Source organism: Mycobacterium lehmannii (assembly GCF_002245535.1).
In the GTDB taxonomy this organism is placed as follows: Bacteria; Actinomycetota; Actinomycetes; order Mycobacteriales; family Mycobacteriaceae; genus Mycobacterium; species Mycobacterium lehmannii.
This window is the reverse complement of sequence record NZ_NKCN01000022.1, coordinates 1-55,859: the sequence shown is the minus strand read 5'-3', so window position 1 is coordinate 55,859 and position 55,859 is coordinate 1. Positions and strand designations below refer to the sequence as shown.

56 protein-coding genes and 1 pseudogene (1 of these 57 running past the window's edge) are annotated in these 55,859 nt (G+C 67.8%); 29 read left to right on the top strand and 28 right to left on the bottom strand.

Annotation, left to right across the window (positions count from 1 at the left end; translation table 11 throughout):
* Positions 1–225, top strand: partial view of an SDR family oxidoreductase gene (locus CEX87_RS21200; protein WP_064419999.1) — the final stretch only. It extends 627 nt beyond the left edge of the window; 225 of the gene's 852 nt are visible here — the last part of the coding sequence; its start codon lies off the left edge, out of view; the stop codon is at positions 223–225.
* Positions 226–231: 6 nt separating this feature from the next.
* Here the strand turns inward: CEX87_RS21200 and CEX87_RS21195 are convergent, their stop codons facing one another.
* Genes CEX87_RS21195 through CEX87_RS21170 form a run of 6 tightly spaced genes read right to left on the bottom strand, consistent with a single transcriptional unit; the run spans position 232 to position 4,505 of the window.
* Positions 232–648: a hypothetical protein gene (locus tag CEX87_RS21195; protein ID WP_094289000.1), complete on the bottom strand. Its 417-nt coding sequence runs from the start codon at positions 646–648 to the stop codon at positions 232–234.
* Positions 649–1,875, bottom strand: coding sequence for an O-succinylhomoserine sulfhydrylase (locus tag CEX87_RS21190; protein WP_094288998.1), 1,227 nt, complete (start codon positions 1,873–1,875; stop codon positions 649–651).
* Positions 1,872–2,291, bottom strand: coding sequence for a rhodanese-like domain-containing protein (locus CEX87_RS21185; RefSeq protein ID WP_094288996.1), 420 nt, complete (start codon positions 2,289–2,291; stop codon positions 1,872–1,874). The genes CEX87_RS21190 and CEX87_RS21185 overlap by 4 nt, the downstream gene beginning before the upstream one ends.
* Positions 2,292–2,311: 20 nt before the next feature.
* On the bottom strand, positions 2,312–2,758 hold the full coding sequence (locus CEX87_RS21180) for an Rv0361 family membrane protein (protein WP_094288994.1): 447 nt from the start codon (positions 2,756–2,758) through the stop codon (positions 2,312–2,314).
* A 2-nt stretch (positions 2,759–2,760) separates the two neighbouring features.
* Entirely contained in the window at positions 2,761–4,014 is a 1,254-nt protein-coding gene (purT, locus tag CEX87_RS21175) for a formate-dependent phosphoribosylglycinamide formyltransferase (protein ID WP_094288992.1), read from the bottom strand.
* A gap of 59 nt (positions 4,015–4,073) precedes the next feature.
* Positions 4,074–4,505, bottom strand: coding sequence for a MarR family winged helix-turn-helix transcriptional regulator (locus CEX87_RS21170; protein ID WP_064427536.1), 432 nt, complete (start codon positions 4,503–4,505; stop codon positions 4,074–4,076).
* A 123-nt stretch (positions 4,506–4,628) separates the two neighbouring features.
* On the opposite strand from CEX87_RS21170, the gene CEX87_RS21165 reads away from it, so the two are divergent.
* From CEX87_RS21165 to CEX87_RS21155, 3 genes are read left to right on the top strand one after another with little or no spacing between them, the layout of a single operon-like run.
* Positions 4,629–6,647: an MMPL family transporter gene (locus CEX87_RS21165; protein WP_094288990.1), complete on the top strand. Its 2,019-nt coding sequence runs from the start codon at positions 4,629–4,631 to the stop codon at positions 6,645–6,647.
* A gap of 56 nt (positions 6,648–6,703) precedes the next feature.
* On the top strand, positions 6,704–7,912 hold the full coding sequence (locus CEX87_RS21160) for a cytochrome P450 (RefSeq protein ID WP_064399807.1): 1,209 nt from the start codon (positions 6,704–6,706) through the stop codon (positions 7,910–7,912).
* A gap of 5 nt (positions 7,913–7,917) precedes the next feature.
* A complete protein-coding gene (locus CEX87_RS21155) occupies positions 7,918–8,109 on the top strand; it encodes a ferredoxin (RefSeq protein WP_064399873.1) in 192 nt (63 codons plus the stop codon).
* On the opposite strand, the gene CEX87_RS21150 is transcribed toward CEX87_RS21155, so the two are convergent.
* The 3 genes from CEX87_RS21150 to CEX87_RS21140 are packed head-to-tail and all read right to left on the bottom strand — an operon-like array spanning position 8,106 to position 10,738.
* Entirely contained in the window at positions 8,106–8,711 is a 606-nt protein-coding gene (locus CEX87_RS21150; protein WP_094289034.1) for a hypothetical protein, read from the bottom strand. The two genes, CEX87_RS21155 and CEX87_RS21150, sit on opposite strands and share 4 nt — an antisense overlap.
* A 46-nt stretch (positions 8,712–8,757) precedes the next feature.
* Positions 8,758–9,390 (bottom strand): PaaI family thioesterase, encoded by a 633-nt coding sequence (locus CEX87_RS21145; protein WP_094288988.1) that lies wholly within the window; start codon positions 9,388–9,390, stop codon positions 8,758–8,760.
* 52 nt (positions 9,391–9,442) lie between these two features.
* A complete protein-coding gene (locus tag CEX87_RS21140) occupies positions 9,443–10,738 on the bottom strand; it encodes an adenylosuccinate synthase (RefSeq protein ID WP_094288986.1) in 1,296 nt (431 codons plus the stop codon).
* A gap of 93 nt (positions 10,739–10,831) precedes the next feature.
* Here CEX87_RS21140 and CEX87_RS21135 point away from each other — a divergent pair, with 93 nt between their 5' ends.
* The 3 genes from CEX87_RS21135 (at position 10,832) to CEX87_RS21125 (ending at position 13,196) form a co-directional block, all read left to right on the top strand.
* Entirely contained in the window at positions 10,832–11,434 is a 603-nt protein-coding gene (locus CEX87_RS21135; protein WP_064427521.1) for a hypothetical protein, read from the top strand.
* Between the two features lie 19 nt (positions 11,435–11,453).
* The gene (locus CEX87_RS21130; protein ID WP_094288984.1) at positions 11,454–12,236 is read left to right on the top strand and encodes a site-2 protease family protein; all 783 of its coding nucleotides are present in this window, start codon (positions 11,454–11,456) and stop codon (positions 12,234–12,236) included.
* 69 nt (positions 12,237–12,305) lie between these two features.
* Positions 12,306–13,196 (top strand): cation diffusion facilitator family transporter, encoded by an 891-nt coding sequence (locus CEX87_RS21125; RefSeq protein WP_064420011.1) that lies wholly within the window; start codon positions 12,306–12,308, stop codon positions 13,194–13,196.
* Here CEX87_RS21125 and CEX87_RS21120 read toward each other — a convergent pair whose 3' ends face one another.
* Complete coding sequence (locus tag CEX87_RS21120; protein ID WP_094288982.1) at positions 13,197–13,613, bottom strand: DUF3151 domain-containing protein; 417 nt, start codon at positions 13,611–13,613, stop codon at positions 13,197–13,199.
* A 117-nt stretch (positions 13,614–13,730) separates the two neighbouring features.
* Here CEX87_RS21120 and CEX87_RS21115 point away from each other — a divergent pair, with 117 nt between their 5' ends.
* On the top strand, positions 13,731–14,624 hold the full coding sequence (locus CEX87_RS21115; RefSeq protein ID WP_094288980.1) for an Rv0361 family membrane protein: 894 nt from the start codon (positions 13,731–13,733) through the stop codon (positions 14,622–14,624).
* A 49-nt stretch (positions 14,625–14,673) separates the two neighbouring features.
* Here CEX87_RS21115 and fbaA read toward each other — a convergent pair whose 3' ends face one another.
* Together fbaA and CEX87_RS21105 are read right to left on the bottom strand one after the other, a co-directional pair.
* Positions 14,674–15,714 carry a class II fructose-bisphosphate aldolase gene (gene fbaA, locus CEX87_RS21110; protein ID WP_064427524.1) on the bottom strand — a complete coding sequence of 347 codons (1,041 nt, stop codon included), beginning with the start codon at positions 15,712–15,714 and terminating at the stop codon, positions 14,674–14,676.
* Positions 15,715–15,762: 48 nt separating this feature from the next.
* Positions 15,763–16,776: an alcohol dehydrogenase catalytic domain-containing protein gene (locus tag CEX87_RS21105; RefSeq protein WP_064427525.1), complete on the bottom strand. Its 1,014-nt coding sequence runs from the start codon at positions 16,774–16,776 to the stop codon at positions 15,763–15,765.
* An 88-nt stretch (positions 16,777–16,864) separates the two neighbouring features.
* Between CEX87_RS21105 and CEX87_RS21100 the strand changes: the two genes are divergently transcribed.
* On the top strand, positions 16,865–17,608 hold the full coding sequence (locus tag CEX87_RS21100) for a VTT domain-containing protein (RefSeq protein WP_064427526.1): 744 nt from the start codon (positions 16,865–16,867) through the stop codon (positions 17,606–17,608).
* Here the strand turns inward: CEX87_RS21100 and nhaA are convergent.
* From nhaA to clpB, 7 genes are all read right to left on the bottom strand, one after another.
* Complete coding sequence (gene nhaA / locus CEX87_RS21095) at positions 17,605–19,455, bottom strand: Na+/H+ antiporter NhaA (RefSeq protein WP_094288978.1); 1,851 nt, start codon at positions 19,453–19,455, stop codon at positions 17,605–17,607. The genes CEX87_RS21100 and nhaA overlap by 4 nt on opposite strands.
* Positions 19,452–20,552, bottom strand: a complete 1,101-nt coding sequence (locus CEX87_RS21090) for a glycoside hydrolase family 76 protein (protein ID WP_064399818.1) — start codon at positions 20,550–20,552, stop codon at positions 19,452–19,454. Before CEX87_RS21090 ends, nhaA begins: the two co-directional genes overlap by 4 nt.
* A gap of 15 nt (positions 20,553–20,567) precedes the next feature.
* Positions 20,568–21,227 carry a TrmH family RNA methyltransferase gene (locus CEX87_RS21085; protein ID WP_064399819.1) on the bottom strand — a complete coding sequence of 220 codons (660 nt, stop codon included), beginning with the start codon at positions 21,225–21,227 and terminating at the stop codon, positions 20,568–20,570.
* The gene (locus CEX87_RS21080) at positions 21,220–22,119 is read right to left on the bottom strand and encodes a hypothetical protein (RefSeq protein WP_064399820.1); all 900 of its coding nucleotides are present in this window, start codon (positions 22,117–22,119) and stop codon (positions 21,220–21,222) included. Before CEX87_RS21080 ends, CEX87_RS21085 begins: the two co-directional genes overlap by 8 nt.
* Positions 22,120–22,131: 12 nt before the next feature.
* Positions 22,132–22,905 carry an SDR family NAD(P)-dependent oxidoreductase gene (locus CEX87_RS21075; protein WP_064399821.1) on the bottom strand — a complete coding sequence of 258 codons (774 nt, stop codon included), beginning with the start codon at positions 22,903–22,905 and terminating at the stop codon, positions 22,132–22,134.
* A 42-nt stretch (positions 22,906–22,947) separates the two neighbouring features.
* On the bottom strand, positions 22,948–23,763 hold the full coding sequence (gene ttfA / locus CEX87_RS21070; protein WP_064399822.1) for a trehalose monomycolate transport factor TtfA: 816 nt from the start codon (positions 23,761–23,763) through the stop codon (positions 22,948–22,950).
* Between the two features lie 155 nt (positions 23,764–23,918).
* On the bottom strand, positions 23,919–26,489 hold the full coding sequence (gene clpB, locus CEX87_RS21065; protein ID WP_064399823.1) for an ATP-dependent chaperone ClpB: 2,571 nt from the start codon (positions 26,487–26,489) through the stop codon (positions 23,919–23,921).
* A 193-nt stretch (positions 26,490–26,682) separates the two neighbouring features.
* On the opposite strand from clpB, the gene CEX87_RS27720 reads away from it, so the two are divergent.
* The 3 genes from CEX87_RS27720 (at position 26,683) to CEX87_RS21055 (ending at position 28,801) form a co-directional block, all read left to right on the top strand.
* On the top strand, positions 26,683–27,096 hold the full coding sequence (locus tag CEX87_RS27720; protein ID WP_233151463.1) for an Rv0361 family membrane protein: 414 nt from the start codon (positions 26,683–26,685) through the stop codon (positions 27,094–27,096).
* Positions 27,093–28,055, top strand: a complete 963-nt coding sequence (locus CEX87_RS27715) for an antibiotic biosynthesis monooxygenase (protein WP_416171925.1) — start codon at positions 27,093–27,095, stop codon at positions 28,053–28,055. The genes CEX87_RS27720 and CEX87_RS27715 overlap by 4 nt, the downstream gene beginning before the upstream one ends.
* A gap of 68 nt (positions 28,056–28,123) precedes the next feature.
* Positions 28,124–28,801 (top strand): GAP family protein, encoded by a 678-nt coding sequence (locus CEX87_RS21055; RefSeq protein WP_064399877.1) that lies wholly within the window; start codon positions 28,124–28,126, stop codon positions 28,799–28,801.
* Here the strand turns inward: CEX87_RS21055 and CEX87_RS21050 are convergent.
* A complete protein-coding gene (locus CEX87_RS21050; protein WP_094288974.1) occupies positions 28,796–29,443 on the bottom strand; it encodes a TetR/AcrR family transcriptional regulator in 648 nt (215 codons plus the stop codon). The two genes, CEX87_RS21055 and CEX87_RS21050, sit on opposite strands and share 6 nt — an antisense overlap.
* A gap of 98 nt (positions 29,444–29,541) precedes the next feature.
* On the opposite strand from CEX87_RS21050, the gene CEX87_RS21045 reads away from it, so the two are divergent.
* From CEX87_RS21045 to CEX87_RS21030, 4 genes are all read left to right on the top strand, one after another.
* Complete coding sequence (locus CEX87_RS21045) at positions 29,542–30,552, top strand: hypothetical protein (protein ID WP_094288972.1); 1,011 nt, start codon at positions 29,542–29,544, stop codon at positions 30,550–30,552.
* 16 nt (positions 30,553–30,568) lie between these two features.
* On the top strand, positions 30,569–31,729 hold the full coding sequence (locus CEX87_RS21040) for an FAD-binding oxidoreductase (protein WP_094288970.1): 1,161 nt from the start codon (positions 30,569–30,571) through the stop codon (positions 31,727–31,729).
* Between the two features lie 62 nt (positions 31,730–31,791).
* Positions 31,792–32,853 carry an NAD(P)-dependent alcohol dehydrogenase gene (locus CEX87_RS21035; RefSeq protein ID WP_233151461.1) on the top strand — a complete coding sequence of 354 codons (1,062 nt, stop codon included), beginning with the start codon at positions 31,792–31,794 and terminating at the stop codon, positions 32,851–32,853.
* A gap of 97 nt (positions 32,854–32,950) precedes the next feature.
* A complete protein-coding gene (locus tag CEX87_RS21030) occupies positions 32,951–33,853 on the top strand; it encodes an aldose 1-epimerase (RefSeq protein WP_233151460.1) in 903 nt (300 codons plus the stop codon).
* Between the two features lie 8 nt (positions 33,854–33,861).
* Here CEX87_RS21030 and CEX87_RS21025 read toward each other — a convergent pair whose 3' ends face one another.
* The 4 genes from CEX87_RS21025 to dnaK all read right to left on the bottom strand — a co-directional run bounded on the left by CEX87_RS21025 (position 33,862) and on the right by dnaK (position 38,075).
* Positions 33,862–34,266 carry a heat shock protein transcriptional repressor HspR gene (locus tag CEX87_RS21025; protein ID WP_064415131.1) on the bottom strand — a complete coding sequence of 135 codons (405 nt, stop codon included), beginning with the start codon at positions 34,264–34,266 and terminating at the stop codon, positions 33,862–33,864.
* Entirely contained in the window at positions 34,266–35,444 is a 1,179-nt protein-coding gene (gene dnaJ, locus CEX87_RS21020) for a molecular chaperone DnaJ (protein ID WP_094288968.1), read from the bottom strand. The genes CEX87_RS21025 and dnaJ overlap by 1 nt, the downstream gene beginning before the upstream one ends.
* A gap of 151 nt (positions 35,445–35,595) precedes the next feature.
* Positions 35,596–36,219 (bottom strand): nucleotide exchange factor GrpE, encoded by a 624-nt coding sequence (gene grpE, locus CEX87_RS21015; protein WP_094288966.1) that lies wholly within the window; start codon positions 36,217–36,219, stop codon positions 35,596–35,598.
* Positions 36,216–38,075, bottom strand: a complete 1,860-nt coding sequence (gene dnaK, locus CEX87_RS21010) for a molecular chaperone DnaK (RefSeq protein WP_064399832.1) — start codon at positions 38,073–38,075, stop codon at positions 36,216–36,218. Before dnaK ends, grpE begins: the two co-directional genes overlap by 4 nt.
* Positions 38,076–38,312: 237 nt before the next feature.
* Here dnaK and CEX87_RS21005 point away from each other — a divergent pair, with 237 nt between their 5' ends.
* From CEX87_RS21005 to CEX87_RS20990, 4 genes are all read left to right on the top strand, one after another.
* A complete protein-coding gene (locus tag CEX87_RS21005) occupies positions 38,313–38,501 on the top strand; it encodes a hypothetical protein (protein WP_064399833.1) in 189 nt (62 codons plus the stop codon).
* 3 nt (positions 38,502–38,504) lie between these two features.
* Positions 38,505–39,419, top strand: a complete 915-nt coding sequence (locus CEX87_RS21000; RefSeq protein WP_064399834.1) for an alpha/beta hydrolase fold domain-containing protein — start codon at positions 38,505–38,507, stop codon at positions 39,417–39,419.
* A 104-nt stretch (positions 39,420–39,523) separates the two neighbouring features.
* Positions 39,524–40,372, top strand: a complete 849-nt coding sequence (locus tag CEX87_RS20995) for an SDR family NAD(P)-dependent oxidoreductase (RefSeq protein WP_064399879.1) — start codon at positions 39,524–39,526, stop codon at positions 40,370–40,372.
* Positions 40,369–41,157, top strand: a complete 789-nt coding sequence (locus CEX87_RS20990) for an SDR family NAD(P)-dependent oxidoreductase (protein WP_064399835.1) — start codon at positions 40,369–40,371, stop codon at positions 41,155–41,157. Before CEX87_RS20995 ends, CEX87_RS20990 begins: the two co-directional genes overlap by 4 nt.
* Here the strand turns inward: CEX87_RS20990 and CEX87_RS20985 are convergent.
* The gene (locus tag CEX87_RS20985; RefSeq protein WP_064399836.1) at positions 41,150–42,415 is read right to left on the bottom strand and encodes a PucR family transcriptional regulator; all 1,266 of its coding nucleotides are present in this window, start codon (positions 42,413–42,415) and stop codon (positions 41,150–41,152) included. The genes CEX87_RS20990 and CEX87_RS20985 overlap by 8 nt on opposite strands.
* A gap of 115 nt (positions 42,416–42,530) precedes the next feature.
* On the opposite strand from CEX87_RS20985, the gene CEX87_RS20980 reads away from it, so the two are divergent.
* The 9 genes from CEX87_RS20980 (at position 42,531) to CEX87_RS20940 (ending at position 52,035) form a co-directional block, all read left to right on the top strand.
* Positions 42,531–44,042, top strand: a complete 1,512-nt coding sequence (locus CEX87_RS20980) for a WS/DGAT/MGAT family O-acyltransferase (protein WP_094288964.1) — start codon at positions 42,531–42,533, stop codon at positions 44,040–44,042.
* The gene (locus CEX87_RS20975) at positions 44,039–45,655 is read left to right on the top strand and encodes a long-chain fatty acid--CoA ligase (protein WP_094288962.1); all 1,617 of its coding nucleotides are present in this window, start codon (positions 44,039–44,041) and stop codon (positions 45,653–45,655) included. The genes CEX87_RS20980 and CEX87_RS20975 overlap by 4 nt, the downstream gene beginning before the upstream one ends.
* Positions 45,656–45,666: 11 nt before the next feature.
* Entirely contained in the window at positions 45,667–46,263 is a 597-nt protein-coding gene (locus CEX87_RS20970; protein WP_064399838.1) for a hypothetical protein, read from the top strand.
* A gap of 51 nt (positions 46,264–46,314) precedes the next feature.
* Entirely contained in the window at positions 46,315–48,654 is a 2,340-nt protein-coding gene (locus CEX87_RS20965; RefSeq protein WP_094288960.1) for an arylsulfatase, read from the top strand.
* A gap of 329 nt (positions 48,655–48,983) precedes the next feature.
* Positions 48,984–49,433, top strand: a complete 450-nt coding sequence (locus tag CEX87_RS20960; RefSeq protein ID WP_094289028.1) for a hemerythrin domain-containing protein — start codon at positions 48,984–48,986, stop codon at positions 49,431–49,433.
* A gap of 26 nt (positions 49,434–49,459) precedes the next feature.
* The gene (locus CEX87_RS20955) at positions 49,460–50,080 is read left to right on the top strand and encodes a TIGR03085 family metal-binding protein (RefSeq protein WP_094288958.1); all 621 of its coding nucleotides are present in this window, start codon (positions 49,460–49,462) and stop codon (positions 50,078–50,080) included.
* Positions 50,081–50,120: 40 nt separating this feature from the next.
* Positions 50,121–51,053: an LLM class F420-dependent oxidoreductase gene (locus tag CEX87_RS20950; RefSeq protein WP_094288956.1), complete on the top strand. Its 933-nt coding sequence runs from the start codon at positions 50,121–50,123 to the stop codon at positions 51,051–51,053.
* A 39-nt stretch (positions 51,054–51,092) separates the two neighbouring features.
* The gene (locus CEX87_RS20945) at positions 51,093–51,557 is read left to right on the top strand and encodes a hypothetical protein (protein WP_094289026.1); all 465 of its coding nucleotides are present in this window, start codon (positions 51,093–51,095) and stop codon (positions 51,555–51,557) included.
* A 19-nt stretch (positions 51,558–51,576) separates the two neighbouring features.
* Positions 51,577–52,035 (top strand): hypothetical protein, encoded by a 459-nt coding sequence (locus CEX87_RS20940; RefSeq protein ID WP_094288954.1) that lies wholly within the window; start codon positions 51,577–51,579, stop codon positions 52,033–52,035.
* Here the strand turns inward: CEX87_RS20940 and CEX87_RS20935 are convergent.
* The 3 genes and pseudogenes from CEX87_RS20935 to CEX87_RS27255 all read right to left on the bottom strand — a co-directional run.
* Positions 52,032–53,528: a dynamin-like GTPase family protein gene (locus tag CEX87_RS20935; protein WP_094288952.1), complete on the bottom strand. Its 1,497-nt coding sequence runs from the start codon at positions 53,526–53,528 to the stop codon at positions 52,032–52,034. The two genes, CEX87_RS20940 and CEX87_RS20935, sit on opposite strands and share 4 nt — an antisense overlap.
* Before the next feature lie 79 nt (positions 53,529–53,607).
* The gene (locus CEX87_RS20930; RefSeq protein ID WP_094288950.1) at positions 53,608–55,524 is read right to left on the bottom strand and encodes a dynamin family protein; all 1,917 of its coding nucleotides are present in this window, start codon (positions 55,522–55,524) and stop codon (positions 53,608–53,610) included.
* 100 nt (positions 55,525–55,624) lie between these two features.
* Positions 55,625–55,859: pseudogene (locus CEX87_RS27255) on the bottom strand (IniB N-terminal domain-containing protein); the annotation flags it as partial.

The following is a 55,859-nucleotide window of genomic DNA, read 5'->3' as shown; positions in this document are numbered from 1 at the left end:
ATCGCCGCGGCGATCGTCAAGACCCTCGACAAGCCGAAAACCCATGTCTCCGTGCCGACTCCGCTGCGCTTCACCGCCCAGGCCGCGCAGATGCTCGGCCCGCGCGGGCGTCGTTGGCTCAACAACAAGCTCGGACTGGACCGGGTCTTCCTCGACTTCGACACGACCGCCCGCAAGAAGTACGAGGACCGGGCGCGCACCGCGCAGGGTGTCGTCGAGGACTGACCGGCGCTAGACCGGGAACGTCGGTGCGGGATCGCCCAACCGGTAGGCCTCCACGACGTCAAGGGACTCGAACAGCTCGTCGAAGTTGAACTGGTAGTCGTCGGCCGTGCCCACGAACACCACATGCGCGACGTCGGCGTCGTCGTCAGCAGTGAGCACGACCGTGGTGACCGACACCAGATCCTCGTCCGGCACCTCGGCCTGCGAGGGTGGGTAGAACCACAGCGCGGACTCCTCGTCGGAGAGCTCGTCGTCGAACACCCAGCCGCGCTCGGTGATTCGCTCGTCGAAGGCCTCGAGCACCGCCGCCGTCGCGGTCTCTTCGGTCAGTGCGTCCATCACCGTGTCGGGTATCCAGCGCTCGTTGCGGGCGGCCTGCCGCTTGCGCCGGCGGGCCTTCTTCGCGTCGCTGCGTTTGGACACTCAGCTCAACGCCTGATCGAGATCGTTGAGCAGGTCGTCGGTTCCCTCCAGGCCCACCGAGATCCGCACGACACCGTCGCCCAGCCCGATCGCGGCACGGCCCTCCGGCCCCATCGCGCGGTGGGTGGTGGTCGCCGGGTGGGTGACCAACGACTTGGCGTCGCCGAGGTTGTTCGAGATGTCGACGATGCGCAGCTTGTCGAGCACCTCGAACGCGCGCTCCTTGCTGCCGCCGACGACCTCGAACGTGACAACCGTTCCGCCCCCGGTCATCTGGCGCTTGGCCAGGTCGTACTGCGGGTGTGATTCGAGGAACGGATAGCGCACCCAGCTCACCGCGGGGTGCTCCTCCAGGAATTCGGCGACCCGCTGCGCCGACGTGTTCTGGTAGTCCACCCGCACCGCGAGCGTCTCCAGTCCTTTGAGCAGTGTCCACGCGTTGAAGGGGCTCAGCGCGGGCCCGGTGTGGCGCATCAACTTCTGCACCGGCTCGTCGATGTACTGCTTGTCGCCGAGGATCGCACCGCCGAGCACACGGCCCTGCCCGTCGAGGTGCTTGGTCCCCGAGTAGACGACGACGTCGGCCCCCAGCGGGAAACCCTGCTGCAGGATCGGCGTGGCGAACACGTTGTCCAGCACCACTTTTGCACCCGCGGCGTGCGCGAGCTCAGAAACCGCGGCGATGTCCACCAGCGACTGCATCGGATTGGACGGGGTCTCGAAGAACACTGCCTGCGTGGGCACCGAGAGGGCCTCTTCCCACTGCGACAGGTCGTCCCCGTCGACGAACACGGTCTCCACACCCCACCGCGGCAGGATCTCGTTGCACACCACGAAGCACGAGCCGAACAGGCTGCGCGCGGCGACCAGCCGATCACCGGCACCCAGCAACGCCCCGAGCGACGTGAACACCGCCGCCATGCCCGTCGCGGTCGCGAAGCAGGCGGGAGCCCCCTCGATCAGGCGCAGCCGCTCCTCGAACATCGAGATGGTCGGATTACCGTAGCGCGAGTACACATATCGGTCGATCTCTCCGGTGAACGCCTTCTCGGCGTCGGCGGCCGAGGCATACACATAGCCCGAGGTGAGGAACAGCCCCTCGGCGGTCTCTTCGAACTCCGAGCGCAGCAACCCGCCGCGCACGCCGATGGTCGCCTGGCTGACTCCCTCCGGCAGCTCCGCGGGTATGCGGACGGACGGGACCGTCTTCTCGGAATCGGCACTCATGACTGTTTCCAGGGAAGTCCGACTGCCTTCCACCCGGTTCCGCCGCGGTGCCCGTTCTCGTCGAGGTGGCCCTCGAAGCCGTCGAGCACGTTGTACGACGGCCCGATCCCGGCCTCGGTGGCGGCCTCGGCCGCGCCGATCGACCGGTTGCCGGAGCGACACAGAAAGACCACCGGCCCCGCGTCGGAACCGGCGTCGGCGATCTCGCGCCGCAGATCGGAGACGAACGCGTCGTTGTGCGTGCCGTCGGCCCGGTTCCACTCGATGAACACGACCTCGCGCTGCAGCGACGACAGATCGGGTACGCCCACGAAGCGCCACTCGGCGTCGGTGCGGCAATCCACCAGCACCGCGTTGGGGGTGCCGGTCAGCAGCTTCCAAGCCTCTTCGGGCGTGATGTCTCCGGCGTAACTCACGGTCGTTGAGTGTCCCACAGCTACCTGGGACCGGGGGAACAGACCTTCCAGGCGTCGCCGTCGCGGATGAACACCATCTCGACGACCTTCTTGTCGTCGGGCGCGTTGTCGAAATGGTAGGTCACCTTGGCGGTGGCGCGGTCACCGGCGACGGCGACCTCGGTGACGTCATCGACGAACCGCTCACCGCGCTGAGCGACGGAATCCCGTTGCGCGGCAAGAACTTGCGCTTCGGTGCCAGCCTGCTCCGGGCAGGTGTAGCCGCGGTAGTCGGAGTAGTTCTGCCGTTGCAGTGCGTCGTTCTGCCCGACGGCGGCACGCGCCACCTGCTGGTCAGCGGGCTCCTGCTCGCCGCCGAACAGGTTCAGCAGCCCGATTACGATCACGACGAGCACAAAGATTGTGAGCCCGATCAGAAACGGCGCCGTGGTGGGCCGGTCGCCGGGTGTGGATTTGGATTCGGCCACCGCTACCAGAGCCTGCGCAGCGCGGCGGTGACGCGTCGAGCGCGGTCGCGGGCGACGATCGGGTCGGGCGCGGTCGCCATCGCCACCGCGAGCCGGCGCCTGTCTTCGGTCTCGTCGGGGCGGTTGAACAAGGCGACGTCGCTTTCGGCCACGGCGAGCGCCTCGGCGAGCACCGCCTGCGGATCCTGTCCGCTCGCGGGTCGCGCCTCCGCGCCGGCGTAAACGATCTCCGAGGCGGCGGGCGAGATCATGATCGTGTCGACGGGCAGACCCAGGATCGCGCGGGCGTGCAGGTCGAACTGCGAAAGCCGCTGCGAGCGCAGCGTGACCAGGCCGCTGTCGTGCGGTCGGGGGCGCACGTTGTCGAAGTACACCTCGTCACCGCGCACCAACAGTTCGACACCGAACACGCCGCGTCCGCCCAGCGAGTTCACGATGCGCGCGGCGATCGATTTCGCGGCATCCAGTGCGGCCGGCGCCAACCGCTGCGGCTGCCACGACTCGAGCGCGTCGCCGTCGGCCTGGCGGTGCCCGATGGGCTCACAGAAGTGCACGGCGGGTCCCGTCGGCCCGACCGTGCGGATCGTCAGCAGGGTGACCTCGAAATCGATCTCGACCACCGACTCGACCATTACGCGGTTGTGCGGGATCCGGCCGGCGGCGACCGCGCGCTGCCACGCGGGTTCGACGTCCTCGGCGCGCACCAGTACCGACTCGCCCTCACCCGCAGCCGAAGCGATCGGCTTGACCACCAACGGGAAACCGGCGTGCTGGACGACCGCACTGAGTTCCTCGGGCGATCCGGCGAACCAGAACGGTGCGGTGGGAAGGCCCAGCTCGTCGGCTGCCAACCGGCGCAGGCCCTCCCGATCCAGGGCCAGCCGGGTGCTGCGCGGGGTCGGGAGCACCTCGGCGACGCCGCGCTCGGCGACGGCGATCAGCGCGTCGGCGGCGATGACAGCACCCTCGGCCACCACGTAGCGCGGATTCTCCTTCTCGATGAGCGCGGTCAGCTCCTCCGCGTCGTTCATCTTCGCGACGACCGGGCGATCGGCGACGGCGTGCGCCGGGGCGTCGGCGTAGCGGTCGACCGCGATCACCTCGGCGCCCAACCGCTGGAACGCCAGCGCCAGCTCCCGGCTCAGTTCGCCCGAGCCGAGCAGCATCACCGATGAGGCGCCAGGCGTGCCGGCGACCGGTTCGGGGTCGGTCACCGGATCGGCGGGCCCGACCGCTGTCTGGGGGGTATCAGTCATCGGGGCTCAAGCCTGCCAGACACCGTCGCGCACCGGCCACCGCCGTCGAGCAGGCGTGCTCAATTCGGGATGACGGACTGCTCCAGCCGACCGCGAAACTGCCGCATGGCGTCGATGAGTGCGGTGAACGTGCGATGGGCGGCGGCCAGCTCGTCATCGGACAAACCCGCAAGCGCGGTGCGCGTTTGTTCACCGAGCGGGGTGAAAAACCCTCGGGCGACGTCCACTCCGTGATCCGCCACACGCAGGATCACCTTCCGGCGATCCCGCGGATCGGACTCTCGGCGGAAGTGCCCGGAGCCGATCATCCGCTCGACCAGGTAGGTGATCGCGGCGGCCGACATGCCCATCCGCTTGCGCAGCTCCCCCGCCGTCAGCGGCACCCCGTCGGTCTCGGCGACCATCACATGCAGCAATGCCCGAAAATCGTTGGCCGCGACATCATGTCGGCTTGCGAACAGCCTGCCGATCTCATCGGATTCGGCGTTCATCGCGCGCACGTCGGCGGCGATCGTCGCCTCCAGCGCGCCGCGGTCCTCTGACACGCCGAAAGCATAGGCCGAGCCGGCCGGAGTGGTTTGATTGTTAGTTAAGTTTTTGAAATATTCGTAGGCATGTCCCGCCGCATCTCCTGGATACTCGCGGTACTCGTGGTGCTCGTTTCGGGCGCCCTGATGGGCCTCGTCGGCAGCGACGATTCCAGCTCGCAGTCACCGGTGCCCGTACCCGACTCCGCCGAGTCCGCGCGCGTCGACGCGCTGCGCGCCCAGTTCCCCGGCGGTGACCGCGTGCCCGCGATCGTCGTGATCACCCGCACCGACGGCGCCCCGCTGAGCCCGGCCGACGTCGATGCGGTCACACAGAAGTGGCCCGCGGCCCAGATTTCCGAGGATGGCGCGGCCGGCCTCGCGGTTGTGCCGATGGACGCCGACCTGTCCGGGTTCGACCTCACCGACGCGGTCGAAAACCTGCGCGCGGAGGCTTCCGAGGGGTTGCCCGCCGACCTGCGCAGCGAGGTCACCGGCGGTCCGGCGTTCGGCGCCGACATCGCGAACTCGTTCTCCGGCGCCAATTTCACGCTGCTCGCGGTGACCGCGACGGTTGTCGCACTGCTGCTGATCATCACCTACCGCTCTCCCGTGCTGTGGCTGGTGCCGCTGGCGGTGATCGGATTCGCCGACCGGGTGGCCGCCGTGCTCGGCACCGCGGTGGCCCAGGCGGTCGGTATGAGCCCGGACGGTTCGACCTCGGGCATCACGAGCGTGCTCGTGTTCGGCGCGGGTACCAACTACGCGCTGCTGCTCATCTCCCGGTACCGGGAAGAGTTGGGCCGCACCGAGAACCATCATGACGCGCTGGACACTGCGGTGCGACGGGCCGGCCCGGCGATCATCGCCAGCAACGCCACGGTGGTGCTGGCGCTGCTCACGCTGGTGTTCGCGTCGTCTCCGAGCGTTCGCAGCCTGGGTGTTCAAGCAGCAGCGGGCCTCATCGTGGCCGCGGTGTTCGTGCTGCTGGTCCTGCCGCCGCTGCTCGCCCTGTTCGGCAAGCGGTTGTTCTGGCCGTTCATCCCCAAGATCGGCGACCGGGCGCTCACCGACAGCGGCATCTGGCACCGCATCACCGAGGCGGTGGCCCGTAGGCCCGCTTCCGTCGCGACGATCGCGATCGGCGGCCTCGCGGTGCTGTGCATCGGGTTGGTCGCCACCCCGATAGGCCTGTCTCAGACCGAGCAGTTCCGGGTGCAGGCCGAATCGGTCAGCGGGTACGAGCGGTTGGCCGACCACTTCCCGAGCGGCCTGACCGATCCCACCCGTGTCATCGCCTCCACCGAGCGCGCCGCCGACGTACAGCGCGCGATCACCGAGACGCCCGGCGTGGTGTCGGCCAACCCCGCGGGGCCGACCGCCGACGGTCTGACGCAGTGGTCGGTCGTCATCGACGCCGAACCCGCCTCGGACGAAGCATTCGAAACCGTTGATGCACTGCGTGATTCGGTGCAGACCGCCGACCCGGAGGCGTTGGTCGGCGGTTCGGACGCAACCGCCCGCGACGCCAGCGCCGCTGCGTCCCGCGACCGGGCGGTCGTGGTACCGGCCATCCTCGTCGTGGTGCTCGCGGTGCTGTACGTATTGCTGCGCGCCGCGCTGGCACCGCTGATCCTGGTGGCGGTCACGGTGCTCAGCGCGCTGGCCGCGCTGGGGCTCGGCGGCTGGGCCAGCGTGCATGTGTTCGGCTTCCCCGCACTCGACAACACCACACCGCTGTTCGCGTTCCTGTTCCTGGTGGCGCTGGGGGTGGACTACACGATCTTCCTGGTCACCCGCGCGCGTGAGGAGACTCCGGAACACGGCACGCGCGGCGGGATCGTGCGCGCGGTGTCCGCGACCGGAGCGGTGATCACCAGCGCGGGCATCGTGTTGGCCGCGGTGTTCTGCGTGCTCGGCGTGCTGCCGTTGATCGTGCTCACGCAGATCGGCATCATCGTCGGCCTTGGCATCCTGCTCGACACCTTCATCGTGCGCACCGTGATCATCCCCGCGCTGTTCACGCTCATCGGACCGCGCATCTGGTGGCCCGCGCTCAAGGGGCAGGACGCCGAAAGGGACGCTTCGGTCGATTCGCGCGGGTGAAAGCGGCCATACCGTCGGTCTCGGCGACGCCGTATCACGGCGGGTAGCGTCGGGTCATGACGCAAGCACCGGAGCTGCCGCCTCTGCATATGCGTCGCGACGCCTTCGATCCCACCCCTGCGCTGGCCGAGATTCGCGACACCACCGGTGTTCGCACGGTGGTCAACGCCTTCGGTATGACGGTGTACCTGGTCACCCGGCACGACGACGTCAAGATGGTGCTGTCCGACCACGAGAGGTTCTCCAACGGCCGCCCTCCGGGATTCGTCGTCCCCGGCGCTCCGACGTTGTCGGAAGAAGAGCTCGCCAGCGCCCGGGCCGGCAACCTGCTCGGTCTGGACCCGCCCGAGCATCAGCGGCTGCGCCGCATGCTCACCCCGGAGTTCACGATCCGCCGGATCAAACGGCTCGAGCCTCGCATCGTCGAGATCGTCCAGACACACCTGGACATGATGGAAACCGCCGGAGCCCCCGCAGATCTCGTCGAGCACTTCGCGCTGCCGATCCCGTCGCTGGTCATCTGCGAACTGCTCGGGGTGCCCTACGAGGACCGGGACGACTTCCAGCACCGCAGCGCGCGCCAGCTCGACTTGTCGCTACCGTTCACCGAGCGCCTCGAGTTGCAGCGGGCCGGGCGGGCCTACATGCGGTCGCTGGTCGAACGGGCACGGCGACAGCCCGGCGACGACATCCTCGGCATGTTGGTTCGCGAACACGGCGCCGAGCTCACCGACGACGAACTCGTCGGCATCGCCGGGCTGCTGCTGCTCGCCGGCCACGAGACCACCTCCAACATGCTCGGCCTTGGCACGCTGGCCCTGCTGCGCCATCCCGAACAACTCGCCGTCGTCCGCGACGATCCCGACGCCGTCGGCCCCGCGGTCGAGGAGCTGCTGCGCTGGTTGTCCATCGTGCACACCGCGATACCGCGTATCACCACCACCGACGTCGAGATCGCGGGTGTCGCGATCCCGGCCGGGCAGCTGGTGTTCGCGTCGCTACCGTCGGGCAACCGCGATCCCGACTTCATCGACGACCCGGATGTGCTCGACATCGGCCGCGGCGCCGCCGGACATCTCGCCTTCGGGCACGGTGTGCACCACTGCCTCGGCGCGCCGTTGGCCCGAATGGAGATGCGGATCGCGTTTCCCGCTCTGCTGCAACGTTTTCCGGCACTGCGGCTGGCCGAGGACTTCGCCGATGTGCAGTTCCGGTCGTTCCACTTCATCTACGGTCTCAAATCGCTATCAGTGGATTGGAGGTGACGGATGTGAAGGTGCACGCCGAGCGCGACGTCTGCATTCAGGCGGGCAACTGCGTGATGTCGGCCGGCGCGGTTTTCGACCAGGACGACGACGGCATCGTCGTGGTGCTGGTCGATGAGGTGCCCGACGATGAGCTCGACCACGCCCGCGAAGCCGTGAAGCTCTGCCCGGCACAAGCTTTGCGGCTCGTCGATTAGTGAGGGCCGGGTCGGTGCGCGAGGAGTTGCACGCTGACGACCAGGACCCACGCCGGGAAGATCAGCACCGACCACATGCTCAGGTCGGCGGCCAGTAGCACCGCCACCGCCACGACGTAGGTGGCGATGCTCAACCACCGCGGCATCAGCCGCGTCCGCAGCCAGATCGTGGCCAGCGAGATCATGAACACCGCCGCCATGCGCAGCGCGTAGGTCTTCGAGATCGTCATCAGCGTCATCTGTCCGAACGCGGCGACACCGGGATACGCTGCCGCGCCGCTGTGTTCGAGACCCACACCCATGGCGACGGCGACGAACATCATCGCCAAGAACAGCAGGCCGCTTCCGAGGAATACGGTCGCGAAGAACTTGTCCTCGTAGCGCCCCATGCCGTCCCGCAGGACGCCCATGAACCAAAGGAACGCGATCCCCGCGAACGGCATCAAAATCGCCGCGATCCGCATGTTGACGCTGTGCTCAGCCACCCACTGCGAACCCGGCTCCCGGCCCTCGGGTAGGGCAATGCGGATCAGCACCAGCGCCGTCGCGAACAACAGCGCGAACGCGACACCGGCCAGGGCGGCCGAGCGAGGGGCGGTCAGGCTTGGAGGCCGCGGACCGGTGTCGTCGGTTGTCACGCCATCGGCCTCACGGCTGACCGGCGAGCAGCTGGATCATCAACCCGTTCGCCTCGGCGAGCAGGTTGTCGTCGGGGTCGCGCAGCTCGGCGTTGACGAACGCCTTGCGTCCCTGGGCTTCCCGCAGCCAGCCGCGGGCCGACAGCTCGGTGTCGATGGGGGTCACCTTGCGGTAGTCGACGTGCAGGAAGCCGGTGCGGCTGATCGGCCGGCCGACGGCGTGGATCACCATGCCGAACACCGAGTCGAACAGCAACGGCAGCACACCGCCGTGCACGGCGGAGTTGCCTCCGACGTGATACCGGCTGAACTGGACCTTGAGGGTGACCCCGGTCGGGTGGAGCTCCACCTCCCGGTACGGCGGCATCAGCAGGCTGCCCGCGCCGGGCAGCGACGGCACGCGGTTGGCCGGGCCGACACCTTCGGCGGCGCGGAAGGGGTCGAGAAGTGCCACCAGGGCCTCGGCCTGGTCGGCGGCTCGGTCCCAGGTGTCGCTGTCCGGATCGGCCGACACCGCGAGGTCTTGTGCGCGGCGCATCGCCGTGAGGAACCGGCCGAATCCCGGCCCGGGCTCGGCCCGTTGATAGTTCGGGAATCCGCCGTGCTTGTCGTAGTCGGGATCTTCGAGGTGCGGATCCGTCATCGCGGTCGGCTCTTCGCGCAAGCGTCCCCCGCAAGCTGGCGGTGCCCCCACATCACGGCTGGGCCAGGATATCGCGACGCACGATCGTCTGGTCTCGGCCCGGGCCCACGCCGATACACGAAACATGCGCTCCGGCAAGCTCTTCCACCCGCAGTACGTAGTCGCGCGCCTTGGCCGGCAGGTCGTCGAACTCGCGCGCTCCGGAAATGTCCTCCCACCAGCCGGGCAGCTCTTCGTAAATCGGCTCGGCAAGCGCGATCTCGGACTGGGTCATCGGCATGTCGACCAGACGCCGGCCGTGCACCCGGTATCCGACACACACCGGCACGGTCTCCAGGCTGGACAGCACGTCGAGTTTGGTGAGGAAGTAATCGGTGATGCCGTTGACCCTGGTGGCATATCGGGCGATGACTGCGTCGAACCAACCGCACCTGCGTCGCCTGCCGGTCGTGACGCCGAACTCGCCACCGGTCTTGGACAGGTACTCGCCCTTCTCGTCGAACAGCTCAGTGGGGAACGGACCCGAGCCGACGCGCGTCGTATAGGCCTTGAGGATTCCGAGCACCGTGGTGATCCGGGTGGGCCCGATGCCCGATCCCACCGCGGCGCCACCGGCCGTCGGATTCGACGACGTCACATAGGGATACGTGCCGTGGTCCACGTCGAGCAGGGTGCCCTGGGAACCCTCGAGCAGCACCGTCTCTCGGTTCTCCAGCGCCGTGTTGAGCAGGTAGCGGGTGTCTGCAATGCGGTGCTTGAAACCCTCGGCCTGGTTGAGCAGGCTGTCGACCACCTCGGCGGCGTCGAGCGCCTTGCGGTTGTAGACCTTGACCAGCACCTGGTTCTTGAAGTCCAGTGCGGCCTCGATCTTCTCGGCCAGCAACGCGCGGTCCAGCACATCGGCCATGCGGATGCCGATCCTGGCGATCTTGTCCTGGTAGCAGGGGCCGATACCGCGGCCGGTGGTGCCGATCTTCTTGCTGCCCGCATACCGCTCGACGACCTTGTCGATCGCGACGTGATACGGCATCAGAAGGTGTGCGTCGGCGGAGATCAGCAGGCGCTCGGTGTCCACGCCGCGGTCGACGAGCCCCTGCAGTTCGGTGAGCAGCACCCCTGGGTCGACCACCACGCCGTTGCCGATGACGTTGGTCACGCCCGGCGTGAGGATGCCCGACGGGATCAGGTGGAGGGCGAAGTTCTCACCGGTCGGCAGCACGACGGTGTGGCCGGCGTTATTGCCGCCCTGATAACGCACCACCCACTGGACGCGTCCACCGAGCAGGTCGGTGGCTTTACCTTTGCCCTCGTCGCCCCATTGCGCGCCGATGAGCACGATTGCCGGCATGACTTGGTCCTCGCAATTCCGGCTACCCTTGCACCCAAAACCTTGTTGCAGCCGGTGAGACACCCTATCCCAGCAACTTGCGAGGAGCCGAACTTGAGCACCGCTGAGGTCGTGGTGTTGCGTTTCGGCCGACGTCGGATACCGGCCGCGCTGCGCGGCCTGCCGGTTGCCGAGACACCGGATACCCCCTGCCGTCGCCTCGTCGTCGTCGGCTCCGAGGCCGATGTGGCGACGGTGCTGACCCGACTGCTGCGCACCGATCGGCTCGGTGTCGAGGTGGCCCACGTGCGCAGGCCGTGGCACGCGCGCCGGGCACTGCGCGGCCGTGCCACGCGGGTGCCGCTCATCCGCGACGACCGGGGAGCCGCGCTCGTCGGCGCCGCGTTCTGGCTCGGTGAGAGCGGACCCGAGAAGGGCTCGCCGCCCGCCGAGTTGATCGGCGAGGCCGTCGTCGACGACGAGGTGCTCTTCGACGGAGCGGCGACCGGAGTGCGCATCGAACCGATACTGGCGATGCCCGGACTGCGCGCGGCCGTGTTGTCGCGTCACATGCGGCCGCAACGGTGGGTGACGGGACGGGCGGCCCAGCTCGGCACCACCGGCGCCATCGTGGTCCGCGACGGCGTCAAGGCGGCCCGTCCGGTGAAGCGCTCGACGTTCTACCGGCACACCGAAGGCTGGCTGCGGGTGCGCTGACCTCGGGTAGCTTCGACCCGTGAGCGTTCGTCCGCTGCACCAGTCGGTGCGGCCCAGCCCGGTGTTCCTGGCGATCGTGGCGGCCACCGTGGCCGGCGGCGTACTGGCATGGGTGTGCGCGACGGAGATCTCGCGACCGCTGGCCTATGTCGGGGTGTTCACGTTCGTGATCGCGGGCTGGTTGGTGTCGCTGTGCGTGCACGAGTTCGCGCACGCCTACACCGCATGGCGGTTCGGCGACCGCGACGTCGCGGTGCGCGGCTACCTCACGCTCAACCCGCTCAAGTACTCCAACCCCCTGTTGTCGATCGGGCTGCCGGTCGTGATCATCGCGATCGGCGGGATCGGCCTGCCCGGCGGGGCGGTGTATGTCCACACCGGTTGGATGACCCGACGCCAGCGCACACTGGTCAGCCTGGCGGGACCGTCCACCAACCTGGTGTTCGCGGTGCTGCTGCTGGTGGTGACGAGCGTGCTCTACGACCCCGCGCACGGCGTCTTCTGGGCCGGCATGGCGTTCCTGGGCTTTCTCCAGGTCACCGCGTTCGTGCTGAACATGCTGCCGGTACCCGGGCTGGACGGATACGGCGCGCTCGAGCCGCACCTGAGCCCGCAGACCCAACGAGCGGTGGCTCCGGCCAAGCAGTGGGGCCTGCTGGTCCTGCTACTGCTGCTCTTCACCCCCGGACTCAACACGTGGTTCTGGCAGGTGGTGCTGTGGTTCTTCGACTTCACGGGCGTGCCGCGCCCGCTGGTGTGGCTGGGCAGCGATCTGACCCGGTTCTGGTCGGCCTGGTTCTGATCCCGCCGCGATGAGCGCCGGCGGGCCACCTCCTTGCAACATATGCATATTTCCGCATATATTGCTGGCATGGGTGCCGGTCACGATCACAGCAGAGGCGACACCCGGGTCAGCCGGATGGCGGTCGCCGCGGCGATCCTGACCGCCTTTTTCGTGATCGAGCTCGTCACGGCGCTGATGATCAACTCCATCGCGCTGTTGGCGGACGCCGGCCACATGCTGACCGATCTGGTCGCGATGTTCATGGGCCTGACCGCGGTGCTGCTCGCCCGCAGGGGCAGCACCTCCCCCGCCCGCACGTACGGCTGGCACCGCGCCGAAGTGTTCACCGCCGTGGCCAACGCGGTGCTGCTACTCGGCGTCGCGGCGTTCATCCTCATCGAGGCGATCGAACGGATCGGAGACGCCCCCGAGGTCCCCGGTGTGCCGATGATCGTCGTGGCATTGGCGGGGCTGGTGGCCAACGCCGTGGTCGTGCTGCTGCTGCGCTCGCACTCCGAGACGAGCCTGGCCGTCAAGGGCGCCTACATGGAGGTCGTCGCCGACACCGTCGGCAGCATCGGCGTGCTGATCGCCGGCATCGTCACGGTCACGACGGGCTGGCCGTACGCCGACGTCGTGGTCGCGGTGTTCGTCGCGCTGTGGGTGTTGCCGCGGGCGTTCGCACTGGCGCGGGCCGCCTTGCGGATCTTGTCGGAGTCGTCGCCCGCTCACATCGACGTCGAGGAGTTGCGGACCGCCCTGTGCGCGGTCGAGGGCGTGACCGATGTGCACGATCTGCACGTGTGGACCCTGGTGCCGGGCAAGGACATGGTCACCGCGCATCTGACCAGCAACCGCGATTCGGCGCTGGTGCTCGATGATGCGCGTGCCGTGCTGACCGAACGCGGTCTGGATCATGCGACGGTTCAGGTGGAACCCGGCGACGGCACCGGGGACTGCAACTGCGAAGCGGAATAGTCAGGCGAGCCCGAGTTCGGCCCGCGCCGACGGATCGCAGTCGTCGAGCAGGTCCAGGCAGCGCTGGTTCTCGTCGGTCTCCCCGATCGCGTCGGCCGCACGGGCCAGCGCCGCGACACAGCGCAGAAATCCGCGGTTGGGTTCGTGACGGTAGGGCACGGGACCAAAGCCCTTCCAGCCGTTGCGGCGCAACTGATCCAGCCCGCGGTGATAGCCAGTGCGCGCATAGGCGTAGGCGGTGATCGCCCTGTCGTCGGAGAGCGCGTCCTCGGCCAGCGTCGCCCATGCGGCCGACGCGGAGGGATGCGCGGCCGCCACGATCGCGGGCTTTTCCCCGGCGGCGAGTTCGGCTTCGGCGTCGCTGTCGCCGGGCAGCAGCACCGGATCCGGCCCCAGAAGATCACCCATCCCTGTCATGGCCCCCATTGTGCCGTGCGCGCCGCTGCGGGCGGCGCCGCACGGGGTCCGAGCGCGGACTGGGCAGCGGTGACTAAGCTTCCGGCCGTAGCGTCGTAAGGGAGGACCGCAACAGGCATGTCGAATCCATCAGGGCCTGACCAGCCGGAAGATGGTCCGGAAGGGTCGGACGCCTCGGACGTTGACGCCTCCGAGAACCCCGAAACACCCGAAAGCGACGATGCTCGGCCCGCCGACTCCGCTGACGACGATTCGCGCGCCGACGAGACCCGCGAGGTTCACGACGCCGACGCGGCCACCGAGGTGATCGAACCGCACGCCGATCACGAGCCAGCGACCGAGGTGATGTCGACCGCTCAACCGCACACCGAGTCGGCGCCGGGCGTCGAGCAGGGTGAGCGCCGATTCACCGCGCCCTCCGGATTCGATGCGGGCACGACCCAGAAGATCGACACCCCTGCGGAACCGGCCACCGAGGTGTTCTCCTCCCCCGGCGTCGCAGAACAGCAGAAATCCGTTGCCCCGCAGGTTATTCCGCCGCGTGGCGACGCTCCCGGCGCTCCGCAGCAGCGCCGCAGCTGGGGGTGGGTGGTGGCCGTGGTGCTGGTCATCGCCGCGCTGGTGGCTATCGCCGTGCTCGGCACCGTGTTGTTGACCCGGGACTCGAAGCCGGGGGCGTCGCAGGAGGAGATGGTCCGCAACACCATCGAGGAATTCGACACCGCGATCCAGAGCGGCGACCTGGCGAAGTTGCGCAGCATCACCTGCGGCAGCAAGCGCGACAGCTACGTCAGATACGACGACAAGACGTGGGAGGAGATCCACGAACGAGTCGCCGCCGCCAAGCAGTATCCGGTGGTCGCCAGCATCGACCAGGTGGTGATCAACGGCGACCACGCCGAGGCGAACGTGACCGCGTTCATGGCCTACGCGCCCCAGACCCGGTCGACGCGCAGCTTCGATCTGGAATTCCGCGACGACCAGTGGAAGATCTGCCAGGCGCCGCAATAAGCGAGTTCGGTGCACTACCGATCGCTGAGCGACGGTTAGCGCACCGACGTCACGCGGACGCGGTGACCGAACGCCCCGCGCTGTGCAGATCGCGGCACGCCTCGACGACGCGTTCGCTCATCGAGGCCTCCGCCTTCTTCAGGTAGCTGCGCGGATCGTAGGCCTTCTTGTCGCCCACCTCACCGTCGATCTTGAGCACGCCGTCGTAGTTGGTGAACATGTGCGCGACCACCGGCCGGGTGAACGCGTACTGGGTGTCGGTGTCGACGTTCATCTTCACCACGCCGTAGCGCAACGCATCCTCGATCTCGGACTTCAGCGAGCCCGAGCCGCCGTGGAAGACGAAGTCGAAAGGCTTTGCCTCCGAAGGTAATCCAAGTTTGGCCGCGGCGACCTTCTGCCCCTCGTCGAGGATTTCGGGCCGGAGTTTGACGTTGCCCGGTTTGTACACGCCGTGCACGTTGCCGAACGTCGCGGCCAGCAGGTACCTGCCGTGCTCGCCTGCACCGAGCACCTCGACGGTCTTCTCGAAATCCTCTGCGGTGGTGTAGAGCTTGTCGTTGATCTCGTTGGCGACGCCGTCCTCCTCGCCGCCGACCACACCGATCTCGATCTCAAGCACGATCTTCGCCGCGGCGGCGTCCTTGAGCAGTTCGCGCGCGATCTCGAGGTTCTCGTCGAGCGGGACCGCCGAGCCGTCCCACATGTGCGACTGGAACAACGGCTGCCCACCGTCGGAAACCCGTTGCTGCGAGATGGCCAGCAGCGGCCGAACGTAGGTGTCGAGCTTGTCCTTGGGACAGTGGTCGGTGTGCAACGCCACGGTGATCGGATACCTGTCGGCGATGACGTGAGCGAACTCGGCGAGCGCAACCGCACCGGTGACCATATCCTTGACCCCGAGGCCCGACGCGAATTCCGCTCCGCCGGTTGAGAACTGGATGATCCCGTCACTGCCGGCGTCGGCGAAGCCCTTGATGGCCGCGTTCACCGATTCCGATGACGTGCAGTTGATGGCCGGGAACGCGTAACCGTGCTCCTTGGCCCGGTCGAGCATCTGCGCGTACAGCTCGGGCGTTGCGATGGGCATGGGCCGTCCTCTCGCCGTTTCGGCGATTATCCCACCGCGACGCCCGGTTCACATGGTCAAGACCATGCGGTATCGGGCCCGGCCCTCCTCCATTGCGGCGTAGGCCTCGGCGGCCTCGGTCAGCGGGCGCTGCTCGATCCGGGCGCGCACCCCGCTCTGCACCGCGAAGTGCATCGTCTCCTCGACGTCACGCGAGGTGCCCGACGGATGGCCGCTGACGCTCAGACCGTCGGTGATCAGCTGGACCGGGGCGATCGGCAACGGGTCGGCGGTGACGCCGATGATGACGAGTTCACCCTGGGCCGCCAGCCCGCCCACGGTGTCGGCCATCGCCTGTGAATTCGCCGCCGTCGCCAGCACCACGGCCGCACCGCCGAGGTCCTTGAGCGCGGCGGCGACGTCGACGGCCTTGGAGTCGATGTAGTGGTGAGCGCCGAGTTCGCGGGCGTCGGCCTCCTTGTCCGCACCGCGGGCGATCGCCACCGTCTCGAAACCCATCGCCCTGGCGAACTGCACACCGAGGTGACCGAGGCCGCCGACGCCGAGCACGGCAACGAGGTCACCGGACTTGGCTTTGGTCTGACGCAGCCCGTTGAAGGTGGTGACGCCCGCACAGCCCATCGGGGCGGCCTCGGCGAACGACAACCCTTCGGGGATGCGGGCCAGCGCGGTGACGGGCGCGGTGACCGATTCGGCGTAGCCGCCCGGATAGTGCCAGCTCGGCACCTGCATGCGCTCGCACTGCATGAACTGGCCCTTGCGGCACGGCACACATCGGTTGCAGTTGCCGCCGAACCATCCGACGGCCACCCGGTCACCGACCGCGAAGTCCTCGACGCCCTCGCCGACCTCGGCGATCGTCCCGGCGATCTCGTGGCCCAACGTGATCGGCCAGTTCAGGCCGGGAAAGCTGCCGGTAACGAAGCCATGGTCGGTACCGCACACGCCGCACGCGACGACGGCGATGCGCACGTGCAGCGGCGGCGGGGAGGTGGTTTCGACGTCGGCCAGGGTGAGGGGACCGCCGACGGATTCGACGAGAACCGCCTTGTGAGTGGGCATAGGCAGACATTAGTGACGCAGCACCGGTGTACGCATCCCCTGCGCGCGCACGTGGGATTGGCGAGCGGCGCCGGTATCTTGGGGAGCCATGACCACCCCCTCACCGTCGATGGCCCTTGCGGCGACCGACCACCTGGCGCTGATGCCGGACTTCCTCGACCCGATGACGCTGCTGGGCTATTTCGGCACGTGGGCGCTGGTCGGGCTGCTGGTCGTCGTCTTCGTCGAGTCCGGGGTGTTGTTCCCGATCCTGCCTGGCGATTCGCTGCTGTTCGTCGCTGGCATGTTGGCCGCGGGCACGGCCGCGCTGGCCGAAGGCGGCGGCGAGGTCATCAACTTCCAGCTGTGGCAGTTGCTGCTGTTCATCCCCATCGCCGCGGTACTGGGCGGTCAGGTCGGGTACTGGATCGGGCGCAACATCGGCACCGCGATGTTTCGGCCTGATGCGCGGATCCTGAAACAGAAGTACCTCGAAGAGGCGCACGTGTTCTTCGAGCAGCGCGGACCGTTCGCGATCGTCATCGCCCGCTTCGTGCCGATCGTCCGCACGCTCGCCCCGCTGACGGCGGGCGCGGCCCGGATGAGCTATCCGGTGTTCACGTTGTTCAACGTGGTCGGCGCCGTCGTGTGGGGTGTCGGCCTGACCCTGCTCGGATATTGGCTCGGCCGGTTCGAAACCGTGCAGAAGCTGCTCGAGCCGATCGTGATCGCGATCGTCGTGATCTCGGTGCTGCCGATGTTCATCGAGTGGTACAAGCGGCGGCGCGCGGCCAAACGGGCCGGGATCGCCGCGCCCCCGCTCGACTCCACCTCCGGGGAGCAGCCGGGCTAGCGGGCTCGGCTGTTTTCGAGCGCGCGGATCAGGCTGGCGGCGTCCCACGGACCCTTGTGCCGTTTGCCGTTGATGAAGAAGGTCGGCGTCGAGTTCAGGTCCATCAACTCAGCGTCCTGGGCGTCGTCCTGAACGTGGTGGTAGACCGTCGACGAGTGCACCCGCACGTCCTGGTCGAATCGCTCGATATCGCAACCCGCGGCCACGGCGTAGCGATAGATGTCGGACCACTCCAGGTCGTCCTGGTGGCCGAACAGTTCGTGGGCCATCTCCCAGAACCTGCCCTGCAGCGCGGCGGCCTCGCTGGCCCGTGCGGCATCGAAGGCGCGGGGATGGACGCGCTCCAGCGGTAGGTGGCGCCACACGTAGCGCAGTTCGGCGCCGAAGTGCTCGCGCACCTCGTCGATGGCCCCGGTCGCGCGGCTGCAGAAGGGACACTCGAAGTCGCCGTACTCCACCAACGTCAGCGGGGCGTCGGGTTCGCCGGCGATGTGGTCCCGGTCCGGGTCGATCGGCCGCAACAGTTTGAGTCCGACCGGGTCCGGCGGGCTGAGCCGGTCGGTGATCCGGAAGATCAACCAGCCGAGGAAGAAGGCGATCACCGATGCGAGAAGCACGCCGATGATGGCCTGTTCTCGACGGCTCGGATCGTCGACCGCGATGTCGACGATGAAAAGCGAGATGGTGAAGCCGATTCCGGACAGCGCGGCACCGCCGGCGATCCGGCGCAGGGTGAGGCCCGGCGCCAGTTCACCGACTCCGCTTCGCTGCATGATCCATGTCGCGGTGGTGATGCCGACGAACTTGCCGACCACCAGACCGGCGACGACGCCCCATGTCAGGGGCGAGCGCAACGCCGCCGAGACGCTCTGCGCGTCGAGTTGGACACCGGCGTTGACCAACGCGAACAACGGCAGCACCAGGAAGGACACATACGGGCCGACGCTGGTCTGCAGCCGCTCGTTGATCGAGATCGAGTCGCGGAGGCCGCGAGTCACCTCGCGGGCATAGCGGGAGTTCGGCGACTGCCGGAACGCCCGGATACGCGCGACGACCTCCTCGACCTGGCTGCGCTCGGGCGAGAACACCGGAATCAACAGGGCCACCGCCACGCCGGCCAGCGTCGGGTGCACACCGGCCATGTACAGGCTCACCCACAGGGAGAAGCCGAGCACGGCGTAGGCCGGTCCCCGGCCGGCGGGCATGAAGCGCACCACCGCGATCGTCGCAATCAGCGCCAGCGAGACCACAAGCGGCACAACGTCGATGCGATCGGAGTAGAACAGGGCGATCACGCACAGTGCACCGACGTCGTCGACGACGGCCAGAGTGAGCAGGAAGATCCGCAGCCGGGCCGGGAACTTGGGTTTGATGATTGCCAGCGCGCCGATCAAGAACGCGGTGTCGGTGGAGATCACCACACCCCACGCCTGCGCGTCCTGTCCGGATGGGTTGATCAACAAGAAGATCGCGGCGGGCACCACCAGGCCGGCGAACGCCGCCACCACAGGTACGGCGGCCCTGGCCCGATCGGTGAGCTCGCCGATGGCGAACTCGTGCTTGACCTCGAGGCCGACGATGAAGAAGAAGAACGCCATCAGACCGTCGTTGATCAGATGCTTGACGGTCAGCTCGAAGCGGTGCTCGGCGAAGGTGAACCCGACATGGGTGTCCAGCAGCGTCCAATAGCTGTGCGCCCACGGCGAATTCGCCCACAGCAGCGCCGCGAGGGTGAAGATCAGCAGCAGACCTGCCGCGGCGTTCTCCCCGGTCTTGGCCGCTTTGGTGCCGGCGCTGAACCGGGCGGGCAGCACGCGGGCGATGCGTAGACCGGCTTCGGTACTCACTCCCCCGCCACCGCGTGGGCGGCTTCCATCAGCATCCAGCCCGCCAGCTGCACCGACAGGTCGCGCTCGGGCACCTCGGAGGCGTTGACCGCGCCCTCGACGAACTGTGCCTGCTCGCCTGTGGCGGTGGGGATCTCGGCGGAGCGGTCCCAGAATGCGCTGAACAGCGGCAGCCCGTCGATCACCTGGCGGTTTTGCCATGCCGCCTCCGCGGAGGCCAGCACCAGCGAGCGGGCGGTGTCTCGGGCCGCCGCGTCGTCTTCGCCGTTCTGCGGCAGCGTGGTCGCGACGAGCGCGAGATAGCGGGCAAGGATGCCGTTGAACAGGCCACCGTCGCCACCGCCTGCGCCCTTGATGACGCCGTCGACCGCCATGTGTTCGGCGACCGCGGCGGTCAACCGGTGCACCCGGGCGGCGTGCTCGGGGTCGTCGGTGCGCGCCGCCAGTTCCGTTTCCAGCCCCAGCACCACGCCTTGGCAGTACGTGTACTGCGCGCGCACGAGCGAGCCGCCCTTGATGCCGTCGAACACGAGGTGGGTGTCCGGGTCGATCAGGGTTTCGTCGAGCCAGTCCGACATCTGCTGCGCCCGGCGCAATCGGTCGTAGCGGGCCAGGAAGATCGCGGCCGGGCCGTTGGCGGGCGCGTTGAAGAACTGGTCCTGTTTGCGCCAGGGGATGCCGCCGCCGTCTTCGGGCACCCACGCGTTCATGAACTGCTCGGAGAGTTTCTTCAGCGCCTTGGGCCGCTCGACGGATGCGAGCGCGGTCGCGCGTTCGAGCGCCAGCGCCAGCCACGCCATGTCGTCGTAGTAGTCGTTGACCCACGAGAAGTTGTTGCGCAACCGGTGTGCGCGGATCTGGCGCGCGATCGCCGTTTGCCGGTCGGGCCGGGGGTCGCGCAGTTGGGCGTCGACGAGGTTGTCGAGCAAATGCGCCTGCCACCAGTAGTGCCATGTCCCGAACAGCCGGTGCTGCCGCGTCGCGGGCCAGGCGACGACGCCCAGTTGAGTGCCCGGCAGGCCCCACAGCCGTCTGATGTGTCGGGTGGCGATCGCGGCCTCAGCGCTGGCTGCGCGGTTGGCCCAGAGCTGATCCATGGTGTCGATCCTGCCCTACCAGGCCGCCGAAAGGTCCCCGTGTTGGGTGATCCAGGTGTGCATCGCGATACCTGCGGCGACGCCGGCGTTGATGCTGCGTGTCGACCCGAACTGGGCGATGGACACGGTCATGGCGGCGCCGGCCCTCGCCTCGGGGGTGATCCCCGGCCCCTCCTGGCCGAAGACCAGCAGGCAGTCGCGCGGCAGCGGGGTGGTTTCGATGCGCACCGCCCCCGGGATGTTGTCGACGGCGACGACCGTCAGGCCGGCGTCGGCCGCGTGGGCGAGCAGCGCGGCGGTGGTGTCGTGGTGACGCAGCCGTTGGTAACGGTCGGTCACCATCGCGCCGCGACGGTTCCACCGTCGCCTGCCGACGATGTGCACGGTGTCGACGGCGAACGCGTTCGCGGTGCGCACGACCGCGCCGATGTTGGCGTCGTTGCCGAAGTTCTCGATCGCGATGTGCAGGGCGTGCCTGCGCTCGTCGATGTCGGCGATGATCGCTTCGCGTGTCCAATAGCGGTACGCGTCAACGACATTGCGGGTGTCCCCGTCACGGAGCAAGCCCGGGTCGTAGCGCGGGTCGTCGGGCGGGGGCCCCTGCCACGGGCCGACGCCGGGCGCCTCGCCCCATTCGGTGGGGCCGGCGACTTCGGGTTCCGGTGGGTCAGTCATCCTTCGTCCAGAGCGCGGCGTGGGTACCGACGAGCGAAACGGTCGCGTACAGCAGCGCCTTGTTGATCTCGCCCTGGGTGCACAGCGACGCCCGCACCTGGACGGCGTCGCGGGAGGCATCGGGAAGCACCAACACCGAGGCGCCGTAGACGTCGCATGCGTGGCTCAGCCCGGGCGCCGGCAGTGTCGGCGACACCAGCACCATCGCCGGCCCACCCCGCTGCTGCGAGACCTCGCGGTATTGCTCTGCCACACCGCTGATCTCGAGACCGATCAGCATGTAGCCGTTTCCGGTGAACGCGTTCGGGTCGCCCAGCGCCGCCGGGGCGAGCATGGCGCCGTCGGCGCGGAAGGCATCCAGGCTCGTGGTGCGGATCGACAATCCGGTGTCGGTGTCCCTGACCGCGGGCAGTCCGACGGGGAAGGCCGCGGGGTGGGCGACGGTGGTGCCCGGTGTCCGGTCGCGCGGCGAGTAGGCGTACACGCCGCGCACCTGCACCTGGTCACGCGCGGGCCCTATGCAGACCGTGCCGGTGAGGCGGTCGGGCGTGGGGGCCGAGAGTGGTTGCAGCTCAAGGTTGGTCGCATCGCGACAGCTTCCGATACCGTTGGCCTCGATCGGGTGCGCGAGCGCGCCGTACAGGCCGAACCGGATGTCTTCCGGCTTGGCGTGCGGCCCGTCGGCATCCGCCGGTGACGCGTCGACGTCGAACAGCACGTAGTCGCCGTCGAAGCGCAGGTTCGATATCGACATGTTCCAGCCCAGTGTGGCAAGGGATTCGCCGATGGTGGCGGTCTGCGCGCCGTAGGGGCGAATCGACGCATCGTCTGTGGAGCATGCCGATGCCGCGACGACGACGATCGCGGTCAGCGCCGCGATCAGCGCACGCACGTACGCGGTGCCCTATGTCCGACCACGGCCTCGGCCCACGACTTTGGTCATGGCGCGCACCAGGTTTCGCGGCACCACCCGTCCTGCGGTGGTGAGCACCTTGTACTGCACACCGGGGATGATCACGACCTTCCCCTTCGCGACGGCGGCCATCGTCTCGCGAACCACGTCGTCGACCTCGAGCCAGAACCACGACGGTGTGCCGTCCATGTCGATGCCCGCCCGCTGGTGGAACTCGGTGCGCACGAAGCCCGGGCACAGCGCGTGCACTCCGACGCCGGTGCCGCCCAGGCCGTTGGCGAGTCCTTCGGAGAATGCGACCACCCAGGACTTGGAGGCCGAATACGTCGACCCGCGGCCGGGTACCAGGCCGGCGACGCTCGCGACGTTGATCACCGTGCCGCGCGCGGCGTCCAGCATCGGGGGCAGCGCCGCGTGCGTCAGCTGCATGACGGCGGTGACGTTGACGTCGAGCTGCGATTGCAACAGTGAGTAGTCCGCGCTCCAGAACTCGCCGGACGTTCCGAAACCGGCGTTGTTGACCAGCACCTGAACACCCGCGGCGAGCCGGTCGGCCACCTTGGCGCGGTCGGCGGCCTCGGCCAGGTCGGCGGTGAGCACCTCGACGGCCGCACCGCCGTCGCGCAGTTCGGCGGCAAGGCGCTCGAGCCTGGTCGCGTCGCGTGCTACGAGCACGAGATCGTAGCCGTCGCGGGCGAACCTGCGCGCAAAGCCCGCGCCGATGCCGGACGTCGGTCCGGTGATCAGGGCGACGGGGCGAGACATGGCTTCAGGCTACTTCCCCCGGTCGCGAGCTCCGGGCGCCACTTACCGCTGATAGTGCGGTGACTGCCGTCCGTTGCGCGGCGGTTGACGCCGTGCGTCGGGCCGGGGCGGCTGCTGGGGGTAGCGCGCCTCGGGGCGGGCCGGAGCGTCGACGCCCGGTGCCGGTTCGCGGCCGGACGGGGTGAGCGGGCGGCTGGGCGACCCGCTTCGCCGGGCCAGCGCGCCCTGGCTGCCCTGCGCCATGGCCTGTGGGGTCGGCGGCAGGACGCGCAGAAGGTCGTTGAACTGGCGCACGGTGCGCAGACCCTCGTCCCACTGCGCGCGCGTGCTGGTCACCGGCATGGAGACCAGCGTCCAGTGCTCCTCGTTCCACATGATTTCGGCACAGTCGGGGGCGGTGTGGGCGAATGTCACCATCCGCCGGTCGCACGCACGTCGGGCGGCATCGAGATTGGTGGAGTAGACCATGCGCGGGCCGATCGCCCCGAGCAGCCAGATGTCGTTCTCTCGCGGCTCTTTGATGCCCTTGAGCCGCAGGTCGACGACGACGTTGGTGCCGACCTTGCGGTGCAGGGCGATCACCGTCGCGACGTCTTCGAGGTCGAAGATGAACACCGCTTCGCCGCGGATCTGCCCGAGGACCACGTTCTTCGCGGCGACCTCGCCGACCGTCGACATCACGCCGCGCTTCCAGCGTTGGACGATGTCGGTCGACTCGTGTTCGTAGTCGAAGCCGTGTGACTTCGCCCAGGACTTGCGTCGACGCCCCAAGCCGCGTCGACGGTCGATGTCGACGTAGAGCAGCACGGCCGCACCGACGAAGCAGAGCGCGGACAGCGTGAACCAAAGCGGGACCATTGCGCTCTAGCCTACGTGCAGGTGGCGCCGAATCCCGAACTCATCCTGGTCACAACCCGGCATCTGCCAATATCCGCCGCGCGAAATTGCATTCCAGCAGGTGTCTACTCGACATTTCGCTGCCGGAATGCAATTTCGCGGCGGAACGACGGGCGTCAGCCCAGCACCAGTGAGTCGCCGTCGGCGCTGAGGTTGACCGGAACGATGTCGCCGTCGTGCACGTCGCCTGCCAGCAGCAGCTTGGCCAGCTGGTCGCCGATCGCCTGCTGGATCAGCCTGCGTAGCGGGCGGGCGCCGTAGAGCGGGTCGAAGCCGCGCTCGGCCAACCACTTCTTGGCGGGTAGGGACACCTCGAGGGTGAGCCTGCGCTGCTCCAACCGCTTGGCCAGCTGCTCGAGCTGGATGTCGACGATGTGCACCAGCTCCTCGGGGTTCAGCCCGTCGAAGATGATCACGTCGTCGAGCCGGTTGATGAACTCCGGCTTGAACGCCCCGCGCACGGCGGCCATCACCTGCTCCTCGGTACCGCCGGCACCCAGGTTCGACGTCAGGATCAGGATCGTGTTGCGGAAGTCGACCGTGCGGCCCTGGCCGTCGGTCAGCCTGCCCTCGTCGAGCACCTGCAACAGCACGTCGAACACGTCCGGGTGGGCCTTCTCGATCTCGTCGAACAGGATCACCGTGTACGGGCGACGCCGCACCGCCTCGGTCAGCTGACCGCCCTGGTCGTAGCCGACGTAGCCGGGAGGCGCGCCGACCAGGCGGGCCACCGAGTGCTTCTCGGCGTACTCGCTCATATCGATGCGGACCATCGCGCGCTCGTCGTCGAAGAGGAACTCCGCCAGCGCCTTGGCCAGCTCGGTCTTACCGACACCGGTCGGGCCCAGGAACATGAACGAACCCGTCGGTCGGTTCGGGTCGGCGACACCGGCGCGGCTGCGCCGCACGGCATCAGAAACAGCCTGCACGGCCTTCTTCTGCCCGACGACGCGCTTGCCCAGCTCGTCCTCCATGCGCAGCAGCTTGGCCGTCTCGCCCTCGAGCATCCGGCCCGCGGGGATACCGGTCCAGGCCGACACCACGTCGGCGATGTCGTCGGGTCCGACCTCCTCCTTGAGCATGACGTCCTCGCGCGCCTCGGCGTGCGGGAGCGCCGCGTCGAGCTTCTTCTCCACCTCGGGGATGCGGCCGTACCGCAGTTCGGCGGCCCGCTCCAGGTTGCCGTCGCGTTCGGCGCGGTCGGCCTCGCCGCGCAGCGACTCGAGCTGCTCCTTGAGCTCGCGGACGATGTCGATGGCGTTCTTCTCGTTCTGCCACCTGCTGGTTAGTTGGGCCAGCTCCTCCTTCTTATCGGCCAGTTCGCCGCGCAGCTTCTCCAGCCGCTCCTTGGAGGCGGCGTCCTCTTCCTTCGACAGCGCCATCTCCTCGATCTCGAGGCGGCGCACCAGCCGCTCGACCTCGTCGACCTCGACGGGCCGCGAGTCGATCTCCATGCGCAGCCGGGACGCGGCCTCGTCGACCAGGTCGATGGCCTTGTCCGGCAGGAACCGCGAGGTGATGTAGCGGTCGGACAGCGTCGCGGCCGCCACCAACGCGGAGTCGGTGATGCGCACACCGTGGTGCACCTCGTAGCGGTCCTTGAGCCCGCGCAGGATGCCCACGGTGTCCTCGACGGACGGCTCACCGACATAGACCTGCTGGAAGCGGCGCTCCAGCGCGGCGTCCTTCTCGATGTACTTGCGGTACTCGTCGAGCGTGGTCGCGCCGACCAGGCGCAGCTCACCGCGGGCCAGCATCGGCTTGATCATGTTGCCTGCGTCCATCGAACCCTCGCCGGTGGCGCCTGCGCCGACGATCGTGTGCAGCTCGTCGATGAACGTGATGATCTGACCAGCCGAGTTCTTGATCTCGTCGAGCACGGCCTTCAGCCGCTCCTCGAACTCACCGCGGTACTTCGAGCCGGCGACCATTGAGCCCAGGTCCAGGCTGACGACGGTCTTGTCGCGCAGGCTTTCCGGCACGTCGCCCGCCACGATGCGCTGGGCCAGGCCCTCGACGATCGCGGTCTTGCCGACGCCGGGCTCGCCGATCAGCACCGGGTTGTTCTTGGTGCGACGGGACAGCACCTGCACGACGCGACGAATCTCGGTGTCGCGCCCGATGACCGGGTCCAACTTGCCCTCGCGGGCCCTTGCGGTCAGATCGGCGGAGTACTTCTCCAAGGCCTGGTAGCTGCCCTCGGGGTCCGGGCTGGTGACGCGGGCGCTGCCGCGCACCTTGACGAACGCCTCGCGCAGCGCCTGCGGGGAGGCGCCGTGGCCGCTGAGCAGCTTCGCGGTATCCGAGTCGCCTGCGGCGGCCGAGCCGCCCAACCCTCCGGCCAGCCCGACCATCAGGTGTTCGGTCGAGACGTACTCGTCGTCCATCTCGGTCGCCAGGTTCTGGGCGGCGGTGATCGCGGCCAGCGCCTGCGGAGCGAGCTGCGGCTGTGAGGCCGCGCCGCTGGCGCTGGGTAGCCGGTCGAGGAGTCGCTGCGCTTCCGCGCGGATCGTCGCGGGTTCGACGCCGACGGCCTCGAGAAGGGGTGCGGCAATGCCGTCGTTCTGGGTCAGCAGAGCCATCAATAAGTGGGCAGGCGTGATCTGCGGGTTGCCCGCGGACGTGGCCGCCTGCAACGCAGCGGTCAGTGCCGCCTGAGTCTTGGTCGTCGGGTTGAACGAGTCCACGACACCTCCCTTTCTGTGGGTACGTGAGCTTGGCGAAAATGCTTGTCGGATAGTTCAACGCCGTCAATGTTGAGTCTGTTCCGCTCAAGTCTAATCAATTTTCCGCGCTTCCGATGCGTCCACGGTCAGCTTCGCAAACAACACGCCGCACAACTGTCACAGTTTTCACAGCTGCATCGGCGAGGCTTGTCCCATGCGTCGACCCACCGCCGTGCTCGCGGGCATCGCGCTGAGCGCGGTCGTCTCATCAGCGCTGGCCGGCCCCGCGTCCGCGGCCGGCGACGAAGATCAGGTCCGCGCGGTTCTCGCCGGAATGAACGGCTCGTACAACCGCGCGGATTTCGACTCGTTCGCCGCACACGTCTGCGCACCGATGCGCGGGGCCGCGGGATTCGAGGACGGGTGGTACGCCAGCCGCAAGGCCGACGGTCCCACCCGGATCTCGGTCAGCTCGGTGACGGTCGCGGGCGAACCCGCGGCGTCGGCCGTCGCCACGGTGCGGTTCGCCGCCGCGAACCAGCCCAGCGCCAAGACCTTCGACATCGACTTCCGGCGCGAGGGTGGCGAGTGGAAGGCCTGCCGGTACCACCCGGCGCGATCGATCTGACTGTGACAGACGACGCCGCCACGGTCATCATCGGCCAGCGGGTCCACACCGGCCAGGAGCGAGAGTTCGAGAAGTGGCAGCGCGACCTCAACCGCGAGGCCTCCCGGTACACCGGCTTCCTCGGCGCCGAGGTCAACCCGCCCACCGCCGTTCAACCCGAATGGGTGGTGGTCTACCGGTTTGATTCGGTCGCTCACCTGCAGGCCTGGCTCAACAGCGCCACCCGACAGGACGCCCTGAGCGCGGGCCGGCAGTACTTCGACGGTCCAGCCACCCAGCAGGTCGTCGGCGGGCGCGCCAAGGCGGACGATGCCCTGGTGACCGCGGTCGTCAGCCATCGGGTCAGCGCCGACGATGTCGACGATTTCCTCGCATGGCAGGAGCGACTTCGCCTGGCCGAGAACACGTTTCCCGGCTTTCGCGGTAGCGAGCTGTTCCGCCCCGTTCCGGGGGTACAGGACGAGTGGACCGCGATCTACCGCTACGACACCGCAGCCGACCTCGACCGTTGGCTGGCCTCGAAACAGCGGCGCGAACTCCTTGCCGAGGGCGAGAGGTTCTCCGACTTCGAACTGCGCACCGTCGACAATTCGTTCGGCAGCTGGTTCGCCTTCGACGAGCACGGCAGACCGGCCCCACCACCCTCGGATCTCAAGACGTCGATCGCGGTGTGGGTCGGGCTGTATCCGACGGTCATGTTGCTCACCATCGCCCTGTCCCCGCTGCGCCTGCCGTTGTGGTTGAACCTGCTCATCGGAAACCTGTTGTCCAGCTTGATCATCAGCTTCGTAGTCATGCCGTACTACGTGAACCCACTTCTGAAGCACTGGCTGCGTCCGCCGCCGGACGCGTCCCTGGCACGGACCAACGCGCGGGGCCTCGCGACCGTGGCGATCGTCATGTTGTTCTGGGCACTGACGTTTCACCTCGCGACGGTGGTCTTCTACCGTTTGCACTGACACCGACCCCGGCGCGCCGCGACGCGCGCATGGCGCTGTTGAACCGCACCGGCAGCGGGCATTCCGATATGTTCGGCCTCGTGGACAAGGGATCGCTGCTGACCGAACTGATCCCCTTGGCGTTGGTGGTGGCGCTCTCGCCGCTGTCGATCATTCCGGCGGTCCTCGTGCTGCACACCCCGCGGCCGCGGCCGACCGGACTGGCCTTTTTAGCGGGCTGGATCATCGGGTTGGCGGCGCTGACGAGCGTGTTCCTCCAGGTGTCCAGCTTGATGGGTGGGCGCGAGGGCCAACCGCCGGGATGGGCGTCTTACCTGCGGATCGTGGTCGGTGCGGCACTCATTGTGTTCGGCATCCAGCGATGGCTGAACCGGAAGAAGTCAGCACACAAACCCAAATGGATGCAGAGCCTGGGCACACTGACCCCGCTGCGGGCCGGCGGTGCGGCGATGGCCTTGACCGTCGTCAACCCGAAGGTTTTGTTCATCTGTGCCGCAGCGGGTTTGGCGATCGGCACCGCCGGCGGCGGCGCGCGCGACGACTGGCTGGCCGTCGCCTGGTTCGTGATCGCGGCCGGATCGACGGTGGCGCTGCCGATCCTGGCCTACGCGGTCTCCGGTGACCGCCTCGACCGGCCGCTGAGCCGGCTCAAGGATTGGATGGACAACCAGCACGCCGTCCTGATGGCGGGCATTCTCGTCGTGATCGGTCTCATGGTGCTGTACAAGGGCATTCACGGGCTATGACTTGCCGAACGCAGGCAGACCGAGCTCGGCGGCGTCGGCGGTCAGGTACCGCGTGACCGTCGGCGCCAGAAGCCGTACCAGGTCGTCGTCGGGCAGCGTGGCCAGCGGTGGGATCTTCATGACGAAGCGCAGTATCGCCATCCCCACGAGTTGGCTCGCGGCCAGCAGTGCGCGCAGCCGGGCCTGCTCTCCTCCCCCGAGCTCATCGGACACCGCACTCAGCACGTAGTCCCGCATGAACCCGCGGAACGCCTCGTGAGCGTCGGAGTTCGAGGTGGCCGACTGCAACATCGCGACCATCGTCGGCCCCGTTTCGGGTGACTGCCAGATCCGCAGGTACGCCCGCACCATGCGGGTGCCGATGTCGGGGTCGTCATCGGGGCCACCGGAAAGTGCGGAGACCAGCGCCCCGGGGTCGACGACCACGTTGAGCGACGCCCGAAAAAGCTCGGCCTTGGATCCGAACAGATAGAGCACCATCGACGGGTCGACGTGGGCGTCGCGGGCGATGGCGCGCAACGTCGTCTTCTCGTATCCCTGCGCGCCGAACCGCTTGCGCGCCGCGGCGAGCACCGCGTCGCGCGAAACCGGTTCGCCCTGGCGGCGGCCCCGTCGGCGGGTCGTTTTCACTGGTGACGCCATGTCCCGAGATTAGCATTTCAATGACTGTTGAAATCTGTCGACCACCGAGTTACGCTGCCGATGCGCATTAATTCAACGACGAATGAAAAGGTACGGCCATGACTACCGAAACCCCCGCGCGGTCCAGCCACCACGCATCGCCGGTCCACGAACCGCCTGCTGCAATACGCGCCACAGGCGTGGTCGTGGTGCTCACCGTCGTCATCGCGATCGTCGCATTGGCCTTCGCGCTGCCCGCAGCCCGAACCGCTCCGCACCACGTGCCGATAGGCGCGGCGGGGCCGCAGGCGGCGAGCGGACAAGTCGCCACCACCATGGAGCAGCAGGCACCTGGTGCGTTCTCGTTCACCTACTACCCGAGCGCGGATGCGTTGCGCGACGCGATCCGCGCCCGCGACGTCTACGGCGGCATCGCACTCGGGCCCGACGGTCCCACGCTGATGATCGCGACCGGCGGCAGTCCGATGATCGCCCAGATGCTGACCCAGATCGGCAACGGCATCGCGCAGAAGACCGGTGCGCAGTTGCGCGTCGAGGATCTGGCGCCACCGACAACCGACGACCCGCGCGGCGTCGGGCTGGCCGCATCGGCGCTACCCATCACGCTCGCCGGACTCCTGCCCGCGATCGCCTTGATGTTCGCGCTCAAGCGTGAGGTATGGACCCGGTTCACCGCCGCCGTGGTCTTCGCGGGCGTGGCCGGCCTGTCGATCGCCTCACTGTTGCGCTGGGTCCTGGGGTCGATCGACGCGAACTTCTGGGGAGTCACCGGTGCGCTGACGCTGGGAATCCTGGCCATGGGGTTGACGCTGCTGGGATTGGGATCGGTGTTCGGTCGCGTCGGCCTGGCGCTGGGCGCGGTGTTGGCGCTTCTCGTGGGCAATCCGCTGTCCGGCCTGAACAGCGCCCCGCAACTGCTGCCGAGCGGCTGGGGGCAGTTCGGGCAGTTCCTCCCACAGGGCGCCCACGCCACCCTGCTGCGGTCGGCGGCGTTCTTCGACGGCGCGGGCGCCACGCTGCCGGTCATCGTGTTGGCCTGCTGGACCGTCTTCGGCGTGGCGTTGATCGTGCTGGCGGCGCTTCGCCAGCGAAGGGCGCCGCGAACCTGACATACACTCGGGCCGCGTGGGACTCGACGACCGTGACGCGCTGCGCACGCTGCGCGACGCGGTCGATCCCGCGCTCGGCTCCGAGCTGATCCGCAACTTCTACACGCACTGGTTCGCGATCGACATGGCGGTGCGCGACCTGTTCCCGCCGGACATGGACGAACAACGGCAGCGGTTCGGGCACGCGATGACGTGGGTTCTCGGCGAGCTCGCCGACCAACGGGCACAGGAGCCGGTGGCATTCCTCGCCCAGCTGGGCCGTGACCACCGCAAATACGGTGTCACACAACGGCATTACGACAGCATGCAGACCGCGCTGTACGCCAGCTTCCGCCATCACCTCGCGGCCAGCTGGAACGACCAGCTGGCCGAGGCGACGCACGACGCGGTCGCGTTGATGATCGGGGTGATGCGCGGCGCCGCCGACGCCGAGGAGGGCCCGCCATACTGCGACGGCACGGTCATCGAGCACATGCGCGTCACCCGCGACGTCTCCGTCGTGCGGCTGCAACTGGACCAGCCGCTGTTCTACCACGCTGGCCAGTACGTGACGGTTCAGGTTCCGCAGTGGCCGCGCCGGTGGCGGTACCTGAGCCCGTCGATCCCGACCGAACCCGGCGGCATCGAGTTCCACATCCGCTCGGTGCCCGGAGGCATGGTGAGCACCGCGATCGTCGCCGAGACGACACCCGGTGACAGGTGGCGGCTGTCCAATCCGCACGGTGGGCTGCACGTGGACCGCGACGGCGGCGACGTGTTGATGGTGGCAGGCAGCACGGGTCTGGCGCCGCTGCGGGCGCTGATCATGGATCTCACCCGCTACGGCGTCAATCCGCGGGTGCACCTGTTCTTCGGCGGACGGTATCCCTGCGACCTCTACGACCTGCGCACGCTGTGGGAGATCGCCTCACAGAACCCGTGGCTCTCGGTCACCCCCGTCTCGGAGTTCAACACCGACCCGCCATGGGCCGCGGACTATCCCGATGTGCAACCGCCCCGCGGCCTGCACGTGCGACAGACCGGCATGCTGGCCGACGTGGTCACCCGCTACGGCAACTGGGGTGACCGGCAGATCCTGATCTGCGGCAGCCCTGCCATGGTGACGGCCACCAAGGCCGCCTTGATCGCCAAAGGAGCACCCGCCGAACGGATTCAGCACGACCCCCTGGCCTCCTGAAACGTCGCGCGGCGGCCGCCGTAACCGTACACTCCGATCAAGATCAACGGTCGGGAGTCCAGATGGCGACGATGCGAGCCGCACGCATGCACGGGTACAAGCAGCCACTGCGCTTGGAGGAGATCCCCATACCCGACATCGAGCCGAACCAGGTGTTGATCAAGGTCGGCGGGGCAGGCATGTGCCGCACCGACTTTCAGCTCATCGACGGTTACTTCAGCCTGCCGATGCCGCTTCCGGTGACGCCCGGCCACGAGGTCGCGGGCACCGTCGACCGGATCGGTGCCGACGTGCCGACTTCCGCGGGCCTGTCGGAGGGTACTCGCGCGGTGGTCTTCGGTCCCCTCGGCGACGGGTCATGCCGCCAGTGCCACCGCGGCAACGAACAGATCTGCAACCAGGGCCACTGGGTCGGCTTCGGTCCGCACGGCGGGTACGCCGAATACGTTCCGGTGGCGTACCAACAGGTGATACCCGTCGGAGCCGACCTGTCGCCGCTCTCGCTGGCGCCGCTCACCGATGCGGGTCTGACCCCGTACCGCGGCCTGAAGAAGCTGCGCGCGGCAGGGGTGCTCGGGCCGGGAACGACGTTGGCGGTGATGGGAGTCGGCGGCCTCGGCGCCTACGCCGTCCAGTACGCCAAGCTGCTCGGTGCGGGTGCGACGGTGGTCGCCTTCGCCCGCAGCGACGAAAAGCTGGCGCTGGCAACCGAAAACGGCGCTGACCACACGATCAACACCAGGGGTAGGACCGACGACCAGGTGCGTGACGCGCTCGAGCAGGCCACCGGCAGGCGCGAGTTCGACGCGGTCATCGAGTGTGTCGGCGCCGAGGACAGCATCCGGTTGGCGTTCGCGCTGTTGGCCACGGAGGGTGCGGTCGCATCGGTCGGCCTGGTGGGCAACCGCGTCGACATCCCGCTGTTTCCGATCGTCGGCAGGGAGTACACGTTCTTCGGCTCGTTCTGGGGCAACTACACCGACCTCACCGAGGTCGTCGCGCTCGCCGAGGCCGGCAAGATCAAGGACAGCGTGACGCAGGTCCGCTTCGAAGACGTCAACGACCACATCGACGCGCTGGGCCGCGGTGATTTCGTCGGCCGCGCGGTGATCGTCTACGACTGAGCAGAGGGTGTCTGGATTGTGCGTCTGACGACGGTTTCGACGCCTCCAGCGTCGCCAGATTCACGAACCGGTCAGGTGCTCGTGCGACGATCGTCTTGTGGTTGACTTCGATGCCGTCACGCTCAGCGATCCGTCTTCGGACCTGACCGCGACGTTCGTCCCCGCCGCAGGCATGGTGGGCACGTCGTTGGCCGAGTCCGGTGACGAGTTCCTCGGTCAGCGCCGCGGTCTGACCGCCTATGTGAACAACGGCAAGACGATGGGCATCCCGATCCTGTACCCGTGGGCGAACCGGTTGAGCGCCAACACCTATGAGGTCGACGGGTCCGTCGTCACCCTGACGCCGGGTGCAGGCGGCGTCCGGACCGATGAGCACGGCGCCCCGATCCACGGCGTGCTCGCCGCCTATCCCGGATGGGAGGTCAGCGACCGCACCGACAACAGCCTGACCGCCGTCCTCGACTACGGCGCCGACCCACAACTGCTCGCGGCGTTTCCCTTCCCCCACGTGCTCACCCAGCACGTGATGCTCGACGACCGCAAGCTCACCATCGAGACCACGGTGACGCCCACCTCGTCGGTGTCCGTACCGCTGTGCTTCGGCTATCACCCGTACGTGAAGATCCCCGGTGTGCCGCGCGAGGAGTGGACGCTGAGCACCCCGGCGATGCGCCATCTGCCGGTGGATGACAAGGGCATACCCACCGGCACTGACGAGCCGTGGCCGGGTGGTGAGCAGACCCTGATGGTCACCGCCTACGACGACGGTTTCGACCAGGTGCCCCAACGGGCGGTGTTCACCCTCGCCGGAGGTGCGCGCCGCATCGACGTGACGTTCGAAACCGGTTATCCCGCAGCGCAACTCTTCGCGCCGCCCAATGACGACCTGATCGGCATCGAACCGATGGCGGCTCCGACGGACGCGCTACGCAGAGGCGGATACCGAAAAGCGGCCCCCGGCAAGCCGGAGACCGCTCGGTTCTCGATCAGGATTCGTTGACGGAAGCTCTACTCCGCCTGGCGTCGCCGCCGGCCGGCTCCGGGCTGCCAGACCACGACCGCGGTGCTCTTGGGCATCACGGCGAGGTCGCGGCGCGGAGAGCCACGTAGCGCCTCGACTTCCTCGGTCAGCTCTCGCACCCGTGCCTGCAGCGCCTCGACCTGGTTGGTCAGCTCGATGATGCGCTTGATGCCCGCGAGGTTGACACCCTCGTCCTGGCTCAGCCGTTGCACCTCGCGGAGCAACTCGACGTCGTGCTGTGAGTAGCGCCTGCCGCCACCGGAGGTGCGTTGCGGACGCACCAGCCCGAGCCGGTCATACGTGCGCAGCGTCTGGGCATGCATGCCGGCCAGCTCGGCGGCCACGGAGATCAGGAACGTACGGGCCTCGTCATTGGACCGCTTCGCAGCCATTACGCACCTGCCCATCCGGCCCGCGGATCGAAGCCGCTGGCCCGCTCCGCCTTCGCATAGGCCTCCAACGCCTCGGCCGCCTCGCCCTCCAGGTTCGGCGGCACCGCCACCTTCACCGTCACCAGCAGATCGCCGTGTCCGCCAGAGCGTTTCGGCACACCACGGCCGCGCACGCGCAAGATGCGTCCGTCGGAGGTGCCCTTGGGCACTCGCACGCCGACCTTGCCTTCCAGTGTCGGCACCGAAAGCGTTGTGCCCAACGCCAATTCATGGAAGCTGACGGGTACGGTAACGGTCAGGTCGTCGCCGTCACGGCCGAACACCTTGTCGGGCCTGACGTGAACGGTGACGTACAGGTCGCCCGACGGTGCGCCGCGCAGGCCCGCTTCGCCCTGGCCGGCCAACCGAATCCGTTGACCGTCCTCCACACCCGGCGGAATCCGCACGTTGATCGTGCGGGTGCGGGTGGTCACGCCGGTGCCCTTACAGTCCTGACAGGGGTGCTCGATGATCGACCCGCTGCCGCGACACTCGGTGCACGGCTCGGAGAATCCGAACGCACCCTGGTTGCGGTTGATCACCCCGGACCCGTTGCAGTTCGGGCAGACCTTCGGACTCGTACCGGGGCGGGCGCCGCTGCCATGACAGTTCGTGCACGGCGCGGGACTGGTGAGCCGCAACGGCATCGCCACACCCTTGGTGGCTTCCAGGAACGACAGCTCCGCCTCGGTCTCGAGGTCGTTGCCTCGACGCGGCCTGCTGGGTCGCGACTGCTGTGCGCCGCGGCCGAAGAGCCCACCGAACAGGTCGCCGATGTTCGCGCCGCCGGTCTGGCCGGCCGCATCGAACAGGTCGTTCAGGTTGAACTCGACACCGTCGCCGCCGCCGAACCCGCCGTAGCCCCCACCGCCGCCGAAGCGGCCGCGGCCGAACCCGCCGTTGGCGAACAGCCGCCGGGTCTCGTCGTACTCCTTGCGCTTGGCCGGATCGGTGAGCACCTCCTTGGCCTCGGAGACGGCCTTGTACCGCTCCTCGGCGGCCGAGTTGCCCGGGTTGCGGTCGGGGTGGTTCTCCGCGAGCAACTTTCGGGCTGCCCGCTTGATGTCCTGATCGCTGGCGTCAGAGGAGACGCCGAGCTCGGAGTAGAAGTCCTTCTCGACCCATTCACGCTGAGCCATACCGCGTCACCTCCTTCCGCTTCTGTAGGTTTATCGCAGTCTCACTTAGATTTTGCTGGTTGCCGACGAATCTCGTGGGATTCATCGTCGCCGAACGAGTCGAAGGTGGCGCGGGATTCGCCGCTCTCGGCGGTTCCGCGCCACCTCCTCGTCATTCGGCTTCGGCTTCCGGCGCACCGTCACCCGAGGCGGTGCCGCTGTCGTGGCCGGCGTCCTCGGGGACCGTGTCCACCACCCCGACCAGGGCGTGGCGCACGACTTGGTCGCCCACCTTGTACCCGCGTCGCATCACGGTGCCGAGGACGGGGTGAGTGCCCTCACCCTCGTGCTGGACGGCCTCGTGAAGTTCGGGATCGAAGTCGTCGCCCTCGTCGCCGAATCCCGAAAGACCCAGCCCCTCAAGCGTGTTGACCAACTTGTCGGCCATCGCCTTGAACGGACCGCTCTCGAGGTCACCGTGACTTCGCGCGCGGTCGAGGTCATCGAGGATCGGCAACAGCTCCGAGATGACCGAAGCCTTCGCCCGGTCCGCGGCCACCTGCTGATCGCGCAACGCCCGCTTGCGGTAGTTCGTGAAATCGGCTTGGACCCGCTGCAGATCGGCGAGCAGTTCGGAGGCCTTGTCGGCCTCCTCCCCTGCCGCCGTCGCAGTGGGCTCGTCCGACGCCGAGTCCGGCGCCGGATCCGAACCTGCTTCTCTCACTTCACCGGTGACGGGATCGATGCGCCGTTTGTCGGTGACGGTCACCGGCTCGTGCGGATCGTTTCCTGTCACTTGTTCTCCTTGTCAGATTCATCGTCGACGACCTCGGCGTCCACGACGTTGTCGTCCGCCGGACCGGCGTCCGCACCGCCGCTCGCCGCCTGCTCGGCCTGGGTGGCCTCGTAGATGGCCTGGCCGAGGGCCTGCGACTCGACGCCGAGCTTCTCCATGGCGGACTTGATCTCACCGATGTCGGTGCCTTCCAGCGCCTTCTTGGCATCGGCGATCGCCGCGTCCACCTTGGTCAGCGTGTCCTCGGGGACCTTCGAGCCACCTTCGGCACCGCGCTGCTCGGAGACGAACTTCTCGGTCTGGTAGACCAGCGACTCCGCCTGGTTGCGGACGTCGGCCTCCTCGCGACGCTTGCGGTCCTCCTCGGCGTGCGCCTCGGCGTCCTTGACCATCCGGTCGATCTCCTCCTTGGACAGGCCGGAGCCTTCCTGGATGCGGATCGTGTTCTCCTTGCCGGTGCCCTTGTCCTTCGCGGTCACGTGCACGATGCCGTTGGCGTCGATGTCGAAGGTGACCTCGATCTGGGGCACACCGCGCGGAGCCGGCGGGATACCGGTCAGCTCGAAGCTGCCGAGCAGCTTGTTGTGCGCGGCGATCTCACGCTCACCCTGATAGACCTGGATCTGCACCGACGGCTGGTTGTCGTCGGCCGTGGTGAAGGTCTCGCTCCGCTTGGTCGGGATGGTGGTGTTGCGCTCGATCAGCTTGGTCATCACGCCACCCTTGGTCTCGATACCCAGGGACAGCGGGGTGACGTCGAGCAGCAGAACGTCCTTCACCTCACCCTTGAGCACACCGGCCTGCAGGGCGGCGCCGACCGCGACGACCTCGTCGGGGTTGACACCCTTGTTGGGTTCCTTGCCGCCGGTCATCTCCTTGACCAGATCCGACACCGCGGGCATGCGGGTCGAGCCGCCGACCAGCACCACGTGGTCGATGTCGGACACCGAGATACCGGCGTCCTTGACCACCTGCTGGAACGGCTGACGCGTCCGGTCGAGCAGATCCTGGGTGATGCGCTGGAACTCGGCGCGAGTCAGCTGTTCGTCGAGGAACAGCGGGTTCTTGTCCGCGTCGACGGTGATGTAGGGCAGGTTGATCGAGGTGCTCTGGCTCGAGCTCAGCTCGATCTTGGCCTTCTCGGCGGCCTCACGCAGCCGCTGCATCGCCATCTTGTCCTTGGTCAGGTCGATGCCGGAGGTGCCCTTGAACTTGTCGACCAGCCACTCCACGATCCGGTCGTCCCAGTCGTCGCCGCCCAGGTGGTTGTCGCCACTGGTGGCGCGCACCTCGACGACGCCCTCGCCGATCTCGAGCAACGAGACGTCGAACGTGCCGCCACCGAGGTCGAACACCAGGATGGTCTGCTCACTCTGACCCTTGTCCAGGCCGTAGGCCAGCGCTGCCGCAGTGGGCTCGTTGACGATCCGCAGCACGTTCATGCCGGCGATCTGCCCGGCCTCCTTGGTGGCCTGACGTTGAGCGTCGTTGAAGTAGGCGGGCACGGTGATGACGGCGTCGGTGATGTCCTCACCGAGGTAGCTCTCCGCGTCGCGCTTCAGCTTCTGTAGCGTTCGGGCGCTGATCTCCTGCGCCGTGTACTTCTTGTCGTCAATCTCCACGGACCAGTCGGTGCCCATGTGCCGCTTGACCGAACGGATGGTCCGGTCGACGTTGGTCACCGCCTGGTTCTTGGCGGGCTGGCCTACCAGCACCTCTCCGTTACGCGCGAACGCGACGACGGACGGCGTGGTGCGGGAGCCCTCGGAGTTCGCGACGACAACGGGATCGCCACCCTCCAGTACCGCGACGACGGAGTTGGTGGTCCCGAGGTCGATTCCGACCGCACGAGCCATGTTTGTTCCTCCTGAAATAGTCCTGCTTGTTGGGGTCTGAGTGCACCGCACTCAAGACTGCGCCGACGAACTATAACCTGTCAACCCAGACTTGAGTCTGTTTCACTCAAGTATCGATAGGCTCAACGGCGCCGCCACGGCTTTTGTTCCCCGGTTCGATCCGAGGCCCGGTATGTGCGGCCGCGACATATCCGCTGCGAGCTTTCGTCACGCCGGCACAAGCGGACGCGACGTGCGGTGGCCGACTCTTATCCGGACCGCACGGCCGACCCGCTGCGCGGAGAAAGCGAGTCACCCATGTCGTCGTACATCTCGGCCGTCCTGATTTTCCTGCTCACACTCTCGCCGGTGCTGATCCCGGCGGCGATCACCGCAGGCCACGCTCTCGGCACGGCACGGAAGCACCTCCCGAACCCGGCCGCCTGAGCGATGCCAGCACGGCCGAGGCGCCGCGCCGGTACCTGGCTGGCCGCGCATTCGGCCCAGCGCCTGCTTCCGCTCGTTCCTATCCCGCGCAGTTTCCGGTTCACCTCGCGCCATATCGCCGGGCCCGGCCGCATCAACGTGCCCACCCGCCACGGCAGCGTCGGCTGCCTGATCTACCAGCCGCATCCCGCGGCGCCGTTGACCGGAGTGAGCGGTGGCCCGCCCGTCACCCTGCACCTGCACGGCGGCGCGTTCATCGTGCGCAACCCGCGGCAAGAGGAGTACCTCGCCGAGTACATCGCGGCCGAGGTCGGCGCCGTGGTGGTACTGCCCGACTACGCCACCGCGCCCCAGGTTCAGTACCCGGTGGCCGAGCAACAGTGCTATGACATCGCACGATGGTTGCGCCATGAGGGCTCCCACTACGGCTGGAACACCTCACGCATGTCGCTCTCGGGTGCCAGCGCAGGCGCCAAGCTAGCGCTTAACGTGTGCCAGCAATCACGGGTAGACGATGAGCTGGATTGGCGGGCAGCACTTCTGACGTTTCCGGTCACGGACCTCTCGCGCTTCGATCGAACGTCGGCCAAAAAGCGGCCGCGGATCTCTCCGACGATTCAACGCCTGGCCATCGAGGCCTACGTCATCGACCCGAGCGTCCGGCGCGACCCACTGGCCTCCCCGGTGTTCGACACCGCCCTCGCCGAAGCCATGCCGCCCAGCCTGGTCATGACCGGCGAACTCGACACGCTCGGCCCCGAAGGCGACGCGCTGGCCACAGAACTCGCTCGCCGAGGTGTGGCCACCACGCACCGCAGCTTCCCCGGCATCGACCACGGCTTCACGAGGAAGCAGACGGATACTGCTCGCGAAGCCATGGCCCTCATCGGCGCTCATCTCATTCGGTACCTGACGTGAGAGGCGCCGGGATGCGTGCGTTGTCGTTGCCCCACAACGGGCAAGGGACCAGTTGGCGGCTTCGCACGAGCGATCCACGACGCCACGGCCATAACGTGGTCGCCATGCCTCGATCGACCTCCCGACTCAGAACCGCAGACCTCACCGACCGGGTGGCGGTGATCACCGGCGCCGGCAGCGGCATCGGCCGCGAGCTGGCGCGGCTGTGCGCCGAACGCGGCGCCCGCCTCGCGCTGTGCGACATCGACGACGCCGGTCTGGCCCACACCGCCGATGCGGCCCGCAGCCGGGGAACACAGGTGCTGACCCGCCGTGTCGATGTGTCCGACGCCGCAGAGATGTCCGCGTTCGCCGACGCGACGTTCGACCGCTTCGACGGGGTGGACATGGTGGTCAACAACGCCGGCGTAGGACTGGTCGGCGGGTTCCTCGACACCAGCGCCAAGGACTGGCAGTGGCTGGTCGGCGTCAACCTGATGGGGGTCGTGCACGGTTGCGACGCCTTCCTGCCCACCATGATCGAGTCCAGCCGCGGCGGCCACGTCGTCAACCTCTCCTCGGCCGCCGGCCTGCTGGCCAATCCACAGCTGAGTGCCTACAGCGCAACGAAATTCGCCGTCCTCGGATTGTCGGAAGCTCTACGGATGGAGCTCAGGCCACACCGCATCGGTGTCACGGCGGTGTGCCCGGGCATCATCGACACCGCCATCACGCAGAACAGCCCGATCCGCGGCGACGGCGACCTCGACGAGCGGCGCGCACGGCTCGCGTCGACCTACCGCAAGCGCGGGTACTCACCCGAGCGCGTCGCGCACAAGACCCTGCGCGCAGTCGGCCGAGACCGCGCCGTGGCGCCGATCGCCGCCGAGGCGCACGTCATGTATGCGCTCTCGCGCTGCGCTCCGCCGCTGGCGCGGTGGGTCGCCGCCCGGACCGCCGAGATGACGAAATGACGCAGCTGGCGGGCCGACACGCCCTGGTGACCGGTGCAACGGGTGGAATCGGCCACGCGATCGCACAAGAACTGGCCGCGCGCGGCTGTTCGCTGACGGTCACGGGCCGACGCGAGCTGGAGCTCAAGCGGCTGGTCGGCGAGCTTGGACCGGTCGCTCGGGGGCTCACCGCCGACCTCACCGACCTCGATCAGGTGCGCGACCTGATGGACCGCGCGGGTCCGGTCGACGTGCTCGTCGCCAACGCAGGCGTCGGCATCCCGGAAGACCTGGCGATGCTGAGCGACGCCGAGATCGCCGATGCCATCCGCGTCAACCTTCTCGCTCCGGCGGCCCTCGCACGAGCGGCGGTGGGACCGATGAAGCGACGCGGGCGCGGCCATATCGTGTTCATCTCCTCGGGAGCGGGGCTCATCGCGACCCCGGGCAACGGCTCGGTCTACACGGCGACGAAGTGGGGCTTGCGGGGCCTCGGCCTGGCCCTGCGGCAGGAACTGCACGGAACGGGCGTCGGGGTTTCGACCGTCTTCCCCGGACCGATCCGGGACTCCGGGATGTTGGCCGACACGGGCGTCACCCTTCCGCGCGGATTCGGCACGAGCACACCGAAGGACGTCGCGCGAGCGGTAGCCCAGGCGGTGGAGCGGAATAGACCGGAGACGACGGTCGCGTCGGCCGGCGTGCGACTGCTGGTCGGATTCGGCGCTCTCGCACCGGTTTTGATAGGCGAGGTCGCTCGACTGGCCGGCGTCGGGCAGGTGCGCGAGGCGATGCTGCCTAGGTGACCAGCTCAACGAGGGCCAGTGCGGCGCGCAACTCGAGGGTGCGCTTGTCCACCGGACGCCCCAGCAGTTCCTCGGCCTGACGGATCCGATAGGCGACGGTGTTCTCGTGCACGTGTAGCCGTTTGGCGGTCCGTCCGCGGCTGCCGTTCTCCTCGAGGTAGGTCCGCAGCGTCGCGGCCAGCCGGCGGGTCGCCTCATCCGCCGCCCCCAGCTTGCCGAGTTCGCGTCGCACGAACGTCGCCGCCTGGTCGGCGTCGACGGTGGCAAGCGCACGCAGCGAGACCGAGTGGTAACGCGTGACACTGCCCGCGGGGCGCCCGGTTAGCCGGGCGACCCGTTGGGCTTCGAGCGACTCGACGTGACTGCTCCGGAAACCCGCGATGCCGCGCGCTGGTTCCCCGACCGCGATCCGTACCCCTGGCGCCGTGACGGTGCGAAAGCGCAACTCGTCGAGCACTTTCGGCGGGACCTCGCTGTGCGAGCCGATCCACGCCGCGGCCGAAAGGATGCCGAGCGGATGCACCAGTGGCTTCTGGTCACCGATCGCCGCGGCGATGTCGCGGATGGCTGACTCCAGCAGTGCTTGGGTGTTGCGGCCCTCCTCATGCGAGTCCAGCCAAGCAATCGCCGCAACGTGCACTCGGCGGACGTCGTGGCGCAACCGCCTGCTCGCCACCTCGGTGTCGATCGGCGCACCGGCCAGGATGGTGCCGATGGTCTCGGCCTGGCTCGCCGCGGCGCTGCGCAGCCATCGGTCGCGCTCTGCCGTGTAGGCCTCCTCCACCAGACACAGCGCGGCGTCCACATAGGCGAACATCCACTCCGAACTCAATTCCGTTGCCAGGATCAACTCCTCGGCGTCGCGCGCGTGGCTTTCCAGGATTGAGGTGAAGTGTTGGGCGGTCGCGGCGTGTCCGAGTCGGTAGCTGCGCATCAGGGTGGCCAACGGGATGGCGTGTTGCGCACCGTCCAGGGCATAGGCGAGCGTCGGCGATGCCAGCCGCGCCGCCTCACCGGGATCGGCACCGGCCAGCAGCACTTCGGCGAAATCTCGGATACTGGCCTCGGTACTCGCCCGGTTCACTTCGAGTGCCTCGGCGCTGGCGAGCAGTTCGGGCAGCCGCTCGCTGGTGAAATCGTTGACTGCAGCGGAGATCTCACTCGCCCGCGCCGCGAGTTCGGTGGCCGACGGACACAGCACCGACGACCACACCCGACGTCGGTCCTCACCCTGCGCACCCGCCCAGGCCAGCTCCATGCAGAGAACGGTATCGCCGCCGGCCACCGGTGATACGCAAAATCCACAACGGCCGGGCACAACGTTGGCGCGCGCAGACAAGAAAGCCGGGGCCAGCCCGGACGACCATCATCGTATGCGACAACTGACCAGCCTCGACGCCCAGTTTCTGGCCATGGAAAACGCTCGCGTGCAGGGCCACGTCAGCGTCCTCGGTGTCTACGAGTTGCACACCGCGACCGGCCTGCCACTGGATGCCGACCTCGTCCGTGACGTCATCGGCAGCCGCTTGCATCTCTTGCCCACCTTCCGCTGGCGGCTCGCAGAGGTCCCGTTCGCTCTGGACTACCCGTACTGGGTGGACGACGGCACTTTCGACATCGAGTACCACGTCCGTGAACTCGCGCTCCCGTCACCGGGTGACGCGGGCCAGCTCGCCGAGCAGGTGGCTCGAATCATCGGCCGCCAACTCGACCGGGCCCGCCCGCTATGGGAGGTGTACGTGATCCACGGCCTCGCCGACGGCGGTGTAGCGGTGCTGACGAAGATGCACCACGCCGCGGTCGATGGCGTGTCCGGCGCCGAGGTGATGAGTATCCTGCTCGACGAGACGACGGATGGCACGACGGGTCGCGCGCGCGGACCCGCGCCGGAGGTCCTCGCCGAGAGCTTCCCCTCGGAAGTGGAAATGCTGGGCCGCGGCCTGGTGGGCCTGCTGCGCCAGCCGTTTCGGGTGCTGCGCGCAGGCCCGACAGCGTTGCCGCACCTCGACGATGTGCCGACCATTCGGCACCTGCCCGGCGTGAAGGCCGTTGCGCGCAGCAGCCGGTTGGTCAAGCGCGCGTTTCGGGGTGGCGCCGGCGGCGCGACTTGGCGGGGCAGCGACATCTCCGCGCCGCGCACCCGGTTTCAGGCTCGCGTGTCACCGCACCGCCGCGTCGCCTTCGGTTCGTTGTCACTCGACGAAGTCAAAGACGTCAAGAACACGTTCGGGTGCACCGTCAACGACGTCGTCCTGGCCATCTGCACCGCGGGTCTGCGGTCCTGGCTCGGTGACCAGTCCGAGCTGCCCGACGAGCCGCTGGCCAGCTTCATCCCGATGTCGGTGCGAACCCCGGAGCAGCGCGGCACCTTCGGCAACCGGGTCTCGGTGATGTTGACCGCCCTGCCCACCGACGAGGCCGATCCGGTTGTGCGGCTAAGCCGCATCAACGACGCGATGCGCGACGCCAAAGAGCGCCACCGCGCGCTGCCCGCATCGCTGTTGCAGGACGCCAATCACTTCATCCCGCCGGCGCTGTTCGCTCAGGCGGCCAGGGCGACGTCGCGGCTGGCCGGCCTGCGCGGGCTCAATCAGCCTGCGAACGTGATGATCTCGAATGTTCCGGGCCCGTCGGCCCCGCTGTACCTCGGTGGTGCCCGCCAGCGTGCGCAGTTCCCGGTTTCGGGGGTTCTGGACGGAATCGGCATCAACATCACCGTGATGAGCTACCTGGACTCGCTCGAGTTCGGCATCGTCGTCGACCGCGAACTCGTCGACGACCCATGGCCGATCCTCGACGCTCTGCGCGCCGGCCTGGACGAGCTGCGTGACGCCGCCCATGCGGCGAATTCAACTGTGCCGCAGAGCAGGAAGGCGACCAAATGACCGCATACACGCTGCGCAGCAACAGCATGGACGATTACCAGCTCACGCTGACCGCCATCGTGGAACGGGCCGAACGGTTCCACGCCGACCAGCCGGTCGTGTCTCGCCGCCCCTCGGGGGCGATCAGCCGGACGACCCTCGGCACCTGCGTGAATCGGGCGCGGCGACTCGCCGGGGCACTTTCGGCACTTGGTGTTCGCGAGGGCGAACCGGTAGCCACACTGCTCTGGAATCAGAGCGAACACCTCGAACTGTATTTCGCGGTTCCCGCCATGGGTGCGGTCATCCATACACTCAACCCGCGGCTGTTCCCCGACGAACTCGGCTTCATCGTCGGTGACGCCGAGGACAACGTGATAGTCGTCGACGAGTCGTTGTTGGAGGTGTTCGAAAGCTTCCGCGACGCGCACTTTTTCACACATGTCATCGTCGTCGCGCACACCGGTGAAGCACCGGCGGGCACGCTGGACTATGAGTCGCTGATAGCCGACGCCGAGCCTGTCGAGTGGCCCGGCCTCGACGAGTCCCGCGCGGCGGCGATGTGCTACACATCCGGCACCACCGGGCGGCCCAAGGGGGTCGTGTATTCCCACCGAGCGCTTGCGTTGCATTCGCTCGTCGCCGCGCTGCCCGACCAGCTGGCGGTGTCGGCATACGACACAATTCTTCCCGTCGTACCGATGTTTCATGCCAACGCGTGGGGCCTGCCGTACGCTGCGGCGCTGGCCGGCGCTCGCCTGGTGTTGCCGGGGCCGCGGCTGGATGCCGAAAGCGTGCTCGATCTGTGTGCCGCTGAACGAGTCACGATGACGGCGGGTGTGCCGACGGTGTGGATGGGGATGCTCGCGGCACTCGACGCCGAACCGGACAGGTGGGACCTTTCGGAGCTGGACCGGCTGATCGTCGGGGGCGCGGCCGTACCGCGGTCGATGTTCGAGGGGTTCGACCGCCACGGCTTGACTGTCGTGCAGGCGTGGGGCATGACCGAGACCGCACCGCTGGGAGCGGTCTGCCGGCTGCCGGGGCACCTCCTCGAGAGCGAGCGTGACGAGCAGTATGGCCATCGCACCCGGCAGGGTGTCGCCACCCCGTTCTTTGAGATCCGGGCGCGCGACGACAACGGAGCCCTGATCGCTTGGGACGACGCCGCCATGGGCGAGTTGGAGGTGCGCGGTCCCTGGGTGGCGTCGAGTTACCACGGCGGGCGGGGCGCCGAGAGCTTCACACCCGACGGCTGGTTCCGCACCGGGGACGTGGTGCGGATCGACCCGCACGGCTGCATCCGGATCTGCGATCGGTCGAAAGACCTCGTCAAGTCCGGCGGCGAGTGGATCTCCTCGGTGGACCTGGAGAACCAGCTCATGTCGCACGCCGCCGTCGCGCAGGCCGCCGTGATCGCGGTGCCCGATGACCGCTGGGGCGAGCGCCCGCTGGCCGTCGTGGCGCTCCGCGACGGCGGGCGGGCGTCGGCCGATGAACTGCGCGACCATCTGGCCCAGGAGTTCGCCAAGTGGCAACTGCCCGACCGGTTCGAGTTCATGGAAGCGATCCCCTGCACCGCCACCGGCAAGTTCAAGAAATCCATCCTTCGAAACCTGTTCGCCACAACCTGAAAGGACCCACCATGAGCAGATTCGACATCACCCAGACCAACCGGGCCGTGGAACGCTTGATCGAGACCACGGACAACCCCCGTCATCTCTACCTGCTGCACGCCTACAACCGGCACCGCTACCTGGAGATGGCCGGCCGGTACGAGGAGATCTTCGCCCCGGACATGACGGTCGAGAAACCCGTGTACCACTTCAGTATGCTCGGCAAGAGTGTGACCGTCGAGGGCACGGATGCCGTCAAGACGCTCTACCGGCAATGGCGAGATACGGCGCAGTGCGTTTTCTATGCCGACGACGAGAAGCTGGCGATCAGCGACGACATGATCGTGTCGACGTCGTTCATCTATCAACAGACCCCCGGTGCCATCTTGGCGGCCGAGGGGGTGCCCGCCGATCCTGAGGCCACTTACTTGGTCAAGACCGCCGAGCACATGATCTGGCCCTACGCCGACGGACTACTCGTCGGTGAGGACGTGTGGGAGTACGACGAGACCGCACGCGAGTTCATCGTGCTCGACCCGGCCGACGTGCTCACCATCGATCAATCCGCTGCGCTACTCGATCCGTTGATCAAGCCGCTGCCGGAACACAATCCGTTCCTGCGGTGACCACGGCCCCCAGTGTCTAGGGTGATGAGCTGGAACCAGGGAAGGACAACGATGCCCGAACGCGCTGCCACCGAGATGGTCGCTCCGAAGCTGCCGTGGGGTGAGACACTACCGTTTCCTCCCACCCGGTCGGCGAGCGTCGCCGGGCGCACGCTGAAGGAGTCGACGTACGCCCAGCGAGTGGTCCCGTGGCGGCTGCACGACGACGCACCCAACATCGTGATCGTGCTCATCGACGACGCCGGCCCCGGCCTGCCGAGCACCTTCGGCGGCGAAGTGCGCACCGGCACCATGGATCGGGTCTGTTCGGAAGGTGTGTCCTACAACAGGTTCCATACCACTGCGATGTGCTCACCGACCCGCGCGTCGCTACTGACCGGACGCAACCACCATGAGATCGGCAACGGCCAGATCGCCGAACTGGCCAACGACTGGGACGGTTACGCCGGCAAGATCCCGCGCTCCAGCGCGACGGTGGCTGAGGTGCTCAAGCAGTATGGTTATGCCACAGCCGCGTTTGGCAAATGGCACAACACCCCCGCCGAGGAGACCACTGCCGCCGGGCCGTTCGAGAACTGGCCGACGGGTCTGGGTTTCGAGTACTTCTACGGGTTCCTCGCGGGAGAGGCCTCGCAGTACGAGCCGCATCTGGTCCGCAATACCACCGTCGTCGCCCCACCGCGGACCCCTGAAGAGGGGTATCACCTGTCGGAGGACCTGGCCGACGACGCGATCTCGTGGTTGCGTCGGCACAAGGCGTTCAGGGCTGAAAGACCCTTCTTCATGTACTGGGCCAGCGGCTGCCTGCACGGCCCGCACCACATCATGAAGGAGTGGGCCGACAAGTACGCGGGTCGGTTCGACGACGGTTGGGATTCCTACCGGCAGCGGGTGTTCGACCGGGCCAAGGAGAAGGGCTGGCTTCCTCCTGACTGCAAGCTCACCGAGCGCGACGACTCGCTGGCCTCCTGGGACAGCATCCCCGAGGACGAGAAGCCGTTCCAGCGCCGCCTCATGGAGGTCGCGGCCGGTTACGCCGAGCACGTCGACGTCCAGGTCGGCCGTATCGCCGACGAACTGGACGCGCTGGGGTACGGCGACAACACGCTGTTCCTCTACATCTGGGGCGACAACGGTTCGTCGGGTGAAGGGCAGAACGGAACGATCGCCGAACTGTTGGCGCAGAACGGGATTCCGACAACAGTCCGCCAGCACATCGACGCGCTCGACGAGCTCGGCGGTCTCGACATGCTCGGCTCGCCTCTGGTCGACAACCAGTACCACGCCGCGTGGGCGTGGGCAGGCAGCACGCCGTACAAGGGGATGAAACTGCTGGCCTCTCATCTCGGTGGAACCCGCAACCCGATGGCGGTCAAGTGGCCCGCCAAGATCGCCGCGGATTCCACACCACGTGATGTGTTCCTGCACTGCAACGACATCGTTCCCACCATCTACGACATCGTCGGCATCACTGCGCCGCGAGTGGTCAACGGTGAACCGCAGATCCCGCTCGCCGGAGCGAGTTTCGCGCACAACCTGGCCAACCGCCAGGCCCCCGGCGGGAAGAAGACCCAGTACTTCGAGATCATGGGCAGCCGTGCGATCTACCACGACGGGTGGCTGGCGTGTGCCCGCGGCCCGCGTCTGCCGTGGGTGCCGGGCCAGCCCGAGGGCATCGACACCTGGACGCCCGACGCCGACGCCTGGGAGCTGTATCACCTCGACGAGGATTGGTCTCAGGCCGACGATCTCGCGCACGAGGCAACCGAGAAGCTGACCCAGATGCGCGAGATGTTCGCCATCGAGGCGGCGCGCAATTCGGTGCTCCCGGTCGGCGGCGGATTGTGGGTGCCGGTCTATCACCCCGAGTTGCGGATCGCTCCGCCGTACCGGGAGTGGGAGTTCTCCGGAGACATGGTGCGCATGCCGGAGTTCTGTGCGCCGGCGCTGGGCAATAAGGACAACGTCGTAACCATCGATGCCGAAGTTCCCGCCGACGCAAACGGCGTGCTGTACGCGCTCGGAGCCGCCGCCGGAGGGCTGACCTGCTATCTCGAGGACGGGTACTTGTGCTACGAGTACAACCTGTTCATCCTGCAGCGCACCAAGATCCGGTCCGGTGCGAGAATCCCGCCGGGGCGCACCACCATCTCGGTTCAAACCCGCTACGCCGAACAGCGACCCGCCGGACCACTGGATATCACTCTGGTCGTCGGTGGGGAAACCGTTGCGACAGGACAGGTTCCAGTGAGCGCTCCGCTGTTGTTCACCGCCAACGACTGCCTCGACATCGGCACCTGCCTCGGTTCACCGGTTTCGCTGGACTACCGCGAGCGCGCCCCGTTCCCGTTCGAGGGGCGTATCGACCGCGTCCATGTCGTCTACACCTGAGATTCGACGGATCGGTCGCACGGCGGTCTGTGTACCGCAGGTCAGCTATCACCTGCCCCCATGGACTCGGCGGCGGCGATGTGGCCGCTGAACCCCGCCCGCTCAGCTGATGAGCGGTATCGGCGCACCCAGCTTCGGTAGGTCTCGGCCTCACCTACCGCCTTGGCCCGCAGAACCCTGCGGGCTTCGGGTGAAGTCTCGCTCCGGGTACTTCGCACATCAACGAGGCCACGCTCATGCCACGTTTCCGATACCTGTTCCAGGAGCGACATCGCCCGCTGCACGGCGTAGCGTCGCGAGGGATGTGTCAGTACTGCGGATGCCGCGACATGCCCTTGATCCGGGACTACATCGCCGAGCACGCCCACGTCCTCAACCTGGGCGGCGAGGCCGTCCGGGGCATCGACCGCGGCGACCTCGACACAGCGCGACAGCTTCTGGCGCAGATGGCCGAGGAGCTGAGCACCCACTGGCGCGGCGAGGAGAACGGCCTGTTCAAGGCCCTCATGCGCGAGGAGTTGTTCGCCGAGCACATCGAGCCCCTCATTCGCGAGCACCGTGAACTCGCCGACCTCCTGGCCTCCGTGGACCTGGCTCGCGAGGCCGATCAGCAGGCCATCCGCGACGCCGTCGAGGACCTCTGGGAGCACACCCGCAAGGAAGAGGACGGGATCTTCCCGGCGTCGATCACCGAATTGGACGGCGACGACTGGAATGCCGCGATCGCGGCGTGGCACGAGGCCCATCCGGGCCGGGAGATGGTCAAGTGGGGCGTGTGACGGTCGCCCGTCCCTAAGGTGGAGGAATGACCGCCGCACAACGGGAACGCGCCGCCCTCGTCGAGACCATGCGCGAGGTCGGACCCAACGCCCCCACCCTGTGTGGGGACTGGACCACCCGGGACCTCGCCGCGCACCTGGTGGTGCGCGAGCGCAGGCTCGACGCCACCCCTGGAATCATGCTCCCGGCATTGGCCGGATACACCGACAAAGTGCAACAGCAGACCGCGCAGACCGACTGGGAGGAACTGCTCGACAAGATCGCCTCCGGCCCGCCGCTGTACTCGCCGTTCAAACTGCTCGACCCGGTGGCCAACATGGGCGAGATGTACATCCATCACGAAGACGTCCGGCGCGCGCAATCCGGTTGGGAGCCAAGGCCTTTGGATGACAGCACGGTCAACGCCCTGACGCGTTCGCTGCCGCTGATGGCGAAGATGACGCTGGCAAAGGCGCCTGCGCGGATGACGCTGAAGACACCGCAGGGCAAGGTGCTGGCCACGGTCGGAAAGGGTCAACCACTGACCATCGTCGGCGAAGCGCAGGAACTGCTGCTGTTCATCTCCGGTCGCGACGAAGTGCGCGTGGACTTCGACGGCGACCCGGCGACCGTCGAGGCGGTGCGCGGAAACCGTCGCGGCCTGTGATCCGTCGGGCGTATCTAAGCTGGCGTCCGTGAGCGCATCGGTGGATTTCCGGGTTTTCGTCGAACCGCAGCAGGGCGGGTCGTACGCCGACCAGCTCGCCGTCGCGCGAGCCGCCGAAGATCTGGGCTTCTCGGCGTTCTTCCGGTCCGATCACTACCTGGCCATGAGCGGTGAGGGCCTGCCGGGCCCGACCGACTCCTGGGTCACGCTGGCGGGTATCGCGCGCGAGACCTCCACGATCCGGCTGGGAACGATGGTGACCTCCGCGACCTTCCGATATCCGGGCCCTTTGGCGATATCGGTCGCCCAGGTCGACGAGATGAGCGGGGGCCGAGTCGAATTCGGCCTCGGCGCGGGCTGGTTCGAGGCCGAACACCAGGCGTACGCGATCCCGTTCCCGTCGCTCGGCGAACGATTCGACCGGCTCACCGAACAGCTGCAGATCATCACCGGTCTGTGGACGACGCCGCAGGGTGAGACGTTCGACTACTCCGGCCGGCACTACACCGTCGTCGACTCTCCCGGCCTGCCCAAACCCGCGCAGGCACCGCACCCGCCGGTGATCATCGGCGGCCAGGGCGCCAAGCGGACGCCGGCGCTCGCGGCGAAATTCGCCACCGAGTTCAACGTCCCGTTCGTTGGACTGGACACGGTCAAGACCCAGTTCGAGCGCGTCGCGGCGGCCGTGTCCGATGCCGGGCGTTCCGCCGATTCGATGACGTACTCCGCGGCGTTCGTGCTGTGCGCCGGCCGCGACGACGGCGAGATCGCCCGAAGGGCGGCCGCGATCGGCCGCGAGGTCGACGAGTTGCGGAGCAACTCCCCGACGGTCGGCACGGCCACCGAGATCGCCGACAAGCTGGGACCCTTCCTCCAGGCCGGCGTGCAACGCGTTTACCTGCAGGTTCTCGACATGTCGGATCTCGCCCACCTGGAGTTCGTCGCCCGCGAGGTGCTTCCGCAGTTTCGCTGAGCGGGCGCACGCGGGCCCGCGGCCCTACGATCAGTGGCCGTGCCCGGCGGCAACAGCAACGACCACGACCGCGGTGGGGATCCGCCCCAGCAGCCCTGGTACAACCGCACGCCGGAAGTCGTCGGCGCGAGCCTGCTCGGCCTGGTCGCGATCGGGCTCCTGGTGTTGGCGGTCTCCTTCGTTGCCGGCCGGTCCAGCGAGCCGCCCCAGGCGCCGCTGAACTACGTGGAGCCGACGTTCACCCCGACCGAGACCCAGGCGGCCACCACCGGGACCACCGGAACGGTCACCAGCACCAGCCCTCCGGAGACGACGGAGATCAACGACCCGCCGCCCTCGGAAACGACGACTTCCGGCAGCCAGACGACCTCGAGCAGTGAGACGACGACAAGCAGCGAGCGGCCGCCCACCAGCGAGGCCGACGAGGACGAGGACCGGACCACGACCCGCACGACGCGCCGACCCCGGACGAATGTGACGCGCACGCTCTATCCGTATCCCTGAGCGCCTACTATCGGTGGCCGTGGCGCGATACGGACCTCCCGACCCGAACCATCCGGACAACGAACCGACGGCGTACATCAATTACGGCGACGGCGGCCCCGGCGTGCCGCCCGAGGAGCCGGTGCCCTGGTACCGCAAGCCCGCTGCGCTGGTCGCGTTCGGCGCGATCGGTGCCCTGCTCGTCGCCCTGATCGTGTGGGGCCTGGCCAGCCTGATCAGCGGCAACGACTCCACTACCGAACCCACGTCGCTGACGCCGCTGACGACGACGACGCGGACCACCGCGCCCGCCACCACGACGGTGTCTCCCCAGACCGTGACCGAGACCATCACCGCACCACCTGTGGCGCCCACCACCACGGAACCGACCACCACAACGACCACCACGACGACCACTCCGCCGCCGACGACGAGCATCAGCACCGAAACCAGTACCGAAACGGTGACCGAGACGGTGACGGCGACGCCGAGCCCCTAGGCCCGGTGCTGGGCGGCGTAACCGGCCACCAACGCCTCTGCGCTGCGGACCGCCGCCCGGCACGCCCTGGTGGTGAACGGGTCGTTCAACGGATGCTCTGCACGCCTGCGCCAGCGCTGTGCGGCCGCGAACGCCGCGCGCGGTCCGTCGTAGGGGTTGTCCGGCTGCAGGCCGAGCCTGCTCGCCGCGTCGGTACCCGAACCGCCGATGATCCGTCGCAGCGAGGCCATCTCGTCGTCGTTCAACGTCGTTGGCCGCGAACGTAACTGGCTCAGTAACCGGAGCTCTTCGAATGCGTGCGTGTCCGCGAGCAGCGGGTCGATGTCGGCCAGTATGTAGGGCGTCGCATAGATCGGGTTGGCCTGGACGAACTGCCGTAGCGACAGCAACGCGGTGTGCGCCTTGAGCAGATCCGACCGCTGCCCGAACTGCTGATCGATGACCTCCCGCAACGCCACCAGTCCGCTGCGCTCCAACAATTCGTCGGCCAGCGCCACCGAATCGCTGACACCGGCGCGCAGCACCGCGATCGAAATGCGGATCCCGAACATGCCGAACCGGTCCAGCAGTGCGGCCCGCGTCGCCGCATCCACCGGCAACTGGCTGTCGTCGCGGACGAAGCGGTCGACCGACAGCATCGCCTTGGTCAGCTCGGCGGCGTCCACCGCCGCCAACTTCTCCAGCGCGACGAACTCGCTCTGCCGCAGCGTCCGTGCCGTCAACGCCAGCAGGCCGGACACCGGAACCACTGCCTGACACGTCCCGGTCCGCTCCATCTCGGCGGTGAACCGCGTCGCGACGTCCTTGGCCGACAGCATCGCATCGATGCGCCCTGCCCCGATCTCGTCGGCGCGAGAGGCCACGCCGATCACGCCCAACGCGCCCGCGGAACCGCCGACCAGCTCGCCGATCTGCTTGAGCAGCGCGATATCGGCGGCGTTCAGCGTCCGCAACAGGAAGACCACCGCATCGACCCTTGGCACCCCGTCCGCGGGTACGAGCAGGCGCAGGGTGCGCTCCGAGACGTCGCGAGACAGCGACGACGTACCCGGAGTGTCGATGATCGTGGTGTCGATCAGCTCGGCGGCCGGCCACTCCACATCGAGGTCGACGATGTCCTCGGGGTCGAGCGTGGCGAAGTCGAACGTCAGCCCGCCCTCGTTGGGATCGCGCCCGATCGGCACGTTGGATCGCCTGCCGCCGCGATGATTCGCGGTCACCTTCGGAGTGGGACCGTGCCGGAACCACGTCACGATGCGGGTGGCCTCGGTGGCGTCGGTCGGCGCAATGTCCTCGCCCACAAGCGCATTCACCAACGTGGACTTGCCCGCCTTGAGCGTGCCGGCCAGCGCGATCCGGATCGGCTGGTTGAGCCGACCGCCGATGCGCTCGAGCTCGTTGTGCACATCGGGGCGATGAGCGTAAGCAGGATCGGCCTGGTACGCCTGGATGGTTCCACCCAGGATCGCGCGTACCTGGTCGCTCGTGCTCATCTCGCGCTGCCCACCAATGCTCCTGCCTGCTCTCCGGCGTTCGGCGATGGCCAAGAGTCCAGCTTAGGCACCGCCGCGGCTACGTGGTCTTGACGGGTTCAGGCGCGGATTCGGGTGGCATCAGTTTGGCGGCGTGATCGGTGACCTGATTGAGGATGTTCAGCTGGCGCTCGAGTTCCTTGATCCGGCCGCTGCGTTCGGCCTCTTGCACCTGCGCGGCAGCGATGGTCGCCTGCAGCGACTCGTTGAGTGATCGAGAGGTCTGGTTGGCGATGCCGCGGTAGTGGTCACGCAGCTGCCGCTGGATCGCCTTGAGCCGATCGCGCGATTCCTTGCCGACCGCGAACTGCGTGTCGTCAAGGAAGCGGCGGGTGTTGGTCTTGGCTTCGTTGCGGACCCGCAGCATCCGGTTCTCCATGTTCTCGCGGTACGCCGTGCGCCCCATCAGCAGACCCGCCCCCAGCGAGATCGGGTTGAACATGCCCAGACCCGCGAACGACGTCATCATGCCGAACATCAAAACGCCGCCGTACGAGCCCTGCATCCCCATGGTCAGCTTGCGCCCCGCACGGACCGGCCTGGCCTCCAGCTTGCCCACAGACTTCATCTCCCCGAGGCTGGCGCCCATCCGGCTGGGGTCGAGCTGGGGCATGCTGACGGCGTCGAGGCCCGCCTCGACGAACGTGCGCGCGACGTCTGCGGCCAGCGCCTCGGCCCGTTGGTACGCCCAGACGAAGTTGTCGCCCACGGCCGTGGCGACCGCATTCTCGAGTTCGGCTCCGATTTCGGCCCAGTGATGCGTCGGGTCGCAGGTGTCGATGACCTTCTCGATGTGTTGGCCGATGATGCGGAACCGCCCGCGCAGGTCGTGGTCGACATCGGCGGTCAGATCGGCGATCCCGTCGTTGAGCACCTGCTGCCACAATGCTGTCTGCTGCAACGCATCCTGGGCCTCCTGCTTGCGCCGTTCGAGGTCCTCCTTGAGCCGATCGCGTGTGTCAGGATCGTTGAGTGCAGACAGCTCGGCCTTGACCTTGAGCGTCAAATGTTCGGCAGCCGAATAGATCTCGTTGACGACGTGGTCGCGGATCCGACCGTTCTGCAGCGCCAGCACCTGCTCACTCAGGAACTTCACGATGGCCGGGAAGTTCGACTCTTCGTTGAGTTCCTTGTCGTTGAGCGCGATCGCGTGGCTGCGCAGCAGCGAGGAGGCCGGGATCATCGGGACAGCGACACCCACGCGTTGCAGGTGCGCCTTGTTGGCCTCGACGATCTGGCGCCAGTGCGGGTAGAGATCCGTCTTGGTCGCGACTATCGTTGCGACAGGGCAGATCTCGAAGGCCTGCCGCATGAACGTCATCTCGGGTTCGGTGAACTCCTGGCTCGTGTCACTGCACATCAGCAAGGCATCGGCGTCGGGCAGCAGGCCCAGCGTCGCCGACAGATGTGGTTGACCGTGCCCGCCGACGCCTGGGGTGTCGACGAACGCGAGCCCGTTCTTGAGCAGCGGGCTGGCCGCGGTCACCTCGACCCGGATCACCTCACGCCCGTGGGCTTGCGGCGCCCGGCGCAGATCGTTTTTGATGTCGGCCATCGAGATCTCGACGGCCTCGGGTTCCTCGCCCTCGCCGCGCGCCACGATCAGCTTGGCGGCGGCGGTCTCGCCGTAGGTCACCACGGTGGGAAGCACCGTGCTCTCGTCGTCACCGACCCGCGAGACAGGAACGTTCAGAAGCGAGTTCAACAGCTGGCTCTTGCCTTGTTTGAGCTGTCCGGCGATCACCACCCGGATCTGCGGGTCGGTGATGCGGTCCTTGGCCTTGGCCAACCGCTCGACCAGGTCGGCGCGATCGTTGGCGTCGGCGATCCTGCTGGTGTGGTCGATCAGCTCGACGATGACCCTTGTTTGTTTGGCCGGCTCGCCGGCCGAAGTCTGTCTGGCCGGCTCGCCGGCCGAAGTCTGTCTGGCCGGTCGTGCGTCGTTGCCTTGCGTCATGAAGTCCTCGCGTCCGGGTGGGCCGGGTGAGTCAACGGTAGACGTGCCAACTGGCGGGGATCGTGGATTGATCCCCGCCAGTGGCGTTGTGTGGTCGGGCTCAGAACAGGCCGGTGTCGACGGTGGTGTCCACATCGACATCGGTGTTGACCTGACCGGAGTTGTCCGTCGAGTTGTCCTGTCCGGAGTTGTCGACCGAATTGTCGATCGAGTTGTCCACCGAGTTGTCCTCGATGCTCGACCCGCCCGAGATCCCACCGGACACACTGCCGTCGATATCGCCGACATTGGTCTGGTTGCCATCGACATTGGTAGTGGTCGTGTCGTTGTCGTTG

Excerpts from the sequence above, each read along its gene's own strand:
- CEX87_RS20975 (WP_094288962.1), top strand. The coding sequence starts at position 44,039 with ATGACCGCATACACGCTGCGCAGCAACAGCATGGACGATTACCAGCTC.
- CEX87_RS27720 (WP_233151463.1), top strand. The coding sequence starts at position 26,683 with ATGCGTCGACCCACCGCCGTGCTCGCGGGCATCGCGCTGAGCGCGGTC.
- CEX87_RS21160 (WP_064399807.1), top strand. The coding sequence starts at position 6,704 with ATGACGCAAGCACCGGAGCTGCCGCCTCTGCATATGCGTCGCGACGCC.
- CEX87_RS21085 (WP_064399819.1), bottom strand. The coding sequence starts at position 21,227 with ATGACTGACCCACCGGAACCCGAAGTCGCCGGCCCCACCGAATGGGGC.
- CEX87_RS21100 (WP_064427526.1), top strand. The coding sequence starts at position 16,865 with ATGACCACCCCCTCACCGTCGATGGCCCTTGCGGCGACCGACCACCTG.
- CEX87_RS21105 (WP_064427525.1), bottom strand. The coding sequence starts at position 16,776 with ATGCCCACTCACAAGGCGGTTCTCGTCGAATCCGTCGGCGGTCCCCTC.
- ttfA (WP_064399822.1), bottom strand. The coding sequence starts at position 23,763 with ATGGTCCCGCTTTGGTTCACGCTGTCCGCGCTCTGCTTCGTCGGTGCG.
- CEX87_RS20985 (WP_064399836.1), bottom strand. The coding sequence starts at position 42,415 with ATGGAGCTGGCCTGGGCGGGTGCGCAGGGTGAGGACCGACGTCGGGTG.
- CEX87_RS21045 (WP_094288972.1), top strand. The coding sequence starts at position 29,542 with ATGACTACCGAAACCCCCGCGCGGTCCAGCCACCACGCATCGCCGGTC.
- CEX87_RS21140 (WP_094288986.1), bottom strand. The coding sequence starts at position 10,738 with ATGCCGGCAATCGTGCTCATCGGCGCGCAATGGGGCGACGAGGGCAAA.
- CEX87_RS21120 (WP_094288982.1), bottom strand. The coding sequence starts at position 13,613 with ATGACAGGGATGGGTGATCTTCTGGGGCCGGATCCGGTGCTGCTGCCC.
- dnaJ (WP_094288968.1), bottom strand. The coding sequence starts at position 35,444 with ATGGCTCAGCGTGAATGGGTCGAGAAGGACTTCTACTCCGAGCTCGGC.
- CEX87_RS21050 (WP_094288974.1), bottom strand. The coding sequence starts at position 29,443 with ATGGCGTCACCAGTGAAAACGACCCGCCGACGGGGCCGCCGCCAGGGC.
- CEX87_RS20930 (WP_094288950.1), bottom strand. The coding sequence starts at position 55,524 with ATGACGCAAGGCAACGACGCACGACCGGCCAGACAGACTTCGGCCGGC.
- CEX87_RS20960 (WP_094289028.1), top strand. The coding sequence starts at position 48,984 with ATGCCCTTGATCCGGGACTACATCGCCGAGCACGCCCACGTCCTCAAC.
- CEX87_RS21055 (WP_064399877.1), top strand. The coding sequence starts at position 28,124 with ATGTTCGGCCTCGTGGACAAGGGATCGCTGCTGACCGAACTGATCCCC.
- CEX87_RS21000 (WP_064399834.1), top strand. The coding sequence starts at position 38,505 with ATGCCAGCACGGCCGAGGCGCCGCGCCGGTACCTGGCTGGCCGCGCAT.
- CEX87_RS21190 (WP_094288998.1), bottom strand. The coding sequence starts at position 1,875 with ATGAGTGCCGATTCCGAGAAGACGGTCCCGTCCGTCCGCATACCCGCG.
- CEX87_RS20955 (WP_094288958.1), top strand. The coding sequence starts at position 49,460 with ATGACCGCCGCACAACGGGAACGCGCCGCCCTCGTCGAGACCATGCGC.
- CEX87_RS20990 (WP_064399835.1), top strand. The coding sequence starts at position 40,369 with ATGACGCAGCTGGCGGGCCGACACGCCCTGGTGACCGGTGCAACGGGT.
- CEX87_RS21115 (WP_094288980.1), top strand. The coding sequence starts at position 13,731 with ATGTCGAATCCATCAGGGCCTGACCAGCCGGAAGATGGTCCGGAAGGG.
- CEX87_RS21165 (WP_094288990.1), top strand. The coding sequence starts at position 4,629 with ATGTCCCGCCGCATCTCCTGGATACTCGCGGTACTCGTGGTGCTCGTT.
- CEX87_RS21170 (WP_064427536.1), bottom strand. The coding sequence starts at position 4,505 with ATGAACGCCGAATCCGATGAGATCGGCAGGCTGTTCGCAAGCCGACAT.
- CEX87_RS21125 (WP_064420011.1), top strand. The coding sequence starts at position 12,306 with ATGGGTGCCGGTCACGATCACAGCAGAGGCGACACCCGGGTCAGCCGG.
- CEX87_RS21035 (WP_233151461.1), top strand. The coding sequence starts at position 31,792 with ATGGCGACGATGCGAGCCGCACGCATGCACGGGTACAAGCAGCCACTG.
- CEX87_RS21090 (WP_064399818.1), bottom strand. The coding sequence starts at position 20,552 with ATGGATCAGCTCTGGGCCAACCGCGCAGCCAGCGCTGAGGCCGCGATC.
- CEX87_RS20995 (WP_064399879.1), top strand. The coding sequence starts at position 39,524 with ATGCCTCGATCGACCTCCCGACTCAGAACCGCAGACCTCACCGACCGG.
- CEX87_RS21075 (WP_064399821.1), bottom strand. The coding sequence starts at position 22,905 with ATGTCTCGCCCCGTCGCCCTGATCACCGGACCGACGTCCGGCATCGGC.
- CEX87_RS20935 (WP_094288952.1), bottom strand. The coding sequence starts at position 53,528 with ATGAGCACGAGCGACCAGGTACGCGCGATCCTGGGTGGAACCATCCAG.
- CEX87_RS20965 (WP_094288960.1), top strand. The coding sequence starts at position 46,315 with ATGCCCGAACGCGCTGCCACCGAGATGGTCGCTCCGAAGCTGCCGTGG.
- dnaK (WP_064399832.1), bottom strand. The coding sequence starts at position 38,075 with ATGGCTCGTGCGGTCGGAATCGACCTCGGGACCACCAACTCCGTCGTC.
- CEX87_RS21025 (WP_064415131.1), bottom strand. The coding sequence starts at position 34,266 with ATGGCTGCGAAGCGGTCCAATGACGAGGCCCGTACGTTCCTGATCTCC.
- CEX87_RS20980 (WP_094288964.1), top strand. The coding sequence starts at position 42,531 with ATGCGACAACTGACCAGCCTCGACGCCCAGTTTCTGGCCATGGAAAAC.
- purT (WP_094288992.1), bottom strand. The coding sequence starts at position 4,014 with ATGACTGATACCCCCCAGACAGCGGTCGGGCCCGCCGATCCGGTGACC.
- CEX87_RS20970 (WP_064399838.1), top strand. The coding sequence starts at position 45,667 with ATGAGCAGATTCGACATCACCCAGACCAACCGGGCCGTGGAACGCTTG.
- fbaA (WP_064427524.1), bottom strand. The coding sequence starts at position 15,714 with ATGCCCATCGCAACGCCCGAGCTGTACGCGCAGATGCTCGACCGGGCC.
- CEX87_RS21145 (WP_094288988.1), bottom strand. The coding sequence starts at position 9,390 with ATGACGGATCCGCACCTCGAAGATCCCGACTACGACAAGCACGGCGGA.